Origin of the sequence: Rhizobium laguerreae (assembly GCF_002008165.1) — a bacterium.
Classification (GTDB): Bacteria; Pseudomonadota; Alphaproteobacteria; order Rhizobiales; family Rhizobiaceae; genus Rhizobium; species Rhizobium laguerreae.
This window is the reverse complement of sequence record NZ_MRDM01000029.1, coordinates 340673-397182: the sequence shown is the minus strand read 5'-3', so window position 1 is coordinate 397182 and position 56510 is coordinate 340673. Positions and strand designations below refer to the sequence as shown.

Annotated in this window: 55 protein-coding genes (1 of these 55 cut by a window edge); 24 read left to right on the top strand and 31 right to left on the bottom strand. The window is 61.8% G+C overall.

Annotated features, from left to right (window positions below; genetic code table 11):
• Nucleotides 1-135: 135 nt before the first annotated feature.
• Nucleotides 136-414, bottom strand: a complete 279-nt coding sequence (locus BS630_RS29210; RefSeq protein WP_077980174.1) for a hypothetical protein — start codon at nt 412-414, stop codon at nt 136-138.
• Nucleotides 415-721: 307 nt separating this feature from the next.
• On the opposite strand from BS630_RS29210, the gene BS630_RS29205 reads away from it, so the two are divergent.
• The 3 genes from BS630_RS29205 (at nt 722) to BS630_RS29195 (ending at nt 4633) form a co-directional block, all read left to right on the top strand.
• Nucleotides 722-1765 (top strand): ABC transporter ATP-binding protein, encoded by a 1044-nt coding sequence (locus BS630_RS29205; RefSeq protein ID WP_231285805.1) that lies wholly within the window; start codon nt 722-724, stop codon nt 1763-1765.
• A gap of 160 nt (nt 1766-1925) precedes the next feature.
• Entirely contained in the window at nt 1926-2921 is a 996-nt protein-coding gene (locus tag BS630_RS29200; RefSeq protein ID WP_077980275.1) for a Fe(3+) ABC transporter substrate-binding protein, read from the top strand.
• Between the two features lie 53 nt (nt 2922-2974).
• Nucleotides 2975-4633, top strand: coding sequence for an ABC transporter permease (locus BS630_RS29195; RefSeq protein ID WP_077980172.1), 1659 nt, complete (start codon nt 2975-2977; stop codon nt 4631-4633).
• 171 nt (nt 4634-4804) lie between these two features.
• Here BS630_RS29195 and BS630_RS29190 read toward each other — a convergent pair whose 3' ends face one another.
• Nucleotides 4805-5158 carry an RT0821/Lpp0805 family surface protein gene (locus BS630_RS29190; RefSeq protein WP_077980171.1) on the bottom strand — a complete coding sequence of 118 codons (354 nt, stop codon included), beginning with the start codon at nt 5156-5158 and terminating at the stop codon, nt 4805-4807.
• Nucleotides 5159-5432: 274 nt separating this feature from the next.
• Here BS630_RS29190 and BS630_RS29185 point away from each other — a divergent pair, with 274 nt between their 5' ends.
• The 3 genes from BS630_RS29185 (at nt 5433) to BS630_RS29175 (ending at nt 7215) form a co-directional block, all read left to right on the top strand.
• The gene (locus tag BS630_RS29185; RefSeq protein ID WP_077980170.1) at nt 5433-5882 is read left to right on the top strand and encodes a hypothetical protein; all 450 of its coding nucleotides are present in this window, start codon (nt 5433-5435) and stop codon (nt 5880-5882) included.
• A 120-nt stretch (nt 5883-6002) separates the two neighbouring features.
• Nucleotides 6003-6317: an EamA family transporter gene (locus BS630_RS29180; protein ID WP_077980169.1), complete on the top strand. Its 315-nt coding sequence runs from the start codon at nt 6003-6005 to the stop codon at nt 6315-6317.
• A 148-nt stretch (nt 6318-6465) separates the two neighbouring features.
• Nucleotides 6466-7215 (top strand): sulfite exporter TauE/SafE family protein, encoded by a 750-nt coding sequence (locus tag BS630_RS29175; protein ID WP_077980168.1) that lies wholly within the window; start codon nt 6466-6468, stop codon nt 7213-7215.
• 235 nt (nt 7216-7450) lie between these two features.
• On the opposite strand, the gene BS630_RS37130 is transcribed toward BS630_RS29175, so the two are convergent.
• Entirely contained in the window at nt 7451-7618 is a 168-nt protein-coding gene (locus BS630_RS37130; protein WP_158081434.1) for a hypothetical protein, read from the bottom strand.
• 263 nt (nt 7619-7881) lie between these two features.
• On the opposite strand from BS630_RS37130, the gene BS630_RS29170 reads away from it, so the two are divergent.
• From BS630_RS29170 to pepT, 8 genes are all read left to right on the top strand, one after another.
• Entirely contained in the window at nt 7882-8604 is a 723-nt protein-coding gene (locus BS630_RS29170) for a FadR/GntR family transcriptional regulator (protein WP_077980167.1), read from the top strand.
• Entirely contained in the window at nt 8601-9773 is a 1173-nt protein-coding gene (locus BS630_RS29165) for a PLP-dependent transferase (protein ID WP_077980166.1), read from the top strand. Before BS630_RS29170 ends, BS630_RS29165 begins: the two co-directional genes overlap by 4 nt.
• A 35-nt stretch (nt 9774-9808) precedes the next feature.
• Nucleotides 9809-11068: an ABC transporter substrate-binding protein gene (locus BS630_RS29160; RefSeq protein ID WP_025397444.1), complete on the top strand. Its 1260-nt coding sequence runs from the start codon at nt 9809-9811 to the stop codon at nt 11066-11068.
• A gap of 96 nt (nt 11069-11164) precedes the next feature.
• A complete protein-coding gene (locus BS630_RS29155; protein ID WP_077980165.1) occupies nt 11165-12100 on the top strand; it encodes a carbohydrate ABC transporter permease in 936 nt (311 codons plus the stop codon).
• Nucleotides 12101-12104: 4 nt separating this feature from the next.
• The gene (locus tag BS630_RS29150) at nt 12105-12935 is read left to right on the top strand and encodes a carbohydrate ABC transporter permease (RefSeq protein ID WP_025397445.1); all 831 of its coding nucleotides are present in this window, start codon (nt 12105-12107) and stop codon (nt 12933-12935) included.
• A 4-nt stretch (nt 12936-12939) separates the two neighbouring features.
• The gene (locus tag BS630_RS29145; RefSeq protein WP_077980164.1) at nt 12940-13998 is read left to right on the top strand and encodes an ABC transporter ATP-binding protein; all 1059 of its coding nucleotides are present in this window, start codon (nt 12940-12942) and stop codon (nt 13996-13998) included.
• A 70-nt stretch (nt 13999-14068) separates the two neighbouring features.
• The gene (locus tag BS630_RS29140) at nt 14069-14821 is read left to right on the top strand and encodes a metallophosphoesterase (RefSeq protein ID WP_077980163.1); all 753 of its coding nucleotides are present in this window, start codon (nt 14069-14071) and stop codon (nt 14819-14821) included.
• A gap of 105 nt (nt 14822-14926) precedes the next feature.
• The gene (gene pepT / locus BS630_RS29135) at nt 14927-16159 is read left to right on the top strand and encodes a peptidase T (protein WP_077980162.1); all 1233 of its coding nucleotides are present in this window, start codon (nt 14927-14929) and stop codon (nt 16157-16159) included.
• Nucleotides 16160-16258: 99 nt separating this feature from the next.
• Here the strand turns inward: pepT and BS630_RS29130 are convergent, their stop codons facing one another.
• From BS630_RS29130 to BS630_RS29110, 5 genes are all read right to left on the bottom strand, one after another.
• Complete coding sequence (locus BS630_RS29130; protein WP_077980161.1) at nt 16259-17095, bottom strand: cell wall hydrolase; 837 nt, start codon at nt 17093-17095, stop codon at nt 16259-16261.
• A gap of 252 nt (nt 17096-17347) precedes the next feature.
• Entirely contained in the window at nt 17348-18388 is a 1041-nt protein-coding gene (locus BS630_RS29125; RefSeq protein WP_077980160.1) for a sulfate/molybdate ABC transporter ATP-binding protein, read from the bottom strand.
• Between the two features lie 10 nt (nt 18389-18398).
• The gene (gene cysW / locus BS630_RS29120) at nt 18399-19271 is read right to left on the bottom strand and encodes a sulfate ABC transporter permease subunit CysW (RefSeq protein WP_020052642.1); all 873 of its coding nucleotides are present in this window, start codon (nt 19269-19271) and stop codon (nt 18399-18401) included.
• Nucleotides 19261-20118 (bottom strand): sulfate ABC transporter permease subunit CysT, encoded by an 858-nt coding sequence (cysT, locus tag BS630_RS29115; protein WP_077980159.1) that lies wholly within the window; start codon nt 20116-20118, stop codon nt 19261-19263. The genes cysW and cysT overlap by 11 nt, the downstream gene beginning before the upstream one ends.
• A gap of 8 nt (nt 20119-20126) precedes the next feature.
• Nucleotides 20127-21152: a sulfate ABC transporter substrate-binding protein gene (locus BS630_RS29110; protein WP_077980158.1), complete on the bottom strand. Its 1026-nt coding sequence runs from the start codon at nt 21150-21152 to the stop codon at nt 20127-20129.
• A 360-nt stretch (nt 21153-21512) separates the two neighbouring features.
• Between BS630_RS29110 and BS630_RS29105 the strand changes: the two genes are divergently transcribed.
• Nucleotides 21513-22529 (top strand): porin, encoded by a 1017-nt coding sequence (locus tag BS630_RS29105; RefSeq protein ID WP_077980157.1) that lies wholly within the window; start codon nt 21513-21515, stop codon nt 22527-22529.
• 84 nt (nt 22530-22613) lie between these two features.
• On the opposite strand, the gene BS630_RS29100 is transcribed toward BS630_RS29105, so the two are convergent.
• From BS630_RS29100 to kdpF, 8 genes are all read right to left on the bottom strand, one after another.
• A complete protein-coding gene (locus BS630_RS29100; RefSeq protein ID WP_077980156.1) occupies nt 22614-23069 on the bottom strand; it encodes a PTS sugar transporter subunit IIA in 456 nt (151 codons plus the stop codon).
• Between the two features lie 41 nt (nt 23070-23110).
• Nucleotides 23111-23803, bottom strand: coding sequence for a response regulator transcription factor (locus BS630_RS29095; protein WP_077980155.1), 693 nt, complete (start codon nt 23801-23803; stop codon nt 23111-23113).
• Nucleotides 23800-26508 (bottom strand): sensor histidine kinase, encoded by a 2709-nt coding sequence (locus BS630_RS29090; protein ID WP_077980154.1) that lies wholly within the window; start codon nt 26506-26508, stop codon nt 23800-23802. Before BS630_RS29090 ends, BS630_RS29095 begins: the two co-directional genes overlap by 4 nt.
• 81 nt (nt 26509-26589) lie before the next feature.
• Nucleotides 26590-27159, bottom strand: coding sequence for a potassium-transporting ATPase subunit KdpC (gene kdpC, locus BS630_RS29085; protein ID WP_028741792.1), 570 nt, complete (start codon nt 27157-27159; stop codon nt 26590-26592).
• 178 nt (nt 27160-27337) lie between these two features.
• On the bottom strand, nt 27338-29398 hold the full coding sequence (gene kdpB / locus BS630_RS29080) for a potassium-transporting ATPase subunit KdpB (protein WP_077980153.1): 2061 nt from the start codon (nt 29396-29398) through the stop codon (nt 27338-27340).
• 44 nt (nt 29399-29442) lie between these two features.
• The gene (locus BS630_RS37495; RefSeq protein WP_003547764.1) at nt 29443-29598 is read right to left on the bottom strand and encodes a hypothetical protein; all 156 of its coding nucleotides are present in this window, start codon (nt 29596-29598) and stop codon (nt 29443-29445) included.
• Between the two features lie 10 nt (nt 29599-29608).
• On the bottom strand, nt 29609-31312 hold the full coding sequence (gene kdpA, locus BS630_RS29075) for a potassium-transporting ATPase subunit KdpA (protein WP_077980152.1): 1704 nt from the start codon (nt 31310-31312) through the stop codon (nt 29609-29611).
• A 69-nt stretch (nt 31313-31381) separates the two neighbouring features.
• Nucleotides 31382-31471 (bottom strand): K(+)-transporting ATPase subunit F, encoded by a 90-nt coding sequence (gene kdpF, locus BS630_RS29070; protein ID WP_077980151.1) that lies wholly within the window; start codon nt 31469-31471, stop codon nt 31382-31384.
• A gap of 490 nt (nt 31472-31961) precedes the next feature.
• On the opposite strand from kdpF, the gene BS630_RS29060 reads away from it, so the two are divergent.
• Nucleotides 31962-33005: an NAD(P)-dependent alcohol dehydrogenase gene (locus BS630_RS29060; protein ID WP_077980150.1), complete on the top strand. Its 1044-nt coding sequence runs from the start codon at nt 31962-31964 to the stop codon at nt 33003-33005.
• A gap of 15 nt (nt 33006-33020) precedes the next feature.
• Here BS630_RS29060 and BS630_RS29055 read toward each other — a convergent pair whose 3' ends face one another.
• From BS630_RS29055 to BS630_RS29040, 4 genes are all read right to left on the bottom strand, one after another.
• Entirely contained in the window at nt 33021-33590 is a 570-nt protein-coding gene (locus BS630_RS29055) for a DedA family protein (RefSeq protein ID WP_077980149.1), read from the bottom strand.
• A 30-nt stretch (nt 33591-33620) separates the two neighbouring features.
• Nucleotides 33621-34982: an FAD-containing oxidoreductase gene (locus BS630_RS29050; protein ID WP_077980148.1), complete on the bottom strand. Its 1362-nt coding sequence runs from the start codon at nt 34980-34982 to the stop codon at nt 33621-33623.
• Nucleotides 34979-35440, bottom strand: a complete 462-nt coding sequence (locus BS630_RS29045; RefSeq protein WP_077980147.1) for a DUF4126 family protein — start codon at nt 35438-35440, stop codon at nt 34979-34981. Before BS630_RS29045 ends, BS630_RS29050 begins: the two co-directional genes overlap by 4 nt.
• Nucleotides 35441-35634: 194 nt before the next feature.
• Nucleotides 35635-36822 carry an acyl-CoA dehydrogenase gene (locus BS630_RS29040; RefSeq protein ID WP_077980146.1) on the bottom strand — a complete coding sequence of 396 codons (1188 nt, stop codon included), beginning with the start codon at nt 36820-36822 and terminating at the stop codon, nt 35635-35637.
• Nucleotides 36823-36985: 163 nt separating this feature from the next.
• On the opposite strand from BS630_RS29040, the gene BS630_RS29035 reads away from it, so the two are divergent.
• The gene (locus BS630_RS29035; RefSeq protein WP_011655128.1) at nt 36986-37324 is read left to right on the top strand and encodes a cupin domain-containing protein; all 339 of its coding nucleotides are present in this window, start codon (nt 36986-36988) and stop codon (nt 37322-37324) included.
• On the opposite strand, the gene BS630_RS29030 is transcribed toward BS630_RS29035, so the two are convergent.
• On the bottom strand, nt 37325-38278 hold the full coding sequence (locus BS630_RS29030) for a LysR family transcriptional regulator (protein ID WP_077980145.1): 954 nt from the start codon (nt 38276-38278) through the stop codon (nt 37325-37327).
• A gap of 174 nt (nt 38279-38452) precedes the next feature.
• Between BS630_RS29030 and BS630_RS29025 the strand changes: the two genes are divergently transcribed.
• The 7 genes from BS630_RS29025 (at nt 38453) to mmsB (ending at nt 45657) form a co-directional block, all read left to right on the top strand.
• Complete coding sequence (locus tag BS630_RS29025) at nt 38453-39658, top strand: ABC transporter substrate-binding protein (RefSeq protein WP_077980144.1); 1206 nt, start codon at nt 38453-38455, stop codon at nt 39656-39658.
• Nucleotides 39659-39663: 5 nt separating this feature from the next.
• Nucleotides 39664-40446, top strand: a complete 783-nt coding sequence (locus BS630_RS29020) for an ABC transporter ATP-binding protein (protein ID WP_027665631.1) — start codon at nt 39664-39666, stop codon at nt 40444-40446.
• Nucleotides 40446-41147 carry an ABC transporter ATP-binding protein gene (locus tag BS630_RS29015; protein WP_077980143.1) on the top strand — a complete coding sequence of 234 codons (702 nt, stop codon included), beginning with the start codon at nt 40446-40448 and terminating at the stop codon, nt 41145-41147. Before BS630_RS29020 ends, BS630_RS29015 begins: the two co-directional genes overlap by 1 nt.
• Nucleotides 41148-41151: 4 nt before the next feature.
• Complete coding sequence (locus BS630_RS29010) at nt 41152-42039, top strand: branched-chain amino acid ABC transporter permease (protein ID WP_077980142.1); 888 nt, start codon at nt 41152-41154, stop codon at nt 42037-42039.
• A 1-nt stretch (nt 42040) separates the two neighbouring features.
• A complete protein-coding gene (locus tag BS630_RS29005) occupies nt 42041-43030 on the top strand; it encodes a branched-chain amino acid ABC transporter permease (protein WP_077980141.1) in 990 nt (329 codons plus the stop codon).
• A 140-nt stretch (nt 43031-43170) separates the two neighbouring features.
• Nucleotides 43171-44766 (top strand): GMC family oxidoreductase, encoded by a 1596-nt coding sequence (locus tag BS630_RS29000; RefSeq protein ID WP_077980140.1) that lies wholly within the window; start codon nt 43171-43173, stop codon nt 44764-44766.
• 9 nt (nt 44767-44775) lie between these two features.
• The gene (gene mmsB / locus BS630_RS28995; RefSeq protein ID WP_077980139.1) at nt 44776-45657 is read left to right on the top strand and encodes a 3-hydroxyisobutyrate dehydrogenase; all 882 of its coding nucleotides are present in this window, start codon (nt 44776-44778) and stop codon (nt 45655-45657) included.
• Between the two features lie 34 nt (nt 45658-45691).
• On the opposite strand, the gene fhuB is transcribed toward mmsB, so the two are convergent.
• From fhuB to BS630_RS28945, 10 genes are all read right to left on the bottom strand, one after another.
• Nucleotides 45692-47680, bottom strand: coding sequence for a Fe(3+)-hydroxamate ABC transporter permease FhuB (gene fhuB / locus BS630_RS28990; RefSeq protein ID WP_077980138.1), 1989 nt, complete (start codon nt 47678-47680; stop codon nt 45692-45694).
• Nucleotides 47673-48548, bottom strand: a complete 876-nt coding sequence (locus tag BS630_RS28985) for an ABC transporter substrate-binding protein (protein WP_077980137.1) — start codon at nt 48546-48548, stop codon at nt 47673-47675. The genes fhuB and BS630_RS28985 overlap by 8 nt, the downstream gene beginning before the upstream one ends.
• 3 nt (nt 48549-48551) lie before the next feature.
• The gene (locus BS630_RS28980) at nt 48552-49331 is read right to left on the bottom strand and encodes an ABC transporter ATP-binding protein (RefSeq protein ID WP_077980136.1); all 780 of its coding nucleotides are present in this window, start codon (nt 49329-49331) and stop codon (nt 48552-48554) included.
• A gap of 92 nt (nt 49332-49423) precedes the next feature.
• The gene (locus tag BS630_RS28975) at nt 49424-51583 is read right to left on the bottom strand and encodes a TonB-dependent siderophore receptor (RefSeq protein ID WP_077980135.1); all 2160 of its coding nucleotides are present in this window, start codon (nt 51581-51583) and stop codon (nt 49424-49426) included.
• A gap of 167 nt (nt 51584-51750) precedes the next feature.
• Nucleotides 51751-52635, bottom strand: a complete 885-nt coding sequence (locus BS630_RS28970) for a helix-turn-helix domain-containing protein (RefSeq protein WP_077980134.1) — start codon at nt 52633-52635, stop codon at nt 51751-51753.
• Nucleotides 52636-52762: 127 nt separating this feature from the next.
• Nucleotides 52763-53521, bottom strand: a complete 759-nt coding sequence (locus BS630_RS28965; RefSeq protein ID WP_077980133.1) for a fumarylacetoacetate hydrolase family protein — start codon at nt 53519-53521, stop codon at nt 52763-52765.
• Nucleotides 53522-53600: 79 nt separating this feature from the next.
• Nucleotides 53601-54980, bottom strand: a complete 1380-nt coding sequence (locus BS630_RS28960; RefSeq protein ID WP_077980132.1) for an FGGY-family carbohydrate kinase — start codon at nt 54978-54980, stop codon at nt 53601-53603.
• Entirely contained in the window at nt 54977-55297 is a 321-nt protein-coding gene (gene rhaM / locus BS630_RS28955) for an L-rhamnose mutarotase (RefSeq protein WP_003553870.1), read from the bottom strand. The genes BS630_RS28960 and rhaM overlap by 4 nt, the downstream gene beginning before the upstream one ends.
• On the bottom strand, nt 55294-56301 hold the full coding sequence (locus BS630_RS28950; RefSeq protein WP_077980131.1) for an ABC transporter permease: 1008 nt from the start codon (nt 56299-56301) through the stop codon (nt 55294-55296). Before BS630_RS28950 ends, rhaM begins: the two co-directional genes overlap by 4 nt.
• Nucleotides 56298-56510: the final stretch of an ABC transporter permease gene (locus BS630_RS28945; protein ID WP_077980130.1), read on the bottom strand. It continues 789 nt past the right edge of the window; 213 of the gene's 1002 nt are visible here — the last part of the coding sequence; the start codon falls outside the window, past its right edge; it ends in the stop codon at nt 56298-56300. Before BS630_RS28945 ends, BS630_RS28950 begins: the two co-directional genes overlap by 4 nt.

Genomic DNA, 56510 nt, shown 5'->3' with positions numbered 1-56510 from the left:
TCCGAGCGACGGCTAACGCTGGCATATTTGAGAACGTCTTAGGTGGCGATTGGCAGTAGTACCCGCACAGGTGGCTACGCGGCGAAATACATGGAAATCGCGCCGCTTGTTCGGACCGCTAACAACCGCCACTTGTCAGAAGGATGACGAAGGGACCACGCCGATCGTTGGGACGGGTGGTTCCTGCTCCGGCATCTTGTTTCCTTGCTTGTCGCCGGCGCTCAGGGCCTCGCGCACTTCATCCTCTTCCCAGCCCGCCTCAATGGCAGAAGCCACGAGGGTTTCGATTTTTTCGGTTTCGGAGTTGTGGGAAGTCTCATCGAGGTGGCGTCTGGCGGTCTCGAGACACTGACGGAGGTTTGAAGCGCGGCTGGCGTCGTTACGGTCGTAGCTTGGCGATGCGACGTAGGTCATTTGGAAGCTCCCTGCTGATCGGGAGGAACAATTGAAAAGGGAGCCGGTTCCACTGCGTGTGTCTCGGGAAAGCGAGACAAGGTGCAATCTCCGGAGTAACAGGACTTAAGGTGATCGCGGCCGTCTGGCGCGATTCCGGAACAGTCATCTGTGGCGATAGGTGGAAAGATGCCGGCGAGAAGTTTTTGCTGCAACTTTGAAACGGCAAATAGCTTGCCGTGCTTGCGGTACAGATTGCGCTTGTCCCGACCTGCCTCGGTATGTTCTAGGGGTGTTTCAGGACTTGCACTGGAAGCCACCGGCGAGCATGAAAGCTGAAATGAACGCAATCGCAGTACGGCTGGAAAATGTTACCCGTCGCTTTGGTATCACTGCAGCCGTGCAGGATCTTTCTCTTCATATTCGGCGCGGAGATGCGGTCTCGCTCGTGGGCCATTCCGGTTGCGGCAAGTCTACGCTCCTGCGCATGATTGCCGGTGTCGAAATACCGGAATCCGGCCGCATCCTCCTCGAAGGCCGCGAGGTTGCCAGTTCGACCACTTTCGTCGAACCGGAGGCGCGTGGCGTCGGATTCGTCTTTCAGGACTATGCTCTTTTCCCGCACCTGACTGTACGAGCCAATATCCTCTTTGGTCTCAAGCGACATTCGAAGAGCGAAGCAACCGCGCGGGCAGAGGAGATGATCAGCAAGGTCGGAATCGAACATCTAACGCATCGCTATCCGCACACCCTTTCCGGCGGTGAACAGCAGCGTGTCGCACTAGCCCGGGCCCTGGCGCCCCGGCCGAGTGTCATCCTGATGGACGAACCTTTTTCCAATCTGGATCAGGGCCTGCGTGGAAAGGTACGCAGCGACACCTTGAGCCTCTTGAGGGCACTCGGCACGACCGTAATCATCGTGACGCATGATCCCCAGGAAGCACTTTCCGTCGGTGATCAGGTGGTTCTGATGCGGGCAGGCGAAATCGTCCAGTCCGGTTCCGCCTATGATCTGCACGACCGTCCAACGAATCCTTATGCGGCAGAGTTCTTTTGCCCGTCCAGCAAAGTTCCCGGCGTTTACCGTGGCGGATGGATCGAAACCGCGATCGGTAACTTCGCCTATAGGCTTGATCGTCCGCCCGCAAGCTCCGTGACCGTCTATATCCGCCCGCATGCGATTGCGCTGTCCCCCGGCTCGGGAATTGCAGCCCGCATCGAGGACCGTGTTTTGCATGGCGAATTCGAGCAGATAACGTTGAGGATTGAAGGCCTCGAGGTGCCGCTTAAGGCCAGAGCTTTGGAGCGGCTTCCGTCCGACGCCGAGAATATTCGGATATCAATCCTCCCCGAGCGGCTGCTGGCTTTTTGACAGCTGACCTGCCGAGCGGAGTCTGCTGACCACTCATCAAGTTTCCGTGATATTCGGCAACAAACTTCGGGGAAAACTTGACTTTCAGCGTCATGAACTGCTCAAGGGATGCGCATTCATTCGGAGGGACATAATGAATTCGCGCTCTATCCTCGTATCCATGCTGCTTGCTGCTTCGGCGCTGATGTCGCCTTGCATCGCAGCGGCCGCAGAAATCAACCTCTACACGACGAGAGAACCGGCTCTGATCGCACCTCTTCTGGAGGCGTTCACCAAATCGACCGGGACGAAGGTCAATACGGTTTTCCTGAAGGATGGCCTGGCGGAGCGTGTCGCCTCCGAGGGCGCCAGCTCGCCGGCTGACATCCTGATGGCCGTCGATGCCGGCAACCTTGTCGATCTGGTCGACAAAGGCGTAACGCAACCGGTCGAATCGTCTGTTCTGAACTCGGCAATCCCGGAACAGCTGCGTGATGCCAAGGGCAACTGGTTCGCACTGTCGATGCGCGCGCGCGTTCTCTACGCGGCCAAGGACATTGAGATGAGCACATTCAACTACGAGGAGCTTGCCGATCCCAAGTGGAAGGGCAAGATTTGCATACGCTCAGGTCAGCACCCGTATAATACGGCACTGTTTGCGGACTACGTCGCTCATTACGGCGCGGAAGAAACCGAGAAATGGCTGACAGCTGTCAAGGCCAATCTCGCCCGTAAGGCAACCGGCGGCGATCGCGATTCGGCCAAGGATATCCTCGGCGGCATTTGCGATATCGGTATCGCCAACTCCTATTATGTCGGTCTAATGCGGTCCGGCAAGGGTGGTGAAGAGCAGGTCAAATGGGGCGACGCCATCAAGGTCATCCTGCCGACCTTCGAGAACGGCGGGACGCAGGTGAATATCAGCGGCGCGGCAATCGCCAAGCACTCACCGAACAAGGCTGAAGCCGTCAAACTTCTCGAATATCTCGTCTCTGACGAAGCGCAGAAGATCTATGCTGAGGCCAATTACGAATATCCCGTGAAGGCAGGCGTCGCGGCCGATCCGATCATCGCATCCTTTGGCGAACTAAAGATCGACAGCAAGCCCTTGTCCGAGATCGTCAGCCATCGCAAGCAGGCGAGTGAACTCGTGGACAAGGTCGGCTTCGACAACTAAGGACAGTGAAGGCGCCGCTGACTGGCGCCTTCCCCCCGAGAACGGACCAAGTGATGTTTCCGAGCCCGGCGCCCGCCCGCTCTGCAAAGCGCCCCGGCAGCGCATGGCTGACGATTGCCGCCACTATCGCCCTCATTGCCATGCTGCCGATCGGGGGATTGCTCATCGAAGCCTCGAAGGGTTCGGCGGGTCTTTGGGGACATCTTTTCTCGACCATCCTTCCCGTCGCGCTTCTCGACACCGTCATTCTCCTTGTGGGGGTCGGCGTCATCACTGCAGTTGTTGGCACGACGACGGCATGGCTGGTGACCGCCTATGATTTTCCCGGCAGGCATGCTCTGGAGTGGATGCTGCTTCTGCCGCTTGCCGTTCCGACCTACATCGTCGCCTATGCCTATCTGGATATAATGCATCCGATCGGTCCGGTGCAGGATGCCGTGCGCTGGTTGCTAGGCTACGAGACCCCGCGCCAGTTTCGCCTTCCGGACGTCCGTTCCATGACTGGCTGCATCCTGCTTCTCGGGATCGTGCTCTACCCCTATGTCTACATCCCCACGCGCGCGATGTTCCTCACGCAATCCGGCAATCTCGTCGATGCTGCACGTACGCTCGGTACATCTCGCCGCGCGGTCTTCTGGCGGGTCGCTCTGCCGCTCGCGCGCCCCGCTGTTGCCGTGGGTATCAGCCTTGCACTCATGGAAACGTTGAACGATATAGGCGCCGCCGAATTCCTCGGTGTCCGGACGATCACCGTTTCCATCTACACCACCTGGGTCACCCGCTCCGATTTATCGGGAGCGTCGCAGATCGCCCTTGCCCTTCTTCTCATCGTCGTCGCAATTGTTGCGGTTGAGCGATGGGCGCGACGCAAGCAGGGCTACTCGATCGATGTGCGCCGGATGCGAAGTTTCCAACCGCGGCGGGTATCCTTGGGAAAAGGCGTACTGCTGTTTCTCGGCGGTCTTCTGCCTGTCATCCTGGGCTTTGGCGCGCCCGCGCTCTATCTGTTGATCGAAGCGGCAAAACGCTATCGGTTCGCCGGCATATCCCCACGGATCATCGATGAGGCCGTGAATACGATCGCTATCGCCACCCTGGCGACAATCACGACCGTCATCCTTGGCCTTCTCGCCGTCTACGCGACCCGCCTGCGGCCGGGCCAACCGTCCTCCTGGCTCCTGCGCTGTTCCACGATTGGCTATGCGGCTCCCGGCACCGTGGTCGCCATTGGCGTGCTGATCATCCTTGGCGGGTTCGATCAGTTTATCGACCGCACCGCGCTTTCCTTGTTTGATGTGTCCACTGGTCTGCTCCTGATGGGATCGGGTGCTGCCGTCATATATGCGCTCATCGTGCGCTTTCTGGCGATCTCCGCCGGCGGCATAGAAGCCGGTCTATCGCGCATTTCCCTGTCGCTTGATCATGCGTCACGTTCGCTGGGGCAGTCCACCGCAGGCACCCTGCGCTACGTGCATTTGCCGCTTTCGAAGGCGGCAATCTCAGCTGCCGCGCTACTGGTCTTCGTCGATTGTGTAAAGGAGCTGCCGGCGACGCTCCTCCTGCGGCCACTCAATGTCGAGACATTCGCAACTCATCTTTATGGAGAGGCTGCCAGAGGCACTTACGAGGAAGCCTCGATTGCAGCGCTCGCCATCGTGCTGATCGGCATCCTGCCCGCTATTTTGCTATCGCGGATCGGACGTATCCGCTAGCCGGCAAGCCGATGGGTATGCCGGCTCTGCGACCTCCACTAAACAACGCAAAGCCACAAACCGGTCGCCGTGGGCAATATCGTGGCCAAATGGCTGCTTGACCTCTGAATGCAGCCACGAGCATCGGTGTGGGTGATGCCTTTGTGTCGTTTGAGGACGTCGAGCGCTACCCTATTGTCCGCCCAGTTTCCAGCTGTCCCCAGACGGGCAGGCTACGCCGTTGAAGCGCGTCACGCCGTCGAGAGATTGCCGACTGGTAACAAAACCACGACATCCGTCCGGCCCATCGTTACTGGCATCGATCTGCTCGATAACACCCGCGCTACCCGTCGATGGGTTGGCCCAAGCAAGCGCCGTTGCACCGACAGCACCGCGACCTACAGTATCTGCGATCACCGCTTGATCGGTCAAAGGCGTCTGGTGCTGGATTGCTGACTGGGCGAGGGGCGTCTCAAGCGGGTCGATATGTGAGCATGCCGCCAAAGCCGCGATGCTCATTGCCGAGGTGAAGTGCTTCAGATTCATCGGTCGGATAAAGCGTTTTGCTAGTTATGTTTCAAGTTACTCATGGTTCACAATGTTGCGAGGTTTGAAGAAAACGCGGTCGCTTGGAGACGCCGCGAACGTGTTCTTGAAAGGGTGGTCAAGAGACTACAATGAGCACGGCCGGACAATGATCTCTATGCGTTTCAAACCGTTAGGACGATGACCAATGACCCAGGTCTCCGTTGCTCGCCCAGGCGGCACCCAGTAGTCTCGCCGTCTCACCGACAGGTTCTTAGTGAAACGCAGCGATTCGATGGCCATTCTGTTCAAAACAACAATCAGCGAAAACTCGGCTTTCGAGATGATCGAACGGTCACTGTCAGGCGCTTACCAATATGACGGTTACCTCAATGTCGTTAGCGATGCGGGCGAGACGGCATTGTCTTGGAGTCCGGCAATGCATGCCGAAGAGTTCAAGGCAGAGGTCAGCCAAATCCTGCGGCAGACTTGGGATGCTGCCCGCTTCTGGGTCATCTATGAGCGCCGCGAAGACCGGGGGGATGCAGAAGGGACTGAGATCCGTAACGCGGCTTTCCGCCTGACGCGCGGGTACAGCGGCGTTATCGTTGTCACACTCAGCCTCCTTGGGAAGCGCGACAGCGTCAATGACCTGGAGCTCGTCTTCGTCTGCTTCGAGCAGGATTTTCACAGGAGGAATTTTCGCGTGCGCTATGAGGGTAAGCCGATACCAAACCGGGATTGATGCTCACGCACGCGACCCGTTCTACCTGCTGGGCCTACTAGGATAGGATAGGGACGGGAGTCTCTGATGGATTGACGGGCCGCCCGGCGTTAGACAAAACGCGTCAGCAGGAGTTTATCGATGCGTGTTGCCGCCACCCTCTTCATCGCCGTCTGCCTGTTCCTGGCGGCGGCGACCGCTTCCCGCGCATACGTGAGCAACTCGAACCTTTGGCTGCTCGCCACCGCGCTTGTCCTCTACACATTAGGCAATCTTTCGATGATCGCTCTCATGCGGACGAGCGGGCTTTCCCTCGCTATTTCGTTGTCGTCGGTCGCGCAGCTCATCGCCATCAACGCGATCGCCGTCTTGGTTTTCGACGAGCGGCTCGGCTGGCATCAGGCGGTTGGCGTAGTCCTCGGGATAGCATCGGTTACGCTCATGGTGATCGGATGAATGGCTCTCAATTGCGTTTCCTTGACTACGGCGGATGGCAGTCATGGGGCGGGCTCTCATGGACGCAAAACGTCATGCGGCGATGTGACGGCGGTATTGGACAAGAGGCTCGGCCGAAATCAGGCTTGGGTGCCAAGGCGACCTGAACATGTACGATATCATGCTTCTTTTCCTTGCTGGCTTGTTGGCAGGCAGCATGAATGCGTTGGCGGGCGGCGGGTCGTTCGTATCCCTGCCTGCGCTGATATCTGTCGGAGTGCCCTCGGTAGCCGCAAACGCGACAAGCACCTTAGCCTTGTTTCCCGGCGGCATGGCGAGCTCGTGGGTCTACCGTGACGGGGTTAGGAGTGTGTGCGGCGTCAATGTCGTGCCCATTGCCATCGTGACGGTAATGGGTGGTGTGGCCGGAAGCATTCTATTGCTGCTAACCCCATCGAGGATTTTCGATGGTATCCTGCCATGGCTTTTGCTGGTGGCGACATTGATGCTCGCTGCAGGACCGAGGCTCAGCGCCCAGTTGCAGACGCAGGCACGTCCGAGTGTTCTAGCGTTCGCAACGGTTCAGTTCTTTCTCGGTCTTTATGGCGGCTATTTTGGCGGCGCGGTGGGTCTCATGATGCTTGCGGCGTGGAGCGCGCTCGGGGGCGGGGACATCAAGAGCCTGAATCCGACAAGAATGGTGATGGTCACTGCCGCCAACGCGGTCGCCGTCGTCGTCTTCGTACTTGCCGGGGCAATCGTATGGCAGGAATGCATTGCCATGACGATTGGAGCCGTTATCGGCGGGTGGACCGGAGCGCATATCGGACGAAGGCAGCCACCATCGGTCGTGCGGGTGCTAACCCTCGCGGTCGCCTTTTTAACGACCGCGGTGTTCTTTTCGCGAGCTTACCTTTGAGCGGAGGTCCGGCCCCACAGAGGCACGCTTTAACCCCGGAAAATCCAGCTCTGGCTGGCCCAAGAACCCGGAGCACTTCAGTCGCCCGACAGTCGGCGTGGCCTATCGAAAAGATCGCCGCCATGCACCGCGTGCGCCGCGGCAGCGACACGATCTCATACGACATTATCCGAAGTCCCCAACCCTGCCTACGCTGAAAACAACCTCGGGCTCGCCTTCCTCGCCGACAACAGGGTCATTCTGCCGCCGCCATACCACGACCCCAGCGTGTTATCAGTATCTCGGCCTCCTCGATCTCGGCCTCCTCGTTCGCCGCCACCCTTGGCTCGAACGCTCGGATGGCCTGATCTCGGTCATCAAGGTCAAATGCGACGATGTAGACAGTGGTGAACGTGCCGGGCATGCAGGTCTCCCTTCCGTTGCGAAACGGAACGTCGACCGCTGATGTTCCAAGCTGTTCGAGCAGTCGAGACGAGTTGGGCTAGGAGCGCCAATGCTGGCGATCAACGGCGCGTTCAGCGGGAAGGTCTTACGCCGAATATCCCGAAAATCACTCCGAATTCTCCGGAATGGACGTGGCCGTCTTGACGTTTTCCTATGTATACGAAATGCTAAGATGTCAGACCAATTCTTTAAGTCGGCTGCCTGATAAGAAAATGGGGAACCATGAAGGCAAATCGCAGCGACAGGCCGGTGATCCGGCCGCTTCCGGTCATGGACCGCGCGCGTCAGGTGACCGATGCGCTGGCGGATTATGTCGAGGAAGCCAGATTGAAGGCGGGCGACCGTTTGCCGGCTGAGCGCGAGCTGATGACCGCTCTTGCCGTCGGCCGCTCGACCATTCGCGAGGCGATCCGGCATTTCCAGGCGCTCGGTGTCATTGAGACGCGCAAGGGAAGCGGCACTTATCTGCTGAAGCCCGTGTCAAGGGCGACGATCCACATGCCGCTATCGTTCGATACCGCACACCTTCGCGACGTGCTGCTGCAAACGCTGGAGGTACGCCGTGGAATTGAATGCGAGGCGGGCATGGTGGCGGCGCGACGGCGCACGAGCACGGACCTCGTCATCATCGAGGAAAAGCTGAACGCCATGGAGCGGGTGCACCTGGAGAAGGGCACTTCCGGGCCGGAGGATCTGGCCTTCCATCTCGCCGTTTACGACGCCGCCCACAATCCGCTGTTTCGACAGCTTCTCGAGCAGATGCGCGAGACATTCGAGCGCTTCTGGGCGCATCCCTTCGACCGGCAGGATTTCGCGCGCCGGTCTTTTCCCTTTCACCGCACCCTTTTCAACGCGATCGCTGCCGGGGATCCCGAGACGGCGCGCACAGAAACATTGAAAATTCTCGCCATCGTCGAGGAAGACATCAAGGAAATGTCCAAATGAGCAACGGCGCAGAACCGTTCGATCTTGCTTCCCTCATCACCGCGCATGACGAAGGCAACTTCGCTGACGCCGTCGTGCCGCCGATTTTTCAGACTTCGCTTTTCACCTTTTCCGATTATGACGACATGATCGCCTCCTATCGCGGCGAGAGGGTGCGGCCGATCTATACACGCGGACTGAACCCGACGGTGCGCGCCTTCGAGGAAATGCTCGCCAAGCTCGAAGGTGCCGAGGATGCGCTGGGTTTTGCAAGCGGCATGGCGGCGATCTCGTCGGCGGTCTTAAGCTTCGTCGAGCCCGGCGACCGCATCGTTGCCGTCAAACATGTCTATCCCGATGCCTTCCGCCTGTTCGGCACCATCCTGAAACGGATGAAGATCGAGGTGACTTATGTCGACGGGCGCGACGAGGAAGCGGTCGCCAAGGCGCTGCCCGGCGCCAAGCTCTTCTACATGGAAAGTCCGACGAGCTGGGTGATGGAAGCACATGATGTCGGCGGGCTCGCCGCGCTCGCCAGACAACACGGCGCCGTCTCGATGATCGACAACAGCTGGGCAAGCCCGTTCTTCCAGCGGCCGCTGACGCTCGGCGTCGACTTGGTCATTCATTCGGCCTCGAAATATCTCGGCGGCCACAGCGATGTGGTGGCGGGCGTCATCGCCGGCTCGAAGGCGATGATCGCTCGCGTCAAGGCCGAGGCATATCCCTATCTTGGCGGCAAGCTTTCGCCGTTCGACGCCTGGCTGCTGATCCGCGGGTTGCGCACGCTGCCGCTCCGCATGCGAGCCCACGAGGCATCGGCGCTTGAAATCGCCAGGCGCCTGCAGAAGCTCGACGTGGTGGAGACGGTCTGCCATCCGGGGCTCGCCAACCGTCTGCCCACTGGCCTCAACGGCACCTCGGGCCTGTTTTCCTTCATATTCCGCGAAGGCGTCGATATCCGCACCTTCGCCGATCACCTCAAGCTCTTCAAACTGGGTGTAAGCTGGGGTGGACATGAAAGCCTGATCGTACCGGGCGAGGTGGTGCTTCAGCAGAAGGCACAGCCAAATTCCGCACATGCCTTCGGCATCCATGCGCGATCCGTACGTCTCCATGTCGGCCTCGAAGGAACCGAGGCTTTGTGGAGAGATATCGAGGAGGCGCTCGCCGCCGCCTCACAATCCTGAAACCCGAGAAAGACCTAACAAGGGGGAACTGAGCCATGAAAAAACTAATAATCTCGACGCTCTTTGCTTCGATGATGGCGGGTACGGCCTTTGCCGATACGACGCTCAAGCTTGTCGAAGTCATCACCAGCCCGGAGCGCACCGAAACGCTGAAATCGATCGTCGGCAAATTCGAAGCCGCCAATCCCGGCACCAAGGTCGACATCATCTCGCTGCCCTGGAACGAAGCGTTCCAGAAGTTCGCGACCATGGTGTCTGCCGGCGACGTGCCCGATGTGATGGAGATGCCCGATACCTGGCTGTCGCTCTATGCCAATAACGGCATGCTCGAGAGCCTGGAGCCCTACCTCGAAAAGTGGGAGCACACCAAGGAACTGACGCCACGCGCGCTCGAACTCGGCCGCGACGTCAAGAACACCGCCTATATGCTGCCCTACGGGTTCTATCTCCGGGCGATGTTCTACAACAAGAAGCTGCTTGCCGAAGCCGGCGTCGCCGCGCCGCCGAAGACGATGGAAGAATTTACTGCCGCTTCGGAAAAGGTTTCCAAACTGCCCGGCAAATACGGCTACTGCATGCGCGGCGGACCGGGCGGCCTTAACGGCTGGATGATCTTCGCCGCCTCGATGGCCGGCTCGAACAAGTATTTCAACGACGACGGGACCTCGACGATGAACAGCCCGGGCTGGGCCAAGGGCATCGAATGGATGGTCGATCTCTACAAGAAAGGCTATGCGCCGAAGGACAGCGTCAACTGGGGCTTCAACGAAGTCGTCGCCGGCTTCTATTCCGGCACCTGCGCCTTCCTCGACCAGGATCCGGACGCGCTGATCGCCATCGCCGAGCGTATGAAGAAGGAGGATTTCGGTGTCGCACCGCTGCCGAAGGGTCCGGACGGCAAGTCCTTCCCGACGATCGGTTACGGCGGCTGGTCGATGTTCACGACCAGCGGCAACAAGGATCTTTCCTGGAAGCTGATAGCCACGCTCGAAGGGCCGGAAGGTAATCTTGAGTGGAACAAGCGCATCGGCGCCCTGCCGGCCTATACGGCGGCCGAGAAGGATCCCTTCTACGCCGGTGACCAGTTCAAGGGCTGGTTCGAGGAACTGGCGGATCCGAACACGGTACCAACAGTCATGCCGACCTACCTCGAGGAATTCGCCTTCTTCAAGGATTCGCTGGCGATCAAGACCTCGCAGCAAGCATTGCTCGGCGATATCTCGGCGAAGGATTTGGCCGACCAATGGGCCGAATATCTCACCAAGGCGCAGCAGAAGTTCCTCGCCAAGAAATAAGCGACGGATCGACGGCGGCGGCCTCACCACAGGCCGCCGCCGCTTTTTTGATGACACAGACGGCGCATGAACGCCGCGAACGGGAACTCTTGGCTGATGACCATTTCCGCCGATACGCTCGACATGCGTCGCGACCGCAGGCCGTGGCTGCGTCGCGTTGCCGATGCTTCGGAGCCCTATCTCTACAGCGCGCCGTCGCTGATCTTGATCATTGCGGTGATGCTGGTGCCGCTGACCGTCGGCATCTCCTACGCCTTCCGCGATATCCAGCTGCTCAATCCGTTTTCCGGCGGCTTCATCGGGCTCGATCATTTCCGCGAGCTTGCAGGCGATGCCGCCTTCTACGGCGCGCTTCGGAACACGCTGTGGTGGACCGGCGCCTCCGTCGTCCTGCAGTTCGTCTTCGGGCTGATCCTGGCGCTGCTGCTCGACAAGCCGTTCAAAGGCAGGGCAATCGCGCAGGCGTTGGTCTTCCTGCCCTGGGCCGTGCCGTCTTTCCTCGCCGGCCTCAACTGGGCCTGGCTGTTCAATCCCGTCATCGGACCGATCCCGCACTGGCTCTTCGCCCTCGGGCTGATGGATGAGCCGGGCAATATCCTCTCCGATCCCAACTATGCGATGTGGGGGCCGATCGTCGCCAATGTCTGGTGGGGCATTCCCTTCTTCGCCATCACGCTGCTTGCGGCGCTGCAGGCGATCCCGCGTGATCTCTATGAGGCGGCATCGATCGACGGCGCCGGCTGGTTCCAGCGCTTCCGCTCGATCACCCTGCCGTTTCTGGCGCCAACGATTGCCATTACCGTGCTGCTACGCACCGTGTGGATTTCCAACTTCGCCGATCTGATTGTCGTCATGACCAGTGGCGGGCCGGCGGACCGGACGCAGATTGTCGCCAGCTACATCTTCACGACGGCCTTCCGGCGGCTCGATTTCGGTTATGCCTCGGCGATCGCGCTGGTGCTGCTCGTGCTGCTGCTTGCCTATTCGATGCTGATCATCCTGCTCCGGCAGACGCTGCTGAACAAGGATTGAGATCATGAGACGATCCGTCATTCCGACCATCGCACACCGCCTGGCGATCCTCTGCTACATCGCCTTTTCGCTCTTTCCACTGTTCTGGCTGCTCAAGGTCTCGGTAACGCCGAACGACCTGCTCTATAGCGAGGGCGTTCGCATGTGGCCGTCGCGCACGACATGGGATCACTATGCCTTCGTGCTGCGCCACAGCGCCTTTCCGACCTTTTTCAAGAACAGCCTGATCGTCTCGGCCTCGACGGCCGTCACCGTGACCATCTGCGCTTCGCTGTCCGGCTACGCATTGTCGCGCTTCAATTTCCGGGTAAAATACTGGATCGTCGCCCTGATGCTGCTGACCCAAATGTTTCCGCTGGTGATGCTGGTGGCGCCGATCTTCAAGATTCTGTCGCCGCTGCATCTGACCAACAGTCTGACCGGGCTCGTCATCGTCTACACCGCCTTCAACGTGCCTTTCGCCACCTTCCTGATGCAGTCCTTCTTCGACGGCATTCCGAGGGATCTCGAAGAGGCGGCGAAGATCGACGGGGCGACGCAGTTCACGGCGTTTCGCCAGATCATCCTGCCGCTGACGCTGCCGGGGATCGCCGCCACACTCGGTTTCGTCTTCACTGCCGCCTGGAGCGAGCTGCTCTTCGCGCTGATGCTGATCAACGGCAATGACGCGGCGACCTTCCCGGTCGGACTTCTCACCTTCGTTTCGAAATTCTCGGTGGATTTCGGGCAGATGATGGCGGCGGGCGTCATGGCGCTCATTCCGGCCGGCCTCTTCTTCCTCCTCATCCAGCGCTATCTCGTCCAGGGCCTGACGGCCGGCGCGGTCAAGGGTTAAACAAATGGCATCGATCGATATCCGGAATATCCACAAAGCCTATGGCCATGTGCAGGTGCTGCATGGCGTCAACCTGGAAATCCAGGACGGCGAATTCGTCGTGCTCGTCGGTCCGTCCGGCTGCGGCAAGTCCACGCTGCTGCGGATGATCGCCGGGCTGGAGGAGGTCACCGGGGGTGAGATCCGCATCGCCGGCAATAGGGTCAACGAGCTGCATCCGAGGGATCGCGACATCGCCATGGTGTTCCAGTCCTACGCGCTCTATCCGCATATGAATGTCGCCGGCAATATGAGCTACAGCCTCAGGCTGCGGAAGGTGGCGAAGGAGAAGATTGCAGGCGCGGTGGCCGCGGCTGCCGCCAAGCTTGGCCTCGATCCGCTGCTCGAACGCAGGCCGAAGGCGCTTTCCGGCGGCCAGCGCCAGCGCGTCGCCATGGGCCGCGCCATCGTGCGCCAGCCAAAAGCCTTCCTGTTCGACGAACCGCTGTCGAACCTCGATGCGCGCCTGCGCGAACAGATGCGCGCCGAAATCAAGAAACTGCATGGCGACCTGAAGGCGACCTCAATCTACGTGACCCACGACCAGATCGAGGCAATGACGCTGGCGGACCGGATCGTCGCCATGCATGGTGGGGTGGTCCAGCAGGTTGGCAGTCCCCTGGAACTCTACGACCGCCCCGCCAATCTTTTTGTTGCTGGCTTCATCGGCTCGCCGGGGATGAATTTCCTCGAGGCCACCTATGATGCCGGCGGCGTGAAGCTGAAGGACGGCACGATCGTGCCGCTTGCAAAGCCTCTGCCGCTTTCAGATGGCGCAAAGGTGACGCTCGGCATCCGGCCGGAGCATGTGCTGATGAGTGACGGTGGGGCGGGGCTTGCCGCGGATGTGGAACTCGTCGAGCCCACGGGTTTCGGCATCATCTTGCATCTTGCCCTGCATGGTCTGCCGTTCAAGATCTTCACGCTGAACCGCGACGCGCTGAAGGCGGGGCCGAAGGTCAATGTGGCCTTCCCCGCCCAATATCTGCACGTGTTCGATGTCGAGGGAAAACGCGTCGATTGAGCCGCTGGGCTGGTGGCTCGTTGCTATCGGTTTTGGCATAGTGTCTCCGGCAGGGGCGGGGAGGCAGAACATGCTTGTTGCGCAGATATCCGATATCCATGCGAGGCCGGACCTTTCGTCGCTCCAGACGCTGGAGCGAGCGATAGGCTGGCTGAGAACGTTCCGCCCTGATGCACTTGTTGTCACCGGAGATCTGGTGGACGACGGATGGCGGCGAGGCTATCGCCTGGTCGCCGAAAGCCTGCGGTCGCTGGACTGCCCTGTCCACCTGTTGCCGGGCAACGGTGACGATCTGCAATTGATGCGTTCCGAACTGGCCGCCGTCGGCACGTGGATCAATGCGACGGGACCGATGCATTTCCGGACAGCCGTCGATGGGCTGACCCTCTTCGGTGTCGATGTGACCGTCGCCGGTCAGAGCTACGGCGACGTCCTGCCGCATCTGCCATGGCTGATGAACGCGCTTGCGGACGTGACGACGCCCTCGCTTCTCTTCATGCATCAGCCGCCATTGAGGATCGGCATCGAGGTGCTGGACCGGGTCGGATGCAGAAACGGCAGTGCGCTTCTCAGCACCCTGGATGCGGTGAACAGGCCGCCGCTGGCGATTCTTTGCGGCCATGTTCACCGACCCGCATTTGGCCGGCTGGGATCGATCCCTGTCCAGACCTGCGGCTCCCTCTGCCCGCCCAATCCGCTTCTGCTGGAAGGCCGTGCCGATCTTCCGGTGATCGACGCTCCGTCCTTCCTCGTGCATGAGGTCAGCGACGGAGGGCTTGTTTCTCATGTGGTATCGGTTCTGGCATCCGATGGCAGCGCATGAAATGGATTGACTGGGGAAACCCTCACGTGCGGCGGGTGGAAAAATCTTTTGCCCCATCGCCCAGGAGGGCTATATCGTCCGTGTGATCTTGCTGGACTGGATGCCATGACCGACACTGTTCTCGACCGCTTTCTCCGTTATGTCGTTATCGACACGCAATCCGACCCTGCCTCGTCGACGCAGCCGACCACCGGCAAGCAGAAGGATCTCGGCCGGGTTCTGGTCGATGAACTGCTGAAGATCGGTCTTGCCGACGCGCATCTCGATGAACACGGCTATGTCTATGCGACCATTCCGGCCAATAGCGACAAGACGGTACCGGTCATCTGTTTCTGCTCGCACATGGATACGGCACCCGATTTCAGCGGCACCGATGTCAAGCCGCAAATCATCGGGAATTATGCCGGCGGGGATATTAGGCTTGCCGGCGATCCGAGCCGGGTGATCCGCGTCAGCGAGCACCCTGAGCTGAAAAACCAGATCGGCAACGACATTATCACGACCGATGGAACGACATTGCTCGGCGCCGACGACAAGGCGGGACTGGCGGAGATCATGACCGCCGCCCAGTTCCTCGTCGACAATCCCGAGATCAGGCATGGGACGATCAAGATCCTGTTCACGCCGGACGAGGAGGTCGGGCGCGGCGTCAACAAGGTGGATCTAGCGAAACTCGGAGCCGACTTCGCCTATACGATGGACGGCGAGACGGCCGGCCATATCGAGGATGAGACCTTCTCGGCCGACGGCGTCGAGATCAGCATATCAGGTGTGGCGATCCATCCCGGTTTTGCCAAGGACCGCATGGAAAACGCCATCAAGATCGCCGGCGCCATCATCGACCGGCTGCCGAGGGATCTTGCGCCGGAGACCACTGAAGGCAGGCAGGGTTTCATCCATCCCACCGGCGTGACCGGCTCGATGGAGAAGGCGTCGCTGAGCCTCATCATACGTGACTTCACCGACAAGGGGCTGACGGAAAAGGAAACGACGCTCGAAGCTATCGTCAAGGACGTGATGGCTGCCTATCCCGGCTCGACCTATCGTTTTGAGGTGAAGGAGCAGTATCGCAATATGAAGGTGGTGCTCGATCGTCACCCGGAGATCGTCGAGAACGCGATCGAGGCGGTGCGCCGGGCCGGCATGACGCCGGTGCGCGGCAGCATCCGCGGCGGCACGGATGGCTCGCGTCTCTCCTTCATGGGGTTGCCGTGCCCGAATATTTTCGCCGGCGGCCATGCATTCCATTCGCCGCTCGAATGGGTCAGCCGCCAGGATATGGAAAAGGCCGTCAAAACGATCGTGGAATTGGTGAGGGTCTGGGAAGAGCGCGCCTAAAGCAATTCCAGCAAAAGTGCGCAGCGGTTTTACGTCCGGAATTGCGCAGAAACAAAAACGCGCTTGCATCTAACTCATATACCGGAAGCGGCGGTTGGTTTAACCGCCGTTCGCCGGAAGGCTTTCACGCAGCATCACGCTGTCATAGGCGGGGCGGGGAATAGGGATCGCAATGGGCATTCCCGGCTCGGGCTCAACCGATGTTACCGGCGATGTTTCCGGCGCGGTCACCGGCGCTGTGATCCGCATCTGCGCCGTGCTCGCGGTGGCCATGGGGTCCGGAGCCGGCAGAGGAACGGGAACCGCCGAGGGTATCAGCGCTTCGAATTGCGGCGGCAGCATGCTTTCGCCGGGCACATAGTTCATCGCCACCTCGTAGGAGGGCAGCGGCGGCGGCGTTTGAAGCGTGCCGTTGGAGTCGCGCTTCTCGTAGAAAGCGTTGCCGCCGGCAACCGTCACATAGTGCATGTTGTCGTAGGGGAATTTCAGCCCATTGGTGTGGAAGAACATCGCATCCTTCACAGCGGGATGGCGGGCGCCCTTGACGAGGATCGCATCGGCCGCGCTCGCAAGCTCGGTTTTCGCCTGCGGCTTGACTTCGCGCGTCATCACGCCGGGCGCGAACTGCCTTTTCTGAGCCACGACGCCACAGATGGAAGGGGGATAGGCACCAGAGGTGAGCCTGTTCATGACAACGGTCCCGACAGCCATGTAGCCGTCCTCGTCCGAATGCTGCGATTCGAAATACATCGCGCGCTGCAGGCAGTCGCGATCCTTGGCCGTATAATTGAACGTGACTTTTGCCGGTTGACCCTGCTTCGTCTTGGTGTTCGCCGCCGTCGCCGCCGGTTTCGATGTCGTCGTGCAGCTTGCAGCTGCCAGTCCTACGAACAAAATCCCGATCAGGGATTTTCCAAAGGAAATCTCCGCCCTCAACGCCAGGTGCCTCCTATGGGATTAGTTCAGCCCTTTTTGATTAAGTGAAAACGTTTTACTCGTCATATGACTGAAATACAAACAACCTTAGATCACAAAAAGCTTAAGGGACTCTCGCCGAAAACGATTCCGGCGACGAGGCACTGCACTGGAATCGAGCAAACGAAAAAATCATGCAGAATTTCAAAGCGTTAGGGTCCCTTTGCGGCTCTCGATAAGACGCGCGGCGCAGTCGACCGCCGCCCATGTCCATCAACTGCGGAACAGTTTCCAGCGGGTCGGCTTGAAAGCCACCCGGTTGCGGTCGAGCCTGTCGGCCTCGCTCGGCGGCAATTCGATCTCGATATGCGGTCGATCGTTGCCGATATTGAGTTCGATATGGCGGGTGCCGGCCACGCGGCGGCTGGAAACCGGCTGGCCGGCGATACAGTTTTCAGCTGATTCGCAGAGCCTGACGTCATGCGGGCGGAAGTAGAGCTGCGCCGTGCCATCCGGCTCGCCTTCGGCATTGAGGCCGAGCGAGCGGCCTTCGAAGCGAATGTCGCTGTCTGATATCTCGACCTCAAGGCAGTTCGACTGGCCGATGAAGCCGAACACGAAGGGAGAATTCGGATTGTCGTAGACCTGGTCCGGCGTGCCGACCTGTTCGATCGCGCCCTGACTCATGACGACGACGCGGTCGGCAAGCTCCAGCGCCTCATCCTGGTCGTGGGTGACGAAGACTGTGGTGTGTCCGGTGCGGTCGTGAATATCGCGCAGCCACTTGCGCAGGTCCTTGCGCACCTGGGCGTCGAGCGCGCCGAAGGGTTCGTCAAGCAGCAGCACGTTCGGCTCGACGGCCATGGCGCGGGCGAGCGCGACACGCTGGCGCTGGCCGCCGGAAAGCTGGGCCGGGTAGCGTTTTTCCAGACCGGAAAGCTGGACGAGGTCGAGCAGTTCCAGCGCCCGCCTGCGGATATCGGCCTTTGGCGGCCGCCGCGCACTGTTTCTGACCTTCAGGCCGAAGGAGACATTTTCGAGCACCGTCATGTAGCGGAACAGAGCATAGTGCTGGAAGACGAAGCCGATATTGCGCTGCTGCACTGACTTCTTCGAGGCATCCTCGTCACCGAAGAAGATCAGCCCCTCCGTCGGGCTTTCGAGGCCGGCAATCAGCCGCAGCAATGTCGTCTTGCCGGAGCCCGAAGGACCGAGCAGTGCGATCAGCTCGCCGGAGCGAATGTCGAGCGAGACATCGTGCAGCGCCGGAAAACGATCGAATTCCTTGCGAATGTTTTGAACGCGTACTTCCATTCCAAATCCTTCAGTGCCGCCGGCTGGCGGCGATTTCGGCGCTATAGCGCATTTCCAGCAGCGTCTTCAAAACAAGAGTTACGAGCGCGAGCAAGGCCAAAAGCGTGGCGACCGCAAAAGCGCCGGTGAAATTATACTCGTTATAGAGAATTTCCACCTGCAGCGGCATGGTGTTCGTCTGGCCGCGAATGTGGCCTGATACCACAGAAACTGCGCCAAATTCGCCCATGGCGCGGGCGTTGCAGAGCAGTACCCCGTAAAGCAGGCCCCATTTGATATTCGGCAACGTCACGTGCCAGAAGGTCTGCCAACCACTGGCGCCGAGCGAAAGGGCTGCCTCCTCGTCGGCCGTTCCCTGTTCCTGCATCAGCGGGATCAACTCGCGGGCGACGAAGGGGAAGGTGACGAACATGGTGGCGAGGATCAGCCCCGGCACGGCGAACAGGATCTTGATGTCGTGAGCGCTGAACCACTGGCCGAGCCAGGTATTGGCGCCGAACAGCAAAACGAAGACCAGGCCCGATATGACGGGTGAGACCGAGAAGGGCAGGTCGATCAGCGTCGTCAGGAAGGCCTTGCCCTTGAACTCGAACTTGGCGATCGCCCAGGCGGCGGCAACCCCGAAGACGAGGTTGAGCGGTACGCTGACGCCCGCAACGATCAGCGTCAGGCGGATAGCCGAGAAGGTTTCGGCGTCTGCGAGCGCCTCGAAGAACGGCCCGGCTCCCTTGCGAAAGGCTTCCACGAAGACGGCTGCGAGCGGCAGAAGCAGGATCAGCAGCAGGAAGACGAGCGAAAGGATGATGAGGCTGTAGCGCGCGATCCTGTTTTCGGTCGTTACCGACCGCAGCTTTGCCGGTTGAGCGGTCGCATCAAGCGCCATAGCCGTACCTCCGCCTGCTCCAGCTCTGGATGAGATTGATGACGAGCAGCATCGCGAACGAGATGATCAGCATGATCGCCGCAATGCCGGTCGCTGCGGCGTAATTATACTCTTCGAGCTTGATGATGATCAGCAGCGGTGCGATCTCCGATTTGAACGGCAGGTTGCCGGCGATGAAAATGACCGAGCCGTATTCGCCGACGCCGCGGGCGAAGGCGAGCGCAAAGCCAGTGAGCACGGCGGGCGCCAGCCCCGGCAGCAGCACGCGGAAAATCGTCTGAAAGCGATTGGCGCCGAGCGTTGCTGCAGCTTCCTCCACTTCCTTGTCGATCTCCTCCATGACCGGCTGCACGGTGCGCACGACGAAGGGCAGGCCGACGAAGATCAGGGCCACGACGATGCCGGCAGGCGTGAAGGCGATCTTGATGCCGAGCGGCGTCAGGAACTGGCCGATCCAGCCGTTCGGCGCGTAGAGCGTCGTCAGTGCGATGCCGGCAACGGCGGTCGGCAGCGCGAAGGGCAGGTCGACCATGGCATCGATGATGCGCTTGCCGGGGAAGCGGTAACGCACCAGCACCCAGGCGAGGATGATGCCGAAGACGGCATTGACGATCGCGGCGATGAAGGCGCTGCCGAAGCTGATACGCAGCGCGTTCAGCGTGCGCGGATCGAGCGCGATCGACCAGAATTTCTCCCAGCCGAGTGCGCTCGACCGGACCGCAAGGCCCGAGAGCGGGATGAGGATCAGAAGGGTGAGCCAGGTCAAGGTAAGGCCGAGCGCCATTCCGAAACCCGGAATGACGCTCGGCCGTTTGAACCGCCACCGCGTGGGGCTATGTACTTTCATGAAGTCTATTATTGGGCCGGCTTGTAGATTTGGTCAAATACGCCGCCGTCGCCGAAGAATTTCGGCTGCGCGCTCTTCCAGCCGCCGAAGTCGTCAATGGTCGCGAGCGTCAGCTTCGGGAAACGGGCGATGTCAGCCGGATCGGCGGCTTCCGGCTTGGTCGGCCGATAGTAGTGCTTGGCAGCAATCTTCTGGCCTTCGTCCGAATAGAGATAGTTGAGATAGGCTTCGGCGACCTTGCGCGTACCCTTCTTGTCGACATTGCCGTCAACGATGGCGACCGGCGGGTCAGCGCGGATGGAGAAGGTCGGCGTCACGATCTCGAACTGGTCGGGACCGAGTTCCTCGAGCGAAAGATAGGCTTCGTTTTCCCAGGCAAGCAGCACGTCGCCGAGGCCGCGCTGGACAAAGGTGGTCGTGGCGCCGCGAGCACCGGTGTCGAGAACCGGAACATGCTGCAGCAGTTTCGCAACGTATTCCTGCGCCTTGGCTTCGTCGCCGCCATTCGCCTGCTTGGCCCATGCCCAGGCGGCCAGGAAGTTCCAGCGAGCGCCGCCCGATGTCTTCGGGTTCGGGGTGATAACCTGCACGTCGTCCTTGACCAGGTCGCCCCAATCCCTGATGCCCTTCGGGTTGCCCTTGCGGACGAGGAAGACGATCGTCGACGTATAGGGCGTCGAATTGTTGGGGAATTTGGTCTTCCAGTCGGCCGGGATCTTGCCGGTCGCCTTGGCGATGGCATCGATATCGCCTTCGAGGGCAAGCGTCACGACGTCAGCGTCGAGACCGTCGATGACGGAGCGGGCCTGGGCGCCGGAACCGCCATGCGATGCCTGGATCGTCACGGTTTCACCACTGTCCTTTTGCCACTTGGCGGCAAAGGCGGCATTGAAATCCTTGTACAATTCGCGGGTCGGATCGTAGGAAACGTTGAGAAGCGTCTGATCCGCGAATGCCGGAGCGATGCTCCCGATCGCGAAGCTGCCTGCCAGGACCGCGGCTGCGATCAGCCGGGTGAGCCGTTGTGTCTGCATGGGAACCCTCCTGTTTTCTTTCCTAACTCTATCAAGTCAGTCGTATAATGAAACGAAGGTTCTTCCGGTTCCGGCCGGGGTGTTAGAATGCCATTCCATTTAAGAAGCAATTTGGAAATGGACGTGCCGAAGTTGGCCGCGGCCAATCGGTCGCCGCCGCGGCCCTGCCGCAAGGTCGTGTTTTTTTGGCCACAGTTCCTCCACGAAAGCGACATGGTGATACAGATTTTTGCCAGGATTTTGCCGCGATGACACTTGCGGATTCCTATATGGCTCCCGTGCGGCCGTATTCGCCGACCGCTACGCGGGGGCACCCCTTGAAGTGCGCCTCGCATTCCAAACCTGTTAGGGCCATTCAAAATGAATATCAGAACTATCCTTTTTGCCTCCGTTGCCGCCCTTGCCGCGGCCTCCGGAGCCCGCGCAGCCGACGCCATCGTGGCGGCGGAACCCGAGCCTGTGGAATATGTTCGCGTTTGCGACGCCTACGGAACCGGCTATTTTTATATTCCGGGAACGGAAACATGCCTTTCGATCGGCGGTTACATCCGTACCGAAGTGCGCTTCGGTGAGCAGATATCCGGCGATTCCGACGTAAACTTCTGGACTCGTGGTCAGGTCACCTTCCAGACCAAGAACGACACCGAGTACGGTACGCTGACCGGCGTCATCACGCTGCGTTACAATGTCGACAATGCCTCCGATCAGGAAGCTTTGCTTGATGAAGGCTATCTCGACATTGCCGGTTTCCGCGCCGGTAAGCTGTACAGCTGGTGGGATGACGACATGAGCGGCGAGACCGATACGCTCGCCAGCAACGAGACCACCCACAACTCGATCCGTTATCAGTACGAGAATGGCGCTTTCGCGGCCGGCATTTCGGTCGACGAACTCGAAGACGACTACGCCACCAAGCCGGGCGAAGGCCCGAACAACTTTGGTGTCGCAGGCCAGGTCTCCTACAAGGCCGGCGCCATCAGCGCTTACCTGCTTGCCGGTTATGACACCGACACCAGCGAAGTTGCTGTCCGCGGTATCGTCTATGCCGACATCGGCCCGGGCACGCTAGGTATTGCCGGCGTATGGGCAAGCGGCGCCAACTACTACTACGAAGAGTCCGAATGGACGATCGCAGCAGAATATGCCTTGAAGGTCAACGACAAGTGGTCGGTCACCCCGGGCTTCCAGTACTTCGAGAACATCGCTCTCGAGGCTGACGGCAACGGCTTCACCGGCGGCAGCGCCTACACGACCGGTGTCACCATCGACTACCAGATCGTCGAAGACCTGCGTTCGAAGCTCAGCGTGCAATATCACGATGAGGACGAAGGCGACGACGAAGTGTTCGGCTTCTTGCGCTTCCAGCGCGATTTCTAAGATAGTCTGATTGCAGACGAGCGGGCGCGGCCTTCGGGCCGCGCCTTTTTTATGATGCCGAGAAGTGTGAGTGGTTTTGCGGCGTCATACCCGTGAATCGGCGATGAAATCGGAATAGAATTCGTCGACCGTTCTTGCCTTGCGCATGGCGGCAAGCACGCCGTCTGATTGCAGCTGCCTGGCGATGGCGGAAAGCACGTTCAGATATTCGCCGCGATTGTTTTCTCCAAAGAGCAGCACGAAGGCGATGTCGGTCGGGATATCGTCGATCGCCTCGAAATCCAGCGGCTGGGCAAAGCGAAGGAGCAGGCCGCGCGGGCTGGTCATGCCATCGATCGCCGCATGCGGGATGGCGATGCCGTTGCCGATCCCCGTCGAGCCGAGCTTCTCACGCGCTTCGAGCGCCTTCAGGATGGTCTGGCCGTCGACGGAGAAAGCCTTGGCGGCCTTTTCGGCTACGGTCTGCAGCGCGCGCCATTTGGTCTGCGCCGACACGCCGATGAAGGTGTGTTCCGGCCGGATGATGTTCAGAAGGTTCATGTCATTCTCGATACTGTTCGGGCAGCGGGAGGGAAGGGATGTCAATCCGGTTCCCTGAGCCGGTAGCCGACGCCGGTCTCCGTAGTGATATAGTGCGGCTGGTCCGGAATCTGCTCGATCTTTTGCCGCAGTTGCCGGACATAGACGCGCAGATACTGCACGTCAGCCGCCGGCCCCCATATCTGCTTTAGAAGAAACTGGTGTGTCAGCACCTTGCCGGCATGCTGGGCGAGGACGCGCAGGATGTCGTATTCCTTCGGCGACAATTTTATTTCGTTACCGTCCACCTTGACGATGCGCTTGACGAGATCGATCGACAGCCCGCCGGTCTGGAAGATCGCCTTTTCTCCCTGCTGCTGCAGGCGGTGGCGCAGCGCCACACGGATGCGGGCGCCGAGTTCGTTGATGCCGAAGGGCTTGGTGACGTAATCGTCGGCGCCGCTTTCCAGCGCCTTGACGATGCCGGCCTCGTCGGTGCGGCTGGAGAGAATGACGACGGGCATGGAGAGCCCTTCGTCGCGCCACTCCTGCAGCAGGTCGTAGCCTGATTTGTCGGGCAGACCGAGGTCGAGCACGATGAGGTCGGGCATGTCGGCGGCGACCGACTGACGGGCGGCGCTGGCGTTCGGCGCCTCCTGCACCTCGTAGCCCTGCGCGGTCAGGCCGACGCGAAGCAGCTTGCGGATCGGAGGCTCGTCGTCGACGACGAGGACTTTGACGGCTGAACCGGTCATCTGAGTTCATCCAGTTTCGGAATGTCGGTGGGTTTCGGCAGGCGGATGGTGAAGACGGCGCCCGGACGGCCAGTCCGGTTGCCGGCGGTGATCGTGCCGCCCATCGCCTCGATGAAGCCGCGGCAGATGGAAAGGCCAAGCCCGGTGCCGGCGCGCACCTGATCGCCCTTGCGCACGCGGTAGAAAGTGTCGAAGACGCGGGTGAGATCGGCCGGCGGGATGCCCGGACCTTCGTCCGAAATCTGCACGACGACGTTGTCGGCATCGGCCCAGCCGCCGATATGGATCACCGATCCCTCGGGCGCGTATTTTGCGGCATTGTCGAGCAGGTTGAAGATCACCTGCTCGAACAGGACAGGATCGACGCGCACCATCGGCAGGTCGGCAGGAATGCTCATCTCGGTCTTGTGGTGATCGAGGATCTTTGCGGCACGGAGCAGCGCGCTGCCGACGATGTCTCCGGCATAATGCAGCGCGTGGTTCGGCTCCATCGCGCCGGATTCGATCTTGGTCATGTCGAGCAGGTTGGCGATGAAGCGGTTGAGGCGTTCGGATTCGTCGACGACGGTCGACAGCAGGTCGCCGCGGTCCTCCTCCGGCATCGAGGCGAAATAGTCGCGCAGCGTGCCGGCGGCGCCGAGGATGGCGGCCAGCGGGGTCTTCAGGTCATGCGAAATCGATGTCAGCAGGGCCGAGCGCAACCGGTCCGCTTCGGCCGCAAGTCTTGCCCGGTCGACATCGGCGACGAGCTGGATGCGTTCGATGGCAAGGGCGGCCTGGTCGGCCAGCGCATCCAGCAGCCGCTGTTGCTCTGGCGTCAGCAGTGGTCCGTCGCGGCGGTCGCTGTCGAGGCCGATGACGCCGACGGCGGTGCGCCCGGTTCGGAGCGGCACATAGAGGCGTTTGGCGCCGGGCAGGGTATCGGCGCCGCGGCCGGCGGCATGATTGTGCTCCCAGGCCCAGCGGGCGGCGGCGATATCGGCGTCGTCCAGCGTGTCATCAGGGGGATAACCGGCTTTGACGGCAATGCTACCCTCTTCCGGCAGCAGCAGCACGACGCGGACCTTCAGCATCGAGGCGAGCTGGAAGGCCGTCGCCCAGAGCACGTCGTCGAGCGTGCCGGTGCCGGCGAGCTTTTTCGAGAAGAGATAGAGGTCTTCAGTCGTGCGCGCCCGCTGGCGGGCGGCGGCCGCCTGGCGCTGTACGGTTGCGGTCAGGTTGCTGGCGATGATGGCGACGCCCAGGAAGAAGAAGAGGGCGAGCACACTTTCCGGATCGCTGATCGTCAGCGTGTAGCGTGGCGGCAGGAAGAAGAAGTTGAAAGACAGTGCGCTGAGGATGCAGCTGTAAAGGGCCGGCCGCAGGCCGTGGAGGACGGCGGAGGTCAGCACCGCCATCAGGAAGACGAGGGCGAGGTTGCGCACGTCGAGCACTTGGTCGAGCACGACGCTGACGCCGAGCGCGATGGCGACATAACCGGTTGCCAGCAGGTAGGCCCTGAAATCCAGCTCAGGCGCAACCGCCGCAGCCCTGACGCCACGCGCGGTGGTGCCGTCCTTCTCGTTGCCTGAAATGACATGGACGCTGATCTCGCCGGTCTTGCGGATCAGCTCGTCGGTGATCGAGCGGCTCCACCAGTCGCGCCAAGTCGGTTTCTTCGGGGCGCCAATGACGATGTGGGTGACGTTGTTGGCGGTGGCGTGGCGGACGAGCTCTTCGGCCACTTCGCGGCCGGGAAGGGTGATCGCCTCGCCGCCGAGCTGCTCGGCAAGGCGCAGTGTGGCGGCCACCGTATCGCGCTCGGCTTCGGTGAGATTGATCGAGCGGTTGGTCTCGATATAGACGGCAGCCCAGGGCGCGCGCAGCCGCGAGGCCATGCGGGCGGCATAACGCACCAGCGAAGCGGAGCGCGGATGGTGGTCGACCGAGACGAGAACGCGTTCGCCCGCCGCCCAGGGGCCTGATATGGCATGGGCCTGCATATGCGTGAGCAACTGGTCGTCGACGCGCTGGGCGGTCTTGCGCAGCGCAAGTTCTCTGAGCGCCGTCAGATTGCCTGGCGTGAAATAATTGGCCAGGGCCCGCTCGGCAGTGCGCGGCATGTAGACCTTGCCGTCATGCAGGCGCTTGATCAGATCATCCGGCGTCAGGTCGATGATCTCGACGTCGTCGGCAAGGTCGATGATCGAGTCCGGCACCGTCTCGCGCACGCGGATGCGGGTGATCTGCGAGACGACGTCGTTCAGGCTCTCGACGTGCTGGATGTTCAGCGTCGTATAGACGTCGATGCCGCGATCGAGCAATTCCTTGACGTCGAGGTAGCGCTTCGGATGGCGGCTGCCCTCGGCATTGGTATGGGCGAGTTCGTCGACCAGCACGAGATCCGGCCGGCGGGCGAGGATGCCGTCGAGGTCCATTTCCTCGAGCGGCCGGCCCTTGTAGCTGATTTCGACGCGAGGGATGATCTCGAAGCCGGCGACGAGCGCTTCGGTCTCCTTACGGCCATGGGTCTCGACGACGCCGATGACGACATCGAGACCGTCGGCGATCTTGGCGCGGCCGGAGACGAGCATCTCATAGGTCTTGCCGACGCCGGGGGCCGCTCCGAGAAAGATCTTCAGACGGCCGCGCGTCTCAGCCCGGGCTTTTTCGAGAAGCGCATCGGGCGAGGGCCTGCCGGCCTGGTCGCGATTGTCGTCTGGCATGTGGTTTGGTCTTTCTGCAGAGCGCTGCCCGGGTGGCGCTACCGCGGATAGGAAGGAACGGGTGCGCCCAGCCTGGCAGGGTCACTGAGTCATAGAAGCATCAAGGGTCTGGTTCAACGCCAGAACATTGACTGTAGGTTCGCCCAGAATGCCGAGTTCGCGGGCTTGAACGGCGCCGTCGACCAGTGCCTTGACCTTGGCTTCATCCATGCTGCGTGCCTTGGCAACGCGCGGTACCTGGAAATAGGCCGCTTCCGGCGAGATATCGGGATCGAGGCCGCTGCCCGAAGCCGTGACGAGGTCGGCGGGGACATCGGCCGTCGGGTTCGCCGCCTTGGCTGCCTCGTAGTCACCCTTGACGCGATCGATCAGCTTCTGGCTGGTCGGGCCGAGGTTAGAGCCGCTGGAGGCAGCCGCATTGTAGCCGTCGCCGGCGGCCGAGGGGCGGCCGTGGAAATACTTGTCGCTGGTGAAGGCCTGGCCGATCAGCGTCGAGCCGATCACCTGGCCGTTCTTCTCGATCAGGCTGCCGTTCGCCTGGGTCGGGAAGAGGGCCTGGGCAGCACCCGTCATGGCGAGCGGATAGAGAAGGCCGGTGATGGCGGTGGTGGCGACGATCATGACGATTGCCGGACGAAGTTCTTTCAACATTATCTTACTCCTTGGAGTGTTCTTTTGCGAAGAGCTCCGGTTCCGATCCTCTCGGAACTGGGATGGCTCCAGGCCTTAGAGCGCCGTGCGTCCTTTCGGACGCACAAAGGACGCTCTAACTCTTTGAATCTACGCATCGTGCTTTCCGAAAATCGATTCCGATTTTCGGGCCGATGCGCTAGGCGAGGCCGAGGGCTGCGACAGCCATGTCGATCGCCTTGATGCCGATGAAGGGGACGATGATGCCGCCGGCACCATAGATCAGCAGGTTGCGCGACAGCAGCGCGCCGGCGCCGATCGGACGGTAGCGCACACCCTTCAACGACAGCGGGATCAGCGCGATGATGATCAGCGCATTGAAGATGATCGCCGAGAGGATGGCGCTTTGCGGCGTCGACAATCCCATGATGTTCAGCACGCCGAGTTGCGGGTAGAAGGTCAGGAACATCGCCGGGATGATGGCGAAGTACTTGGCGATGTCGTTGGCGATCGAAAACGTCGTCAGCGCGCCGCGCGTCATCAGGAGCTGCTTGCCGATCTCGACGATCTCGATGAGCTTTGTCGGGTCCGAGTCGAGATCGACCATGTTGCCGGCCTCGCGGGCGGCGACCGTGCCGGTGTTCATGGCGACGCCGACATCGGCCTGGGCAAGCGCCGGCGCATCATTGGTGCCGTCGCCGCACATGGCGACGAGCTTGCCCTTCGCCTGTTCCTCGCGCATCAGCGCCAGCTTCATCTCCGGTGTTGCCTGGGCGAGGAAGTCGTCGACGCCGGCTTCGGCTGCGATGGCGGCTGCCGTCAGCGGGTTGTCACCTGTGATCATCACCGTGCGGATGCCCATGCGGCGAAGTTCGGTGAAGCGCTCGCGGATACCGCCCTTGACGATGTCCTTCAGCTGGATGACGCCGAGCAGCCTGCCGTCGCGGGCGACGGCCAGCGGCGTGCCGCCTGATTTGGCGACTTCGTCGGCGATCGACTGCAGTTCGCGCACGACCTCGCTGCCGTTTTTCGAGGATGAATCGCCGTTGACATAGGTCAGCACGGCATCGACCGCACCCTTGCGGATCGAGGCTCCTTGGAGATCGACGCCGCTCATGCGGGTCTGGGCGGTGAAGGGCACGAAGGTTGCCTTGAGGCTTGCCATGTCGCGGCCGCGGATCGCGTATTTCTCCTTGGCGAGCACGACGATGGAGCGGCCTTCCGGCGTCTCGTCGGCAAGCGAGGCGAGCTGGGCGGCATCGGCGAGATCCTGCTCGGACACGCCGCGAACCGGGCGGAAGGTCGTCGCCTGGCGATTGCCGAGCGTAATCGTGCCCGTCTTGTCGAGCAGCAGCGTGTCGACGTCGCCGGCGGCTTCGACCGCGCGGCCGGACATGGCGAGCACGTTGAAGCGGACGAGGCGGTCCATGCCGGCAATGCCGATCGCCGAGAGCAGCGCGCCGATCGTCGTCGGGATCAGGGTGACGAAGAGGGCGACGAGCACGATGATCGGGATCGAGCCGCCGGCATAGATGGCAAAGCTCGGGATCGTCGCGGTGGCGAGTACGAAGATCAGCGTCATACCGGCGAGCAGGATGTTAAGGGCGATCTCGTTCGGCGTCTTCTGGCGCTCCGCACCTTCGACGAGCGCGATCATCCGGTCGATGAAGGTCGAGCCGGCAGCCGCGGTGATGCGGACGCGGATCCAGTCGGACAGCACCTGCGTGCCGCCGGTGACGGCCGAGCGGTCGCCGCCGGATTCGCGGATGACAGGGGCGGATTCGCCTGTTATCGCCGCTTCGTTGACGGAGGCCACACCTTCGACGACTTCGCCATCCGACGGGATGATGTCGCCGGCCTCGACGAGCACGAAATCACCGACCTTGAGGCTGGTGCCCGGCACCATGCGGTAGCCGCTGCCATTGTTGGCGGTAAGCAGTTTGGCCTGGGTTTCGGTGCGCGCCTTGCGCAGCGAGTCGGCCTGCGCCTTGCCGCGGCCTTCGGCGACGGCTTCGGCGAAATTGGCAAACAGCACGGTGAACCAGAGCCAGAGATTGATCTGGAACGCGAAGCCGAGATTGCGGTTGCCCACCACCAGATCGCGCAGGAAGAGGACGGTGGTCAGCACCGAGACGGTGGCCACGACGAACATGACCGGGTTTCTGGCGAGTGCGCGGGGGTTGAGCTTCTTGAAAGCGGCCCCCACGGCCGGAATGAGGATGCGAGAATCCATGACGCTCGCGGATTTTGCCTGGCTCATAAGAGACTCCAGCTTTGAAACGAGGATGGCGAACCGGAAGCCGGTCAGCCCTGTAGGATTTTGAAGATGGCGGCGATGACGAGGAGGCCTGCCATCATCACCAGGATGATGTCGGAGGCTTGGGGTCTCGGGCCATTCCCTCGTCCCGGCGCACCGGGACGAGGGTGGAAGGCGTTGCGAAGCCTGTGACGGAGGATCATGGCATCACCCTCAGAAGGTCTGGCCGGCGATCATGACCAGGTGCTCGACGACAGGGCCGAGCGCCAAGGCCGGGAAGAAGGTCAGGCCGCCGACGATCAGGATCGTGCCGACAAGCAGGCCGACGAAGAGCGGACCATCCGTCGGGAAGGTGCCTGCCGAGGCCGGAACCGTCTTCTTGGCGATCAGCGAGCCCGCGATGGCAAGCGCCGGGATGATGACCAGGAAGCGCCCGGCGAGCATGGCGATGCCGAGTGTCACGTTGTACCAGGGCGTATTGCCGGTCAGGCCACCGAAAGCCGAGCCGTTGTTGGCCGCAGCCGAGGTATAGGCATAGAGGATTTCAGAGAAGCCGTGCGGACCGGCGGTGCCGATCGAGGCGACGGCGGAAGGCAGCACCGTGGCGATCGCGGTGAAGACCAGCATGGCGAGCGGCAGGCAGAGGATGGCGAGAACGGCCATCTTCATTTCCTTCGCCTCGATCTTCTTGCCGAGATATTCCGGCGTGCGGCCGACCATCAGGCCGGCGACGAAGACGGCGACGATGATGAACAGCAGGATGCCGTAGAAGCCCGCGCCGACACCGCCGACGATGATTTCGCCGAGCTGCATGTTGATCAGCGGGATGAGGCCGCCAAGTGCCGTGAAGCTGCCGTGCATCGCATTGACAGCGCCGCAGGAGGCGGCCGTGGTGATGACCGCAAAGAGCGAGGATAGGGCCGCGCCGAAGCGGACTTCCTTGCCCTCCATGTTGCCGCCGCCAAGACCAAAGGCGTGCATCAGCGGGTTGCCGGCAGCCTCCGCCCAATAGGTGATGCCGACGCCTACGATGAACAGGACGCCCATCGTGGCAAGGATCGCCCAGCCCTGGCGCTGGTTGCCGACCATGCGGCCGAAGACGTTGGTCAAAGCCGCACCGATTGCGAAGATCGAGACCATCTGGATGAGGTTCGAGATCGCATTCGGGTTTTCGAATGGATGGGCCGAATTGGCGTTGAAGAAGCCACCGCCATTGGTGCCGAGCATCTTGATTGCAAGCTGCGAGGCGACGGGGCCGACGGCAATCGTCTGCTGCGCGCCTTCGAGCGTGGTCGCATTGACATAGGGCCCAAGCGTCTGCGGCACGCCGAGATAGACGTAGACGATGGTCAGCACGATGCAGATCGGCAGCAGGATGTAGAACGTGCCGCGGATCATATCGACCCAGAAATTGCCGATCGCCTTGCCCGACGCGCGCGAGAAGGCACGAATGAAGGCGACAGCGATCGCCATGCCGGTCGCGGCCGACAGGAAGTTCTGCGCCGTCAAACCGGCCATCTGGGTCAGGTAGGACAGGGTGCTTTCGCCGCCGTAGTTCTGCCAGTTGGTGTTTGTGGGAAAGCTGACGGCGGTGTTGAACGAAAGCTCCGGCGGGACGGCGGCCATGCCGGCCGGATTATAGGGCAGGATGTCCTGCAGGCGCAGGAGCGCGTAGAGGACGAGGACGCCGAGCAGGTTGAACATCAGCATCGCGAAGGCATAGGAGGTCCAGTGCTGCTCCTCGCGCTCGCTGGTGCCGGCAATACGGTAAAGCCCCCGTTCGATCGGAACGAGGACTGGGGAGAGGAATGTGCGCTCGCCATTGTAGACACGCGTCATGTAACCGCCGAGCGGTTTGACGAGCACGAGGACGATCCCGCAGTAAAGCAGGATCTGAAGCCATCCGTTGAGGGTCATGGAGGTAAACTTTCAATACCCGGCTGCTTCTCGGCTGCGCATGGGCGACCTCAGAAGCGCCAGTTCTCTTCAAAAGCGTTCTGGGCGAAGGAGAGCGTAGGTGAGGTAAGCGGTGAGAAACACGGTCACGGCACCGCTCAAGACATAATCGAGGGTCATCGTGGTTCTCCTGTCAAAGCCTGTCGCAGGCTCGGGCGTAGGCAAAGCACAGCGCGAAGAATATGATCGCCGTGGCGAGTAGAATGATATCCATCAAGATCGTGACTCCTGTTGTTCTTCTTGGAGTCAGACAAGACAAAGGGCGTTGGGAGGCCGCCTTTCATGCTTTCTGGCGTGGAGATGATCTTTCGATCTCTCGGACATCAATATGGAGCCGAAGGGCATAAAGGTTCGAGACGGACGACGGGCCATCTATATAAAAATCTTATAAATGCCCTTACGGGGCCGCTCGTCGTCGGACCAGGCTGGCGCAGTTTCAGGCGGGCCGCTGCCGGTGCTGTACCTTCCGGCAAATCTGCGTGAGCATTTTATCATTTGTTGAGCAAAAGCCTTTTCAATCTGGTTGAATTGGCAAGGCTTCGGGCCTTATAGTCGGCTTCAACGCTGCCCGATGGAGTCATGGGCAAGCCACTAGGGAAGGAAACCGACGATGACCAAAGTCCGTGCGCTTGTCCTCGAGCGCCAGCATGAGCTTGCGCTCCGCGATATCGATCTGCCGCTCGAAACCGGCCCCGGCGAGGTGAAGATCAGGATCCACACGGTCGGTGTCTGCGGTTCGGACGTGCATTATTACACCCACGGCAAAATAGGCCCCTTCGTCGTCAACGCGCCGATGGTGCTCGGCCATGAGGCGGCAGGCACGGTGGTCGAGGTCGGCGCCGGCGTCACGCATCTGAAAGTCGGCGACCGCGTCTGCATGGAGCCCGGCATTCCCGATCCGAATTCCAAGGCAAGCCGGCTCGGCATGTACAATATCGACCCGGCCGTCACTTTCTGGGCGACCCCGCCGATCCACGGCGTGCTGACGCCAGAAGTCGTGCATCCCGCCAATTATACCTTCAAGCTGCCCGACAATGTCAGTTTCGCCGAAGGCGCCATGGTCGAGCCCTTCGCCGTCGGCATGCAGGCGGCCGCCAAGGCGAAGATTACGCCTGGCGACACTGCCGTCGTCCTCGGCGCCGGGCCGATCGGCACGATGGTGGCAATCGCGGCCCTTGCCGGCGGCTGCGCCCGCGCGATCGTCGCCGATCTCGCCCAGCCGAAGCTCGATATCGCCGCACAGTATCAGGGCGTCATCCCGGTCAATATCCGCGAGAAGAACCTGGTCGAAGAGGTCTCCCGGCTGACCGACGGCTGGGGCGCCGATGTCGTCTTCGAATGCTCCGGTTCGCCGAAGGCCTGGGAAACGATCATGGCGCTGCCGCGCCCGGGTGGGGTCATCGTCGTCGTCGGCCTACCGGTCAACCCGATCGGCTTCGACGTCTCGACGGCATCCACCAAGGAAATCCGCATCGAGACGGTGTTCCGCTACGCGCACCAGTATGAGCGCTCGATCGCGCTGCTCGGCTCGGGACGCGTGGATCTCAAGCCGCTGATATCAGAGACCTTCAAATTCGAAGATTCGATCAAGGCGTTTGATCGCGCCGTCGAGGCCCGGCCAAGCGACGTGAAGCTGCAGATCGTGATGGAATAGGGCGCTACAGCGCTTCTATGAGTGCCTGGCGCTCAGTTTCATCTTGCGAAAGGCAAGAGCCGCGCCTGCGACGACAGCTGCGGCTCCGACTGCGATCAGCAGGTGGCGGTGAAGGGGAAGGTGGCCCAATGTCTGTTCGATGCCATGCCCGAACACGTAACCGAGCCCTGTGAACAGCTGCCCCCATACCAACGCGGCCGCGGCATTCAGGATAATGAATTTACCGGTCGCAATTCGCGTTGTCCCGATGACGATCGGGCTGATCGTCCGCAAACCGATCAGGAAACGAAACGCGAGGATGAAGCCTGTGGGGTATCGTTCCAGAAGCCGGGTTGCGCGCGCCAGCGTCGGTGTTTCCATTAGCCGGCGGACGAGACCCCATCGAGCGGCATAACGGCCGGCGAAGAACCAGAACTGATCGCCGGCGAAGGATCCTGCCGTTGCCGCAAGCGACGCCGACCAATAGGTCAGCAGCCCGCGGTGGGAAATCACGCCGCCAAGGAAGGCGGCTGTTTCGCCTTCGAAGGCTGCGCCCAGAAATATCGCCAACAGGCCGTAGTGCTCGATCAGCAGTTCGATAGACACGCGGCTGTCCTCGGCCCGGGGTTTCTACAGCTAAACCGGCTTCAAATCCCCAAGCAGCGTCGGGATCAGCTCCGACACCGTCGGATGGATCGGCACCGACCATTGCAACGCGGGATAGGTCGTTCCTGCATTCATCGCGTCTATGATGCCGTGGATCACCTCGTCGCCCTCGATGCCGAGGATCGCCGCACCGAGGATTTTTTTGGTCTCGGCGTCGGCGATCACCTTCATGAAACCCTTGGTCTCGCCGCGCTCGTTGGCCCGGCCGACGCGGCTCATCGGCCGGGTCGAGATCATGATCTTGCATCCCGAGGCGCGCGCCTGCTTCTCCGTCATGCCGACGCGGCCAAGTGGCGGGTCGATATAAAGCGCATAGGCCAGGATGCGGCTCGAGACCTTGCGATCGTCGCCGTCGAGCAGATTGGCCGCGGCGATCTCGAAATCATTATAGGAGGTGTGGGTGAAGGCGCCCCGGCCGTTGCAATCGCCGAGCGCCCAGATGCCGTCGACATTGGTGGCAAGCCTGTCGTCGACGGTGATATAGCCGTGCTTGTCGGTGATGACGCCGGCGGCTTCGAGGCCGAGATCGTCGGTGTTCGGCTTGCGGCCGGTGGCAATCAGCACATGGCTCGCATCGATCCTCGCTGAATCGGTGGCGACCGTTATTCCGTCGCTGCTCTTGGCGAAGGCGATGTCGCTGGCGCCGGTATGAATGTCGATGCCCTCCGAGCGCAGGACATCGGCGATGGCGTCCGATATATCCTCGTCCTCGCGCGATGCGAGCTTCGGGCCGTGCTCGATGATGCTGACTTCGGCGCCGAAGCGGCGATACATCTGTGCGAATTCCAGCCCGATATAACTGCCGCCGATCACCGCCAGATGCCGGGGCAGCCTGTCGAGATGGATGATCGAGGTGCTGGTGAGGTAATCGATATCATTGACGCCTGGCAGGTCGGGGATGACGGGGCGCGCGCCGACATTGAGGAAGATGCGCGGTGCGGTCAACGTCTCGCCGTTGACGCTGACGGTCTTCGGGTCCTCGAAACGGGCGTGGCCGGAGATCACGGTCATGCCGTCCATGCCGGCGAACCAGCCGATCAGGCCGTTGCGGGCGTTCATAGTCACGGTTTCGGCGCGCGCCCTGACCACCTTCATGTCGATGGCGATCTCGCCTGGAATATTGACGCCGTAAGCAGCACTGTTTCTTGCGACATGGGCGGCGCGGGCGCTGGCGACCAGCGTCTTCGTCGGCATGCAGCCGGCATTGACGCAGGTGCCGCCGAGGAACTTGCGCTCGATCAGGGCGACCTTCATGCCTTTTTCGACCATCCTGGCGGCAAGAAACGGGCCGGCCTGGCCGGCGCCGATAACGATGGCGTCGAAGCTTTTCATGCCACGGCCCCCACGATCAGCACCGCGCCGATGACGGCGACGGCATCCTCGATGAGAGCAGCTGGCAGATCCTTGCCGAAGGAGGCGGCAAGCCTGCCGCGGACGGCGGCGCCACCATATGTGCCGATGACGGCGCCGATCACCCCGGCGATCAGCCCGCCGAAGAGCAGGCTGCTGGCGGCACCGATCGTGGCTCCGGCCAGTGCGCCCGTGACGATGCGGGTGCCGAATTGCACCGGCACCTTACGCGACGGCGTCGATGGCAGCTGGTCGGTGATCAGTTCGACGACGGCGAGAAGCGTGAGGATCCACGGCGTCCATTGGTAGCCCATGAAGGCAAGCGGCGTCTGCGAGACATCGAACCAGCCAAGCGCCGCGCCCCAGGCGACGGCGGCGGGCGCCGTCATGGCGCGAAGCCCGGCAATGACACCAATCAGCAATGCAAGAAGCAGAAACACGCATGATCCCCCTTTTTGCCGGCTCTTGCCGTCGTTAGGGAAGGTTGCACATTGTCAGGCGCGTGGCAATTCGCCCTTTCGCGCCAATGTGCTAAAGCGCGTCGCGTCGAATCGGAATCATGTGACGCGCTTTAAGTCTTTGTTTTATGCATGCCGTTGTCTCAAAACCGCTGCACACTTTTGGGCGGCATGCACTAATTCGCAAAAGCGGCAATGCCGGTGATCGCCCGGCCGATGATCAGCGCGTGGATGTCGTGCGTCCCCTCATAGGTGTTGACCACTTCGAGGTTGACGAGATGACGGGCGATGCCGAATTCGTCGGAGATGCCGTTGCCGCCGAGCATGTCGCGGGCCGCGCGCGCGATCTCCAGCGCCTTGCCGCAGCTGTTGCGCTTGAGGATCGAGGTCAGCTCCACCGGCGGATGGCCTTCCTCCTTCATGCGGCCAAGCCGCAGGCAGCCCTGAAGGCCGAGCGAGATCTCCGCCGCCATGTCGGTGAGCTTCTTCTGGATCAGCTGGTTGGCGGCAAGCGGCCGGCCGAACTGCTTGCGCTCGAGCGTGTATTGCCGGGCTCTCGCATAACAATCCTCGGCAGCACCGAGTGCGCCCCAGGCGATGCCGAAACGGGCCGAGTTGAGGCAGGTGAACGGTCCCTTGAGGCCGGTCACATCAGGCAGAAGGTTTTCCTCAGGTACGAAGACCCCATCCATCACCACCTCGCCGGTGATCGAGGCACGCAGGCCGACCTTGCCGTGGATAGCAGGCGCCGAAAGTCCTTTCCAGCCCTTTTCGAGGATGAAGCCGCGGATAAGGCCGTCCTCGGTCTTTGCCCAGACGACGAAGACATCGGCGATCGGCGCGTTGGAGATCCAGGTCTTCGAGCCGGTGAGGCTGTAGCCGCCGTCGGCCTTTTTGGCGCGTGTCGCCATCGAGCCGGGGTCGGAGCCGTGATCCGGTTCGGTCAGGCCGAAGCAGCCGATCCATTCGCCGGTGGCGAGTTTCGGCAGGTATTTCAGCTTCTGCGCCTCAGACCCGAAGGTTTCGATCGGCACCATCACCAGTGAGGACTGGACGCTCATCATCGAGCGGTAACCGCTGTCGACCTTTTCGACCTCGCGGGCGATCAGGCCGTAGGCGACGTAACCGAGGCCGGCGCCGCCATATTCCGGCGAGATCGTCGGGCCGAGCAGGCCGAGTTCGCCCATTTCGCGGAAGATCTCGGGATCGGTCTTTTCATTGCGGAAGGCGTCGAGAACGCGGGGCGCAAGCTTTTCCTGCGCATAGGCGTGGGCGGTGTCCTGCACCATGCGCTCTTCGCTGGTCAGCTGCTCCACCAGGCGGAACGGATCGGCCCAGTCGAAAACTTCGCGCGTATGCTGCATGGCGGTGTCTCCTCAGCTTGCCTGGCTCAAATTGGCCATAGACCCGCCAGCCGACCGCGTCAACAGACGGCGGTCACGCCGAAAAGACGGACCGCACCATCTTTTCAAAAGCGTCGGCATGATCCACTTTGCCAGCGATCGATTCTGGAACGAGGAGGCGGAAATGTCGTCAAGCGATCTGTTCGTATCGGCCGAAGGCGCCGAATGGGTCAATCCCGAGCCCGGCGTCGTCAGGCGCATCATGACCTATCTGCCCGAGATGATGATGGTGGAAGTGGCCTTCGAAAGCGGCGCGGTGGGTGCGGCTCATTCGCATCCGCACATCCAGGCCAGTTACGTCGCCGAAGGCAGTTTCGAAGTGACGATCGATGGCCGGACCGAGGTGCTGAAACAGGGCGGCAGCTTCATCGTGCCCCCCAATCTAGTCCACGGCGTCAAGGCGCTGGAAAAGGGCCGGCTGATCGATGCTTTCACTCCGCACCGGGCCGAATTCCTGAAGTAGTCAGGTTTCCACCTTTGCCCGGCGCGTCGGGCCGGCGGCGGTGACGTAGGGTGGCACGAAGCGGGCATCCTCGCCGCGAACCGCCTCGCGCAGAAAATCGATGACGGCGCGCACGCGCGGCGCCTGTTTCAGGTCGCGGTGGCAGGTGATCCAGTAGTGGCGCTTGAGGTCGATCTCGTCTGGCAGCACGCGCACGAGTTCGGGATAACGGCTAGCGAAGAAATAGGGCAGGATGCAAAGGCCGAGACCGTTTCGGGTGGCGGTCAGCTGCGCGAAAATGCTGGAGCTCTGGAACTGCGGCTTGATGCGTGGATGCACGTCGCCGAGATAGTCCAGGCCCGGCGCGAAAATCATCTCCTCGATATAGCTGACGAAGGGATGCTCAAGCAGGTCTTCCCGGCAGGTGATCGGCGCGGCCTTCGCGAGATAGTCGCGCGAGCCGTAGACCTGCAGGTGGTAGTCGGTCAGCTTTTCGGCAAAATAGGCCCCGCCTTTCGGCTCGTCGAGCACGACGGAAAGATCGGCTTCCTTGCGCGACAGCGACATGATCTGCTGGATCGTCACCAGCTCGAGGGCCAGATGCGGATGCTGGGCGGCAAATTGCGGCAGCACGGTCGCGAAAAAGAAATTGGCAAACCCTTCCGGCGCGCTGAGGCGCACGAGGCCGCGCTGCGCCATCGAGCCGGCGGCAAGATCGGCGCGCAGCCGCTCGGTTTCCTGCTCCATCCTCTCCGCCGTTTCGACAAAGCGCGTGCCCATGGCGGTCAGCACATAGCCGCGCGGATTGCGCTCGAACAGCTTGACCTTGAGGGTGAACTCCAGCCGATCGATGCGGCGCGAGACGGTGGCATGGCTGGAGCGCAGCTGGCGGGCGGCCGTCGACAGCTGTCCAGTGCGGGCGACGGCTAGAAAAAACTGCAGATCGTCCCAAGTAAACTGCGGTGGATTGTTCATCACGATCCTCTCTGTTCAAAAACGAACAGATACTGTTTGGAATTAGTTGTAAATCACCCGTTGCCTCAGGGCGGAATTTCCGTGATCGTAAGGTGAGGGTCCGTCGTTCTGAGGAGGACGACTGGCCAAATTTGAACAGATCCGCAATCTGACCAATCTCTGGGAGGAGAGAATATGCGTAAGAATCTCATTGCATCAGTTGCATTTCTGCTTGCGAGCAGCACTGCGGTGCTCGCGCAGAGCGCGACCGACGGCAAGGTCAAGATCGGTATCCTGAACGATCAGTCGGGCGTCTATGCCGATTTCGGCGGCAAGTCCTCCGTCGAAGCCGCCCAGATGGCGGTTGAGGATTTCGGCGGCAAGGTGCTTGATGTGCCGGTCGAGATCGTCAATGCCGACCATCAGAACAAGGCGGATATCGCCTCCAACATCGCCCGCCAGTGGTACGATACCGAGCAGGTGGATGCGATCATGGAGTTGACGACCTCGTCGGTGGCGCTCGCCGTGCAGGCGATCGGCAAGGAGAAGAAGAAGATCGACATTGTCACCGGCGCGGCGACGACGGATCTCACCGGCAAGGCCTGCTCGCCTTATGGCTTCCATTGGGCCTACGATACGCATGCACTGGCCGTCGGCACCGGCGGCGCGCTCGTCAAGCAGGGCGGCGACAGCTGGTTCTTCCTGACCGCCGACTATGCCTTCGGCTACTCGCTGGAGCAGCAGACCAGCGATTACGTCAAGTCGAGTGGCGGTACGGTCGTCGGCGCCGTCCGCCATCCGCTGTCGAGCCAGGACTTCTCGTCCTTCCTGCTGCAGGCGCAATCATCAGGCGCCAAGGTGATCGGTCTTGCCAATGCCGGCCTCGACACCTCGAACGCCATCAAGCAGGCGGCCGAATTCGGCATCACCCAGGGCGGCCAGCATCTGGCGGCGCTGCTCTTCACGCTCGCCGAAGTGCATGGTCTCGGCCTCGAGGCGGCGCAGGGGCTGACGCTGACGGAAGGCTATTACTGGAACCGCGACGACGAGAGCCGCGCCTTCGCCAAGAAGTTCTTCACCCGTACCGGCAAGATGCCGAACATGGTCCATACCGGCACCTATTCGGCGGTGACGCAATATCTGAAAGCGGTGCAGAAGGCCGGCACCGACGAAACGGAAGCCGTCGCCAAGCAGCTGCATGAAATGCCTGTCGATGACGTCTTCGGCCGCGGCGGCACGGTTGGCGCCAATGGCCGCATGATCCACGACATGTATCTGCTGCAGGTCAAGAAGCCTTCCGAGAGCAAGGAGCCGTGGGATTACTTCAACGTGCTCGCCACCATTCCCGGCAAGGAAGCCTATATCGATCCCGCCAAGAGCGGCTGCAATCTGGTGAAGTAAGCACGATGGCGGTTTCCGCAATTGAAACTCAGGAAAAGCCGCGGGTGGTGCTATCCGCCCGCGGCCTGCGCCGCGATTTCGGCGGCTTCACGGCCGTCAAGAACGTCGATCTGGATGTGCATGACGCAAGCGTGCATGCACTGATCGGCCCGAACGGCGCCGGCAAGACCACGGTCTTCAACCTGCTGACCAAATTCCTGCAGCCGACCTCAGGCACGATCACCCTGATGGGCGTAGACATCACGAAAACGCCGCCCGACAAGGTGGCGCGCATGGGGCTGGTCCGCTCCTTCCAGATCTCGGCGGTCTTCCCGCATCTGACCGTTCTCGACAATGTGCGTGTGGCGCTGCAGCGGCCGAACAATCTTTCCACACAGTTCTGGCGGCCTCTCTCGGCACTCGATCGGCTGAACGAGCGCGCCGAGCAACTGCTCGCCAGCGTCGGGCTTTCCAAGGAGCGCGATCACATCGCCGCCGATCTTTCCTATGGCCGCAAGCGCGTGCTGGAGATCGCCACCACGCTGGCATTGGATCCGAAAGTGCTGCTGCTCGACGAGCCGATGGCCGGCATGGGGCAGGAGGATGTCGGCGTCGTCTCCTCGATCATCCGCGAGGTCGCCCGCGACCGCGCTGTATTGATGGTCGAGCACAATCTCTCCGTCGTCGCCAATATCTGCCAGCATGTCACCGTGCTGCAGCGCGGCGAGATCCTCGCCGAGGGCGACTATGCGACCGTCAGCCAGGACGAGCGTGTGCGTGTGGCCTATATGGGCACGGAGGAGCATTGATGCCCACTCTCCTCGAAGTCCAGGGGCTCAATGCCTGGTACGGCGAAAGCCACGTCCTGCACGGCGTCGACATGCGCGTGGCCGAAGGCGAGACGATCACCATTCTCGGCCGCAACGGCGTCGGCAAGACGACTACGCTGCGCACCATCACCGGCATCGTGCGGGCCCGCAAGGGCAAGATCAGCTTTGCCGGCAGCGATATGATGCAAGTGCCGCTGCACAAGACGGCGCATCGGGGCATCGGTTTCGTGCCGGAGGAACGCGGTATCTTCTCGACGCTCACCGTTTCGGAAAACCTGGTGCTGCCGCCCGTCGTGGCGCAGGGCGGCATGACGCTCGATGAAATCTACGAACTTTTCCCCAATCTCTACGAGCGCCGCGGCAGCCCGGGCACCAAACTATCAGGCGGCGAGCAGCAGATGTTGGCGATCGCCCGAATCCTGCGCACCGGCGTCAGGCTGCTCATTCTCGACGAACCGACGGAAGGGCTTGCCCCCGTTATCATCCAGCGTATCGGCGAGGTGCTGAAGACGTTGAAGGAGCGCGGCATGACGATCCTGCTCGTCGAGCAGAATTTCCGTTTCGCCAGCCGTATTGCCGATCGCTTCTATCTGATGGATCATGGGCAGATGGTGTCGGAATTCCCGGTCGGTGAACTGCCGCAGCGCATGGATACGCTGCACAAGGTCCTGGGAGTGTGACCAGATGACGATGATCTTCGGCATTCCCCTGCAGGCGCTTTTCGGCCAGCTGCTGATCGGCCTGATCAACGGCTCGTTCTACGCGCTGCTCAGCCTTGGCCTCGCCATCATCTTCGGCCTGCTCAGGGTGATCAACTTCGCCCATGGCGCGCAGTACATGCTCGGCGCCTTCGTCGCCTACCTGCTGCTCACCTATGCAGGCATCGGATACTGGCCGTCGTTGATCCTGGCGCCTGTCATTGTCGGCCTTGCCGGCGCTGTCATCGAGCGGCTGTTCCTGCGCCGGCTCTACGATCTCGATCCGCTCTACGGCCTGCTCTTCACCTTCGGCCTCGCTTTGGCAGTCGAGGGCACCTTCCGCTATCTCTACGGCTCTTCCGGCCAGCCCTATGCCACGCCGGCGGCCCTTGCCGGCGGGGCCAATCTCGGCTTCATGTTCCTGCCAATCTATCGCGGCTGGGTGGTGGTCGTCTCGCTCGTCGTCTGCCTCGGCACCTGGTTGCTGATCGAGAAGACCAAGCTCGGCGCTTATCTCCGCGCCGCCACTGAAAACGCCGTGCTGGTGCAAGTCTTCGGCGTCAACGTGCCGGTGCTCTTGACGCTCACTTACGCGCTCGGCGCCGGCCTTGCCGCCTTTGCCGGCGTGCTGGCGGCGCCGATCTACCAGGTCTCACCGCTGATGGGCTCGAACATGATCATCGTCGTCTTCGCCGTCGTCGTCGTCGGTGGCATGGGATCGATCATGGGCGCGATCATCACCGGTTATGTGCTCGGCATTGCCGAGGGCTTGACCAAGGTCTTTTATCCCGAGGCGTCCAATATCGTGATCTTCGTCATCATGGCGATCGTGCTTCTCATCAGGCCCGCGGGCCTCTTCGGACGGGATGCTTGACATGACTGACATCACCGAAACCATCCGAACGGAAAAAAGCCGGACCGCCCTTTCGGTGCAGGCGGGTTTCCTGCTTGCGGGACTGCTGCTCCTGCTGCTGGCGCCGTTCTTTTTCTATCCGATCTTCCTGATGAAGCTGCTCTGCTTCGCGCTCTTTGCCTGTGCCTTCAACCTGCTGCTCGGCTATACCGGCCTGCTGTCCTTCGGCCACGCCACTTTCTTCGGCGGTGCTGCCTATTTCACCGCCTATACGGTGAAGGAATGGGGCCTGCCGCCGGAACTCGGCATCCTGATCGGCGTGGCGGGTGCGGCGTTTCTCGGGCTCGTCATGGGCTTCTTCGCCATCCGCCGCCAGGGCATCTATTTCGCGATGATCACTCTGGCGCTGTCGCAGATGTTCTTCTTCTTCTGCCTGCAGGCGGAATTCACCGAAGGCGAGGACGGCATTCAGTCGGTGCCGCGCGGCCACCTCTTCGGCTTCATCGATCTGAACAGCTCGACCAACATGTATTATTTCGTGCTGGCCGTCTTTCTCGTCGGCATCCTGATCATCTGGCGCTTTATCAATTCGCCCTTCGGCATGATCCTGAAATCGATCCGCGAGAACGAACAACGGGCGATCTCGCTCGGTTATTCCGTAGCGCGCTACAAGCTCGGCGCCTTCGTCATGTCGGCGGCGCTTGCCGGGCTCGCGGGCGCGGTGAAATCGATCGTTTTCCAGTTCGCGACGCTGACCGACGTTGCCTGGCAGATGTCGGGCGAGGTGATCCTGATGACGCTGCTCGGCGGCATCGGCACGCTGATCGGCCCGCTCTTCGGCGCCGGGCTGGTGGTGGTGCTGGAAAATTACCTCGCAACCTCGGAATTCCCGGTGACGATCATCACCGGTATCGTCTTCATGGTCTGCGTGCTGATCTTCCGCCGCGGCATCATCGGCGAATTCTACGCCTCGCGGATAGGGCGGAAACTGGGCTTCGTCTATCGCCGCTGAACGGGCGGACCTCTCTCTCTCTCTCCCCGGAAAGAAGCCCTCTTTTCCGGGAAAAGAGACGGGCGGCGGCGCTGCGACTCTTCCTCTCCCCGTGCTGCGGGGAGAGGAAAGCGGCAAGCATTTGGAGTCTCGTGCGGGGCATGGATCGTTACGACTACATCATCATCGGGGCAGGCAGCGCCGGCTGCGTGCTCGCCAACCGGCTGTCTGCCGATGGCCGGAGCCGGGTGCTGCTGCTCGAAGCTGGCGGCAGCGACAACTACCATTGGATCCATATTCCGGTCGGTTATCTCTATTGCATCAACAATCCGCGTACCGACTGGTGCTTCACCACGGCGCCGGAAGCTGGGTTGAACGGCCGGGCGCTGAGTTATCCGCGCGGCAAGGTTCTCGGCGGCTGTTCGTCGATCAACGGCATGATCTACATGCGCGGCCAGGCGCGCGATTACGATCTCTGGCGGCAGATGGGCTGCACTGGCTGGGGCTGGGACGATGTTCTGCCCTTCTTCCGCAAGTCCGAAGACTTTTATCGCGGCGAAGACGAGATGCATGGTGCCGGCGGCGAATGGCGCATCGAGAAGGCGCGCGTTCGCTGGGCGGTGCTCGATGCCTTCCAGCAGGCGGCCAGGGAAGCCGGCATTCCGGAAACCGCGGATTTCAACCGCGGCAGCAACGAGGGCTCCGGCTATTTCGACGTTAACCAGCGTTCCGGCATTCGCTGGAACACCTCGAAAGCCTTTCTGCGCCCGGCGATGAGGCGCTCCAATCTGACCGTGCTCACCAAGGCGCAGGTCCGGCGGCTGCTGGTGGAGGAAGGCGCCGTTGCCGGCGTCGAGTTCCAGCATCGTGGCGTGGCAAAACGCGCCTATGCCGCCAAAGAAACCATCCTTTCAGCCGGTTCTATCGGCTCGCCGCATATCCTCGAACTGTCCGGGATCGGCAAGGGGGAGGTTCTCAGACAGGCGGGCGTCGAGGTCGTCACCGAAGTCAAGGGTGTCGGGGAGAACCTGCAAGACCATCTGCAACTGCGTCTGGCCTATAAGGTGACGGGGGTTCCGACGTTGAACGAGAAGGCGACGAAGCTGATCGGCAAGGCGGCGATCGGGCTCGAATATCTCGTCCGCCGCTCCGGACCGATGGCGATGGCGCCGAGCCAGCTCGGCATCTTCACCCGATCGGGTCCGGACCGGGAAACGCCCGACCTGCAATATCATGTGCAGCCGGTCTCGCTGGAGAAGTTCGGCGATCCCGTCCATCCTTTTCCGGCAATCACCGCGAGCGTCTGCAATCTGAGGCCGGAAAGCCGCGGTTCGGTCCACCTGTCCAGCCCGGATTTTGCCGCCCAGCCGACGATCAGCCCGAAATACCTCTCGACGCAGCGCGATCGTGACATAGCTGTTCGTTCAATACGGTTGACGCGCAGGATCGTCGCGCAGCCTTCGTTTGCCCGTTACAGGCCGGAGGAATTCAAGCCGGGGCCTGCCTATCAGACGGAGGCCGATCTGGAGCGGGCGGCGGGCGAGATCGGCACGACGATCTTCCATCCCGTCGGCACCTGCCGCATGGGCGCCGACAGGGACAGCGTCGTCGATCCCAGGCTGAGGCTTCGGGCGCTCGGCAAGCTGAGGATCGCCGACGCCTCGGTGATGCCGTCGATCACCTCGGGCAACACCAATTCGCCGACCATCATGATCGCCGAAAAGGCGGCAGCGATGATCCTCGAAGACAATCGATAGGAGAAGACCATGGCAAGGATCGCATTCATCGGCCTCGGCAACATGGGTGGGCCGATGGCGGCCAATCTGGTCAAATCAGGTCACGAGGTCCTCGGCTTCGATCTGGCGGCTTCGGTACTGAAGGCCGCCGAGGAGAGGGGCGTCAAGCCGGCAAGCCATGCCAGCCAGGCGGTCAAGGATGCGGAGATCATCATCACCATGCTGCCGCAAGGCAGACACGTGCTGACGGCCTGGACCGATATCCTGCAGTCCGCCGCGCAAGGCACGCTGGTCATCGATTGTTCGACCATCGATGTCGAAAGCAGCCGCAAAGCGCATGAGATGGCCAAGGCCGCAAGCTGCCTGTCGCTCGACGCTCCCGTCTCCGGCGGCACGGGCGGGGCGACCGCGGGCACGCTGACCTTCATGGCCGGCGGCTCGGAAGACGCCTTCGCCAAGGCAAAACCAATCCTCGAGGCCATGGGAAAGAAGATTGTCCATTGCGGCGAGGCCGGCGCCGGCCAGGCGGCGAAGATCTGCAACAACATGATATTAGGCATCTCGATGGTGGGCGTCTGCGAAGCCTTCGTGCTTGCCGAAAAGCTCGGCCTATCGCATCAGGCGCTGTTCGACGTCGCCTCGACCTCGTCGGGCCAGTGCTGGTCGATCAATACCTATTGCCCGGTGCCCGGACCGGTGCCGACCTCGCCGGCGAACAACGACTACAAGCCGGGTTTTGCCGCGGCACTGATGCTGAAGGATTTGAGGCTTTCACAGGAAGCGGCGCTGGCGAGCGGCGCCTCCACGCCACTTGGCGCGGAAGCAGCGCAGCTTTATGCGCTCTTCGACAAACTAGGACATGGCGGAAGGGACTTTTCCGCCATCATCGAGATGTTCCGCGAGAAGGCGTAAGCAGCACCGCAGCGCGCCGTGAACCGCTTAGCCATCATTGCTGAACCTCCTTTCGCGAAAGCAGCCAGATGAGATAGGGGCCGCCGATCAGCGCCGCGAAGAGGCCGACCGGCACCTGGTAGGGGTAGATGACGACGCGCGACAGCCAGTCCGCCGCCATCAGCACGCCGGCGCCGAAGAGAAGGCTCGCCGCCAGCTGGTGGCCCGGGGCGCGAAAGCCGGCAAGCCGGGCAAGATGCGGCGCAATGAGACCGGTGAGGCTGAGTGGTCCGACAAGGAAGGAGGCGATCGCCGTCATCAGCGCGGCGAGGACGGCAAGCGCCAGTCGGCTTGCCCCGACATGAAGGCCGATGGCACGGCTGGGCCCGGCGCCAAGCGGCAGGATCGTCAGCCAGCGGCTGAGGAAGGGCAAGGGTGCTGTCAGCACGACGAGCGAGACGATGGCCGTCCAGGCTTCGAAGGCGCCGGCGCGGTTGGTCGAGCCGGAAAGCCATGTCAGCAGGATATAGCCGCGCATATCGCCCTGGGCGAGCACCATCGTCACAATCGCCATGGCGAAGGCGCCGATGCCGACGCCGGCTAGCAGCATGCGTTCCGGCGAGAATTGGGCGCGGACTGATATGGCGATCATCGCAAGGAAGGCGGTCAGCGCGCCGAGCGCCATGGCAAGCAGCATGATGATGGCGGAGGGGAAGCCGAAGAGGAAGAGCGCCACGGTCAGGCCCGCACCGGCGCCGCTGCTGACGCCCAGCACTTCGGGGCTAGCGATCGGATTGCCGGTGACGCGTTGCATGATGAAGCCGGCTGCCGCCAGCATGGCTCCGGCCCCGGCTGCCACAACCGTTCGCGGCAGTCGGAAGGGCAGGAGATCGGTCAAGAGCGAGCCGGTCGCGATATGCCAGCCGTCCTCGGCAGGGCCGAGGGTGAGGACGACGGCAAAGATCAGGGCGAAGGAAGTAAAGAGCGCGCCAAGGGCCAGAAGCGGCTTGGTGAGCCTGTTCAGCGCTGCGGTCGACTGGGCGGCAATGGCGGAAACGGAGTGCACGCTGGGCAGCAGGCAGAGCAATAAGGGACCGCCGAGCAGGGCGGTCGCGGCTCCCGTCGGGGCAAGATCGGTAAAGCCGGGGCCGAGGATCTGGGTGAGGCAATCGGTTAGGAAGAGCAGGCCGGCCCCGGTCAGCGGCGCTGTCAGCATCAGTTTGCCTGTGCTGCGCGCGCCGGCAAATCTTGCGATCGCGGGGGCTGCTAGCCCGACGAAGCCGATCACCCCGACCTCTGCCGTCACCGAGGCGGCGAGCCAGACAGCGAGTGCGACGATCGCGAGGCGTGTCGAATGCAGGGCAAGGCCGAGGCTCCTGGCGCCGCTGTCGTCGAGCGCAAGGATGCGGAGCGGGCGCACCAGGAGAAGAGCGGCGGCAAAGCCGAGGGTAAGCCGGGGGCCGAGCGAGAGTACGCCGTTCCAATCCTGCTGACTGAGCGAACCGGCGCCCCAGATATGGATCGACATGGCATATTCGCCGCGCGACAGGATCAGCGTGACGCTGAGGGCCGAGGCGATCAGGCTGACGATCAGGCCGGAGAGTGCCACGGTCAGCGGATCGAGCCCGCGCCGCCAGCTCAAAACCAGCACGATGGCGACAGCCGCGAGACCGCCGCCGAAGGCGGCCATCTCACGCGAAAATCCGATGAGCAGGGGCGAGAAGCCCATGGCCGCAGTCATTGCCAGTTCCGCCCCGGAGGCAATCCCGAGCGTGGAAGCATCGGCGATCGGATTGCGCAGGACACGTTGCAGCAATGTGCCGGAAAGGCCGAGTGCCGCGCCCGCGATCAATGCCAGCATGGCGCGGGGCATGATGCTGTTCCAGAGCAGCACACCGTTCAGCATGGCTGCGTCGGCATCGCCCTGCGGAACCTCAGGACGCTTTACGATGAGGAGTGCGAAGGCCGCAATGCAAAGTACGGGCAGTAATATCGCGAAGGCGGGCGTGCCCGCGTTTCCTGCGAGCTTGGCGCGGCTAACCATTCCATGCATGCGTAAGCCCCTCCGCCAGAAGATCGGCAAAGCGCCCCGCGGCCGGCAGTGCGCCATAGGGATTGATCGAGCCGAGCATCAGCACGCGCTTCTCGCGCACGGCCGGCAGCGCATTCCAGAAGTTGCTGGTCGCGAGCGTGGCGAGCGCATCGGCCGGCTGTGGCGGGATCATCACGATCCAGGCGTCGGGCATCGATGCCAATATCTCGATGCCGACGGGAGCGGCGGCCGAGTAGCTGGTCTGAGCCTGCCAGGCATTGGTGAGGCCGACGTGTTTCAGCACCTCGCCGAACATGCTGTCGGAGCCGAAGACGCGGAAATGCCTGGCATCGCCGAGATTGATCGGGATCACCGGGCGCCCGTCGCCGGCGGCAAGGAGAGCCCGGTAGCGGTCGAGCCTGGCTCCAAGCTCTTCAGTCAACTGTCTCGCTGCGGCAAGCTGCAGGCGCTCGCCGATTGCAAGTGTGGCCTGTTCGGCGAGCGCGAAGGGGCTTTCGCCGGGTTTGTAGATCGCATGGCTTTCCACAGGCGCGACCCCACGTATGCGTTCGTCTGCCCAGGCATAGAAGTTCGAGTTGAAGATCAGGTCCGGGCGTGCAAACCGCAGCACCTCGAAATTCGGCGTGCCGCGCAGACCGAGATCGGCGGTCGTGGCCGGCACGTCAGGCGTGATCGCCACCTCGCGGAATTGGCGCAGTTCCGTTGCCGCAACGACATTCGCCCCGATCGCCAGCAGGGTTTCGAGCAGCGCCCAATCGAGCGTCGCGACGCGCACGCTCTCCGCCGCCCGCGAATACGCGGGGACGGAGAGCGAGGCCGCCGCACCGGCCAGAAACTGTCTGCGGGAGAAATACGCCATTGCCTACAACAGATAGCTGACCGGCTCGTTTCGAACCGGATGCGGGAAGACGCCCATGCCGACGCCGAAGATCGACTGCAGCGTGTCGGCCTGCATGATCTCGGAGGGCGTGCCCTCGGCAGTGATCCGGCCGCGGTTGAGCGCGATGATCGCGTCGCAATAGCGCGCGGCGAGGTTGATATCGTGCAACACGATGATGACGGTCAGCCCGCGTTCATGGCTGAGTTCCTTGACCAGCGAGAGAACGCTGGCCTGATGGGCGAGGTCGAGAGCCGACGTCGGCTCGTCGAGCAGCAGGCAGCGGGCGTCCTGGGCGAGCATCATGGCGATCCAGGCGCGCTGGCGTTCGCCGCCGGACATGCTGGCGACGAGACGATCGGCAAATTCCTCGAGCTCGGTGCGGACGATCGCCTCCTCGACCATGTTGCGATCCGTTGAGGTGAAGCGGCCAAGCGTGCCATGCCAGGGAAAACGGCCGAGCGCCACAAGTTCCCGCACGGTCATCCCGTCGGTCGCCGGCGTGAATTGCGGCATGTAGGCGACGTGCCGGGCAAAGGCCCGGCTGCCCCAGTCACCCGCCGGCTTGCCGTCGAAGGAGATGGCGCCGGATTTCGGCGCGACCTGGCGGGCGATGATCTTCAAAAGAGTGCTCTTGCCGGACCCGTTCGGCCCCACCAGTCCGTAAATGCGGCCGCGCTCAAGCGTCAGGTCGATGTCGGACAGGATGGATTTCGGCCCGATGGCATAATCTATCGCCGACAGGGCAAGGAAAGGCGAAGGCATAGTCTGCTCCAGTTCGGCGCCGCAACGGGTTCGGGAGGGCAGGCCCTCCCTTTCCCCACAGGTTCCTGCAAAACTAAACTCAGATTGTCAACTTACCACTTTCTGCTGAGCTTGAAGGTGACGGTGCGGGCATCGCCGTAACCGCAGACGGTCAGCCCGCCGCAACCCTTGACATATTCCTTGTCGAAGAGGTTCGCGACATTGAGCGAGGCCCCCCAATTTTCCTTCTCGTAGCGGATCGCAGCGTCGAAGATGGTTGCGGCCGGCACCTTCTCGGTATTGGCCTCATCGGCCCAGGACCAGCCCTGATGGCGGACGCCGGCGCCAAAGCTCATGCCCTCGAAAGCCCCTGTCGTCAGCGTGTAGTCGATCCAGAGAGAGGCGGTCACCTTCGGGACGATATAGGGTGAATTGCCGACCAGCGCCGGATTGGCGTCGTTCTCCATCACCTCCATGTCGGTATAGGCGAGCGATGCGAGAACCTTCCAGTTCTCGTTGATATTGACCTTGCCTTCGAGTTCGGCGCCGCGCGAAACCACCTCGCCGAGCTGGCTCTGGGCGAAGGTCAGCGGATTGGTCACCGTGTTGTTGCGCTTGGTGATGTGGAAGACCGAGGCGGTCAGCGAGCCGTCGATGAAGGCCGGCTCATACTTGATGCCGCCTTCGAACTGCTCGCCCTCTTCCGGCTTCAACGCGCCGGAAACACCGGTGCCGACGAGCGGGTTGAAGAAAGTCGCAGCACTCACATAGGGCGTCAGGCCGTTGTCGAATTCGTAGGCAAGGCCGATACGGCCGCTGAGCGCGCTGTCGTTGGTGCTGTAGGTCGTGCCGATTACGGCGTCCTGGTCGATATCGACATAGTCGTAGCGGCCGTTGAGCGTCAGCAGCCAGCCATCGCCGAAATGGATCCGATCCTGGGTGTAGACACCGATCTGGTTCTTGGTCACGACGCCGTCCGCATAGACGAAATTGGCGCCCTGTGTCGTGCCATAGATGGGATCAGTCGCGCTGATCGAATTGGAGCCGCAGCAGGCCTGCCAATTTTCCAGGCGGTAATAGGTGTAGTCGAGCCCGACGAGAAGATTATGCGTGGCGCCGCCGATTTCGGTCTCGCCTTCGAGCCGGTTGTCGATCGAGAAGCTATCGACCCCCGAGCGGCCTTCGAAGCCGATGCGCGCCAGCTGGTAGTCCGGACCCGTCGGCACGCCGCCGACCCAGCCGTTCAGGTAGGGGCCGATCTCATGCTTATCGAGATGGCCGTAGCGCGCATTCTGTGAGAACCTGATGCCATTGTCGAATTCATGCTCGAATTCGTAACCGATCATCTTCTGCACATAGCTGCCATTGTCGATGTCGGGCTCGCCATAGAAGGCGTCGCGGTCGATCTTGCCGAAAGGCGCATCCTCGACGGTGCCGACATAGGGGAAGAAGCCGTTGCCGGTATGCACCTGGTCGAGCCCGGCGAGGTAACCCCAGACCGTGAGGCTCGTGCTGTCATCCGGCGAAATGGTGAGCTGCGGCATGATGAAGCCGCGCAGATCCTCGGAAAAATCCGAATAATTGTCGCCGCCGGCAACCTTGCCGGTGATGCGATAGCTCATCGTTCCACTGGAGCCGACCTTGTCGGAGACATCGAAGCCGGTGAAGGCGTTGCCGTTGCTGTTGATGCCGATCTCGGTATAGAAGAGCGGTTCGTCGAGCGGGCGCTTACGGACGAGATTGACGATGCCGCCGGGGTTTGCTCCGCCGTAAAGCACGGAGGCCGGGCCCTTCAGCACCTCGACGCGCTCCAGCATGAAGGGATCGAGCTGGAAGCCGCCGAAGCCGTAGCTGAAAAGCGTTAGATTGTCGAAGAAGACGCCGGTCTGGCCGGCATCGAAGCCGCGAATGTAGAACCAATCCGTATCGCCGTCGCCGCCAAAGGGCTGCGACGTGACGCCAGGCGTATAAAGCAGCACCTCGTCGATCTTGTTGGTGATGCCGCGATCGTCCATTTCTTCCGTGCCGATGACGGAGACGGATTGCGGAATTTGGTTGAGCGGGGTGTCGCTCTTCGAGCCGGCGGAGGAGTTCTTGGCGACATAGCCTTTGACCGGACTGGTGGCGGTATCGCCGCCGCCCTGGATGACGATCGGCGCGAGCTCAGTCGAATTCGCTTCCTGTGCCGCGGCGGAGCCCGCCATCAGACCGGCGACCGCGGCGCCTGCCAAAAGAATTACCTCGAAATTGAGACCCCTGGTCTGCCCGCGCATATTTCCTATACCCCACTCGTGCCGCGCGATGCCTAGCGTGCGGCGAAGCCCTGAATAAGATGAGTGATTAACTCAGTTTTACCGGGGTGGATTGTCGCGATCGGGGAAAATTGAACGTTTTTGGGCAATTCTCCGCGTTGCAAACAAATGCCCGCCAAGCGTTGCAATCAGGCAACTTGTGCCTTCTTCCAGCTCGCCGGCGTGATGCCGACATGCTTGCGGAAGACGCGGGTAAAATGCGCCTGATCGGCAAAGCCGGTTTCGGCGGCGATTGCGGTCAACGCATTTTCGCTTTCGACAAGCAGCCGCTTGGCCCTGTCGAGCCGGGCATTGGTCTGCCATTGATGCGGAGCGATGCCGGTCGAGGCCTTGAAGGCATGGCTGAAATGCGATTGAGACAGGCCGGTGAGGCCGGCGAGTTCCTCGAGGCGGATATTGCGCAGGCAATTTTCCTCGATGAATTCGGTCGCGCGCCGAAGCTGCCAGGAGGCCAACCTGCTGCGTTTGCGCGGCATCGCCTTGGCAATCTTCAGGACATCGATGATCATGGCCAATGCCAGGCCGTCGCCATAGAGATCGTGCAGCGGCTCCGGATTGAGGCATTCGGCGGCGACGAGCTGTGCCAGCGACAGCACCCGCTCATCGGAAAACAGAAGCTGAGGGCTTTCGAGACGGCGCGGATCGATATCCTCCATTAGCCTGCGGCTGATGGTGTCGGCATCGAAATGGAGGTCGAGATGGCGCACCGAATGCACGTCGGTCAGATCGGCCCAGACTTCCATGCCGGCCGGTACATAGGAGATCGGCCGTTTTTCCGTATCCTGAATGGCACCCTGCGCCTTTGGCGAGAGCTTGACACGCGAATTGCCCGGTCCGCGCTTGTCGAGCATGATGAACAGCCGCGGGTCGCGCGAGACATAATAGCCGCCGGCATAGGAGGCGCACTCCACGTCCCAGACATCGGCGACGATACCGTTCCACAGGCGGCGATGCACGCCGCCGATGACGGAGAAGCCCTGGATCTTGTTCTGCATCCGCGGTTGAAACGTCATTTCTACTTCCGCCCCCGGCCATGCGCCGGAAGCAAACCTTCAATTTGTACTCAAGTTTATTACCGCAGGCGCAACCGGATGGCAATTACCAAATCCGGCACCAAACCGGGGAAAAACCAGGGTCAAATCAAGCCTTCGACACAGAGAAGCTGAGCCTGATGTCGCCGAGCAGGATGTCGATCTCGCCGGGTTCGGTCAGTTCGATCGCACCGCTCAACGTGCCTGTCGTGATCAGCGCACCAGCCTTCAGCGATGTCTCGGGGCGCAAGCCGTCATTGGCATAATCGACGAGCCAGGTGAGAACATCGCCCTTCGGATGCTGGGCCGGACCGTCATAGATCGTGCGGCCGGCATGGGTGACCTTGAGCGGCGTGCCAGCGGCGGTATCGACAACGCTTTTTTCGACCTCCGGGCCGAGCACATAGCCGCTATTGCCGAGGCGGTCGGCGACGAACAGCAGAAACGAAACGCTGCCGCTTTCCTTCACGGCGCTGACCAGCAGCTCGGCGCCGAGATAGACAGCGGAAATTGCCTCGACCACCTCGGCGCGGCTGTAGGGAATCCCCGAGCGGACCGGCAGGTCGCCGCCGAGACGGACGGCGATCTCGGTCTCGAATTTCAGGCCCGGATACCAGGGAATGTCAGCGCCCGAGACGGCTTTGGCATAGGGATACAACGGAGCGGTGACCGCCTGGCCCTGCGGAGAGACCGTGACTTTCCAGGCATTGCTCGAAATATGGTCTGCAGCAGTGAGCAAATTCTGCGCCTCCATCGCCTGATGGAGATCGGCTGGCAGCGCGAAAGTGTCCGTTGCCTCCTGCCGGCCGGCCTGTCGCAGGCTGTGAAGCCTGGCTGCAAGGGTGCGCGGATCGAATCTCTCTGTCATGCTATCTCCTCGACCTGATTTTCGAGGTGCCACACTAACGAGAAGGCAGGGACGAACAAGGCCGCTTTTGGAAAGACTCCTATTTCATCGCCGCGTGCCAGCGGGTGCGATAGGCGGTCAGTCCGGAGATGGCAGTCGGCGGAACATGCGTTTCGGCACCCGATACCGGCCGGATGCCGGTGAGAAGGGCGGCACCCTGGCTGGTGCCGGTCGAGCCGGGAAGGGCCATGACCTCGCGGCCAGTCAAGGCGGCGAGCAGCTTGAGATAGGTCCCATTCAGCGCAAAAGGCCCTTCGACGATCACGGGGCCCTTGGCGCCGATCAGTCCGAGGCAGGCATCGGTCATCAAGGCGAGATAGAGACAGGCAGCGGCAGAGCGCTCCTCGCGGCTTGCCTCTTCGGCGCCGATCCAACGACTTGCCTTTCCCGGAAAAGGTCCTGAACCGGGGGCGATATTCGGCAGCAGCATCATGCCCTTTCCGATTACCGGGCCGATTGCCGCCTGAGCGGCTTTTTCGTCGACAGGGCCAATCTCGGCCGACAGGATCTCGAATTCCCGTCCCCCCATGAAACGCGAGGAGGGGACGGCGCGGCCATAGGCATCGACATTGGCGAGCGCATCGCGTTTCGGATCGAGTTGATCGAGATCGCCGCCGACGCCGAAATTGATGACCCATGTGCCGGTGGAGACGACGGCGAAGGGTGCTGCCCGATGAACCAGATGCGGCAGCAGCGAGGCGTTGGAATCGTGAATGCCGCAATAGACTGGCACGGGGGACGTGAGGCCGAGCTCCGCGGCGATGTCGGGCAGGACCGGGCCGAGTGCTTCGAAGGCGGAGCGGATCGGCGCCATGAGGTCGCGGATGGCGAGCCTGTCGACGAGCGAGGAATAACTACCGGCCCTCGGGTTCCAGAGGTCGGTATGGCAGCCGAGCGAAGTCAGCTCATTGGCGGCAACACCGGTCAGCCGCGCCGTCCAATATTGCGCATAGGTGAGGATGGTCGCCACCTCGGCGAATTCCTCGGGAAAGGCGGTCTTCTGGTAGTGCAGCTGCGCGCCGACATTGAGACCCATGGCAAGGCGCGGCGAGAAGGTTTCGTCGAAGGAGGGGCGCAGCCGCGCATAGGCGTCGCGGATTTCCTGCGGATATTCGTGTTCATAGTCGATGACAGGCATGGCAAGCGTGCCGTCCCGGGCAAGGAGTGCTGCGGAGGCGCCATGGGTGGTGATCGAAATGGCGTCGAAGCCGGGCTCGCGCGCAAGGCTCTTCAGCGCATCGAGCGCAAAGGACCAGAGAGCCTCTACGTCGTAATGCGGATAGAGGCCGGTTTTGATCGCGATATTCGGCCGTTTCAACATAGCGATCTCGGCGCCGGTCTCGCTGTCGAGCACGACGACCTTGGCATTGGTCTTGCCGATGTCGAGGACGGCGATGCGGCGATAGGAGGTGGCGTTCATGGCATATGGAAGACGGTGACCAGGTCGCTCTGGACCGGTGAATTATCGGGATTGGTCGCCATGATATCGGCCATGTGCGCCCACCACTTTTTCACGACCGGATGGTCCGGCAGGCTCGCCATCGTGTGGTCGGCCGGCCGCGTCAACACGCCGAACAGCGTGTTGGTCTCGCGGTCGAGATGGATGGAATAGTCGCTGGCGCCTGACTTGTGCAGGAGATCGACCAATTCCGGCCAGATCTCGTCATGCCGCCGGCGGTATTCGGCTTCCATGCCGGGATTGAGCTGCATTTTGAAGGCGTGTTTTTCTAAAGTCATCGGGAGCTCATGACCTTGATGCGGCGGGCGATGATCGGGATGGCGATGGTGATGATGAGAAGCAGGCCGATGAAGATCGACATAACGATGCCGGGCACGTTCAGCAGGCCGAGGCCGAAGGTGACGAGGCCCATGACGAAGGCGGCGATGACGACGCCGACGATCGTGCCGGAACCGCCGAGGATCGAGATGCCGCCGAGCACGACCATGGTGACGACCTCGAGTTCCCAGCCCTGGGCGATCGACGGCCGGGTCGAGCCGAGGCGTGAGGTCAGGCAGACGGCGGCAACGCCGCTCATGACGCCGGTCAGCAGGAAGAGGATGAATTTGACGCGTTCGACCGGAATGCCGGAGAAGCGGGCGGCGAAGTCGTTGTTGCCGATCGCATAGACCTGTCGGCCGAAATTCGTCGCATGCAGCAGGATGGCAAAAAGGATCGCCAGCACGATGAAGAGCACGAATTCGAAAGAGAACACCCAGACGACATAACCTTGGCCGAAATAGGCGAAATCCGTAGGGTATTTTCCATAGGCCTGGTCGCCGAGCACGATATAGGAAATGCCGCGGAAAAGGCTCATCGTGCCGATCGTGACGACGATCGACGGCAGTTTCAGCACCGAGACCAGCACTCCGTTGAAGATGCCGCAGGCAAGGCCGGTGCCGATGCCGATCGCCACCAGGCCCGGAGTGCCGATGCCGACCTGCGCTGCCGCGCCCATCGCCGTCGAGGCGAGCGCGATGATCGCAGCGACCGAGAGGTCGATCTCGCCCGATATGACGAGCAGCGCCATGGCGAAGGCGATCATCGCCTTTTCGGTGAAGTTGAAGGTGGCGTCCGAGAGGTTCCAGGCATCGAGGAAATAGGGCGAAGCCAGCGAATTGGAGATGAAGATCAGGACGGCGACGGCAAAGAGCAGCACTTCCCAGCTCGCGACGACACGGCGAAAAGGTGTGCCGAGGCGGTCGGGGATGACCCGCTTTTGGTGTGTGGACACGGTGCTCATGCTGCGGCCTCCGTTCTGATCTCGGCTGCGGCGCGGTCGCGCAGGATGATGCGGCCGCGGTTGCGCTCACGCCTGGCGTTGAAGGCGACGGCGAGAATGATGACGGTTCCGGAGATCGCCATCTGCGTGAAGGGTGAAATGCCGATCACCGGCAGCGCATTCTTGATGACGCCGAGGAAGAGCGCGCCGAGCACGGTGCCGGCGACCGA

Coding starts and splice junctions, on each gene's coding strand:
- BS630_RS29210 (WP_077980174.1), bottom strand. CDS start 414: ATGACCTACGTCGCATCGCCAAGCTACGACCGTAACGACGCCAGCCGC.
- BS630_RS29205 (WP_231285805.1), top strand. CDS start 722: ATGAAAGCTGAAATGAACGCAATCGCAGTACGGCTGGAAAATGTTACC.
- BS630_RS29200 (WP_077980275.1), top strand. CDS start 1,926: ATGCTGCTTGCTGCTTCGGCGCTGATGTCGCCTTGCATCGCAGCGGCC.
- BS630_RS29195 (WP_077980172.1), top strand. CDS start 2,975: ATGTTTCCGAGCCCGGCGCCCGCCCGCTCTGCAAAGCGCCCCGGCAGC.
- BS630_RS29190 (WP_077980171.1), bottom strand. CDS start 5,158: ATGAATCTGAAGCACTTCACCTCGGCAATGAGCATCGCGGCTTTGGCG.
- BS630_RS29185 (WP_077980170.1), top strand. CDS start 5,433: ATGGCCATTCTGTTCAAAACAACAATCAGCGAAAACTCGGCTTTCGAG.
- BS630_RS29180 (WP_077980169.1), top strand. CDS start 6,003: ATGCGTGTTGCCGCCACCCTCTTCATCGCCGTCTGCCTGTTCCTGGCG.
- BS630_RS29175 (WP_077980168.1), top strand. CDS start 6,466: ATGTACGATATCATGCTTCTTTTCCTTGCTGGCTTGTTGGCAGGCAGC.
- BS630_RS37130 (WP_158081434.1), bottom strand. CDS start 7,618: ATGCCCGGCACGTTCACCACTGTCTACATCGTCGCATTTGACCTTGAT.
- BS630_RS29170 (WP_077980167.1), top strand. CDS start 7,882: ATGAAGGCAAATCGCAGCGACAGGCCGGTGATCCGGCCGCTTCCGGTC.
- BS630_RS29165 (WP_077980166.1), top strand. CDS start 8,601: ATGAGCAACGGCGCAGAACCGTTCGATCTTGCTTCCCTCATCACCGCG.
- BS630_RS29160 (WP_025397444.1), top strand. CDS start 9,809: ATGAAAAAACTAATAATCTCGACGCTCTTTGCTTCGATGATGGCGGGT.
- BS630_RS29155 (WP_077980165.1), top strand. CDS start 11,165: ATGACCATTTCCGCCGATACGCTCGACATGCGTCGCGACCGCAGGCCG.
- BS630_RS29150 (WP_025397445.1), top strand. CDS start 12,105: ATGAGACGATCCGTCATTCCGACCATCGCACACCGCCTGGCGATCCTC.
- BS630_RS29145 (WP_077980164.1), top strand. CDS start 12,940: ATGGCATCGATCGATATCCGGAATATCCACAAAGCCTATGGCCATGTG.
- BS630_RS29140 (WP_077980163.1), top strand. CDS start 14,069: ATGCTTGTTGCGCAGATATCCGATATCCATGCGAGGCCGGACCTTTCG.
- pepT (WP_077980162.1), top strand. CDS start 14,927: ATGACCGACACTGTTCTCGACCGCTTTCTCCGTTATGTCGTTATCGAC.
- BS630_RS29125 (WP_077980160.1), bottom strand. CDS start 18,388: ATGGAAGTACGCGTTCAAAACATTCGCAAGGAATTCGATCGTTTTCCG.
- cysW (WP_020052642.1), bottom strand. CDS start 19,271: ATGGCGCTTGATGCGACCGCTCAACCGGCAAAGCTGCGGTCGGTAACG.
- cysT (WP_077980159.1), bottom strand. CDS start 20,118: ATGAAAGTACATAGCCCCACGCGGTGGCGGTTCAAACGGCCGAGCGTC.
- BS630_RS29110 (WP_077980158.1), bottom strand. CDS start 21,152: ATGCAGACACAACGGCTCACCCGGCTGATCGCAGCCGCGGTCCTGGCA.
- BS630_RS29105 (WP_077980157.1), top strand. CDS start 21,513: ATGAATATCAGAACTATCCTTTTTGCCTCCGTTGCCGCCCTTGCCGCG.
- BS630_RS29100 (WP_077980156.1), bottom strand. CDS start 23,069: ATGAACCTTCTGAACATCATCCGGCCGGAACACACCTTCATCGGCGTG.
- BS630_RS29095 (WP_077980155.1), bottom strand. CDS start 23,803: ATGACCGGTTCAGCCGTCAAAGTCCTCGTCGTCGACGACGAGCCTCCG.
- BS630_RS29090 (WP_077980154.1), bottom strand. CDS start 26,508: ATGCCAGACGACAATCGCGACCAGGCCGGCAGGCCCTCGCCCGATGCG.
- kdpC (WP_028741792.1), bottom strand. CDS start 27,159: ATGTTGAAAGAACTTCGTCCGGCAATCGTCATGATCGTCGCCACCACC.
- kdpB (WP_077980153.1), bottom strand. CDS start 29,398: ATGAGCCAGGCAAAATCCGCGAGCGTCATGGATTCTCGCATCCTCATT.
- BS630_RS37495 (WP_003547764.1), bottom strand. CDS start 29,598: ATGATCCTCCGTCACAGGCTTCGCAACGCCTTCCACCCTCGTCCCGGT.
- kdpA (WP_077980152.1), bottom strand. CDS start 31,312: ATGACCCTCAACGGATGGCTTCAGATCCTGCTTTACTGCGGGATCGTC.
- kdpF (WP_077980151.1), bottom strand. CDS start 31,471: ATGACCCTCGATTATGTCTTGAGCGGTGCCGTGACCGTGTTTCTCACC.
- BS630_RS29060 (WP_077980150.1), top strand. CDS start 31,962: ATGACCAAAGTCCGTGCGCTTGTCCTCGAGCGCCAGCATGAGCTTGCG.
- BS630_RS29050 (WP_077980148.1), bottom strand. CDS start 34,982: ATGAAAAGCTTCGACGCCATCGTTATCGGCGCCGGCCAGGCCGGCCCG.
- BS630_RS29040 (WP_077980146.1), bottom strand. CDS start 36,822: ATGCAGCATACGCGCGAAGTTTTCGACTGGGCCGATCCGTTCCGCCTG.
- BS630_RS29035 (WP_011655128.1), top strand. CDS start 36,986: ATGTCGTCAAGCGATCTGTTCGTATCGGCCGAAGGCGCCGAATGGGTC.
- BS630_RS29030 (WP_077980145.1), bottom strand. CDS start 38,278: ATGAACAATCCACCGCAGTTTACTTGGGACGATCTGCAGTTTTTTCTA.
- BS630_RS29025 (WP_077980144.1), top strand. CDS start 38,453: ATGCGTAAGAATCTCATTGCATCAGTTGCATTTCTGCTTGCGAGCAGC.
- BS630_RS29020 (WP_027665631.1), top strand. CDS start 39,664: ATGGCGGTTTCCGCAATTGAAACTCAGGAAAAGCCGCGGGTGGTGCTA.
- BS630_RS29015 (WP_077980143.1), top strand. CDS start 40,446: ATGCCCACTCTCCTCGAAGTCCAGGGGCTCAATGCCTGGTACGGCGAA.
- BS630_RS29010 (WP_077980142.1), top strand. CDS start 41,152: ATGACGATGATCTTCGGCATTCCCCTGCAGGCGCTTTTCGGCCAGCTG.
- BS630_RS29005 (WP_077980141.1), top strand. CDS start 42,041: ATGACTGACATCACCGAAACCATCCGAACGGAAAAAAGCCGGACCGCC.
- BS630_RS29000 (WP_077980140.1), top strand. CDS start 43,171: ATGGATCGTTACGACTACATCATCATCGGGGCAGGCAGCGCCGGCTGC.
- mmsB (WP_077980139.1), top strand. CDS start 44,776: ATGGCAAGGATCGCATTCATCGGCCTCGGCAACATGGGTGGGCCGATG.
- fhuB (WP_077980138.1), bottom strand. CDS start 47,680: ATGGTTAGCCGCGCCAAGCTCGCAGGAAACGCGGGCACGCCCGCCTTC.
- BS630_RS28985 (WP_077980137.1), bottom strand. CDS start 48,548: ATGGCGTATTTCTCCCGCAGACAGTTTCTGGCCGGTGCGGCGGCCTCG.
- BS630_RS28980 (WP_077980136.1), bottom strand. CDS start 49,331: ATGCCTTCGCCTTTCCTTGCCCTGTCGGCGATAGATTATGCCATCGGG.
- BS630_RS28975 (WP_077980135.1), bottom strand. CDS start 51,583: ATGCGCGGGCAGACCAGGGGTCTCAATTTCGAGGTAATTCTTTTGGCA.
- BS630_RS28970 (WP_077980134.1), bottom strand. CDS start 52,635: ATGACGTTTCAACCGCGGATGCAGAACAAGATCCAGGGCTTCTCCGTC.
- BS630_RS28965 (WP_077980133.1), bottom strand. CDS start 53,521: ATGACAGAGAGATTCGATCCGCGCACCCTTGCAGCCAGGCTTCACAGC.
- BS630_RS28960 (WP_077980132.1), bottom strand. CDS start 54,980: ATGAACGCCACCTCCTATCGCCGCATCGCCGTCCTCGACATCGGCAAG.
- rhaM (WP_003553870.1), bottom strand. CDS start 55,297: ATGACTTTAGAAAAACACGCCTTCAAAATGCAGCTCAATCCCGGCATG.
- BS630_RS28950 (WP_077980131.1), bottom strand. CDS start 56,301: ATGAGCACCGTGTCCACACACCAAAAGCGGGTCATCCCCGACCGCCTC.